Below are 57,671 nucleotides of genomic sequence, written 5' to 3'. Positions count from 1 at the left end.
CCTCCTCGTGGTACAACTATCAAATAACCACAGTACAACAGCCAATGAAACAGCTTACTAAAGCCGCTGTTGATATTTTAATGGAGCGCATTGAAAACCCTCAAGCGGCTGCAGAAGTTCGGGTATTTACTGGTTCATTAATTGAAGGGAACTCTATTAAAAAACGTTAAATTAAGGAATTTTTGTGGCCAAAAATCCTGTTTATATTTTACCTGGTACACTGTGTAATGACCGCATGTTTGCAGCGCAAATTAACGCACTGCAAAATGCAGGTTATACACCGTGTGTAATACCCTTCACCGAGCAATCTAGCATTTTGCAAATGGTAGAACTTTGCAAAAAAGTTGCACAAGAGCCGGGCCCATTTATAGGTTTTTCCATGGGCGGAATTGTTGCGCTTGCCCTGTTAAAATCAAACCCTGAGCTAGTTACCTCCTTGTGTTTAATGTCGAGCAATTATTTAGCCGATAAACCTGAGCGTCCTGCAATTAGACTCAAACAAATTGAACACGCCAAAAGCACCAGTTTAGAAGCCCTGCTTAAACGTGACTTTTTGCCGCACTACTTTTACCAACCAAGTAAAGCCCATGAAGAGACCGTACTTAGCATGGCAGACGATCTTGGTATTAACGCCTTTAGCGCCCAGCTGAGTGCACTTGCCACCCGCGAAGATACGTTAAGCGTAATAAAGCAAAGTACAAAAAAACTACTCATTATTGGGGGCGAGCATGACCCATTATGCCCGGCAAGTGTTCAGCAAAGTATGCATGAAGCAGCGCCTAATAGTGACCTTGTACTGCTTGGTCATTGCGCTCACTTTGCCCCGCTTGAACGAAGTAATACGGTAAACGCAATTTTATTAGACTGGTTGGAGTCTTTATCATGAATTTAAAGCAAAAGTTAAATGCAAAACAGCTACTGCTAGGTACTTTTATTAAAAGCACGCATTATCATAATACAGAAGTATTGGCTCACACTAACCTTGATGTTCTGTGCCTTGATGCAGAGCATGCGCCCTTTGATAGAGGCGATTTAGATAGCTGCATAATGGCAGCACGTACTAAAAATATGCCCACGCTTATACGTGTTAGTAATACAGACCACGCCACTTTATTAAGTAGCTTAGATATAGGCGCAGATGGCCTTGTGCTGCCGCATATAAAAACCCCCGAACAAGCAAAAGCAATTATTAAAAACTGCTTTTATGGTAATAACGGCCGAGGCTATGCCGGTTCAAGCCGCTTTGCTGGTTACACAACCCATGCCCTAACCGATAACCTAGCAAGCAATAAGTCATCAACCTGTATTATTGCGCAAATAGAAGATGCCGATGCACTGGATAATATCGAGCAACTGTGCCAAATAGATGAAATAGACTGCATTTTTATAGGCCGTATGGATTTAACTATTTCCCTTGGCGAAACCAACCCAAGTGCCCCTATTGTACTTGAGGCAGTTACTAAAATAGCCAAGGCAGCGGCTAAATATAATAAATGCTGTGGCATGTTTGTAGGTAATTTGAGCGAGCTGAGCCATTGGCAATCATTAGGCGTGAGCTTTTATTTATTAGGCTCAGATCACAGCTTTTTATTAAGTGGCGCTAAGCAATTGCGAGACCAATTTGAAACAGCAACAGGAGCCCAAAACAATGAACATTCATAATAAAAATAAAGCGTTAATACACGACTTTAGACAGGCTCTGTATAACTTTGATATAAACGCCTTGCATACACAAATTAATACCGTATTTAGCGATGACGCGCTCATTCAGCTGTGTTACCCGTTTGAAACACTTGCCAACCCTAATGCACTTATTGAGCAAGTTTATTTACCACTTAGCGAGGCATTTGTAGGCTTAGAGCGCCGCGATACAATCGTTATGGCAGGTAGCTCAATTAACGACTCAGACTGGGTAGGTTGTTGCGGTTATTATACCGGTTCGTTTGAAAAGCCATGGCTTGATATCCCCCCTACTGGGCACCAAGTTAGCATGCGTTTTCATGAATTTTACCGCATTAAAAATAACAAAGTGGTAGAAGTACAAGCTATTTGGGATATTCCCGAAGTAATGATGCAAGCTAAAGTATGGCCGCTTTCGGTGAGCTTAGGTAAAGAGTGGCATGTACCAGGCCCTGCAACGCAAGATGGATTAATCACAAACGAATACAATGAAGAGCACGCAGCACAAAGCTTAAAACTTGTGGGCGACATGTGTGAGCACCTTGGTTTTTATGCCAAAGGCGGTATAGAGGCCATGAAGCTTGAGCAATTTTGGCACCCGCACTGTAGCTGGTATGGGCCAAGTACCATAGGCACTGCACGAGGTATAAAAGGGTTTAGAAACTGGCATCAAATTCCGTTTTTAAATGCCCTCCCAAACCGAGTAGGTGATGCAAGTAAAGGCTATTTATTTGCCGATGAAAACTATGTTGGCTTTACCGCATGGCCGGGTATGAGCATGACTATTAGTAATGATGGTTGGTTAGGTATTGCGCCCGCAAATCAGCAAATAACCATGCGTAGTCTCGACTTTTGGCGCGCCGAGAATAACTTAATTCGCGAAAACTGGGTATTAATAGATATTCTTGATGTCTACCATCAAATTGGGGTAGATGTATTCGCACGCATGAAAGAGCTTACCAAAGCGCGCTATTTAAACTTTGCGCCCTAGGGCGTATAAACAAAAAAAGCTCTGTTAAACAGAGCTTTTTTATTACTTAAATAGACTATGCGCCAGGGTTCGCAATACTTTGCGTGCGCTTTAAAATATCTAGACCTTGTTGTTTTAACCAATAAGGAATATCAATAATGACCCAGTTTTCTACCAGTTTATCGCCCTCGCGGTGATACACATCCACCACGCGCATATCTGCTGGGGTATTAGCACCTGGTAGGCCTAAAAAGCCCCCAATGGCCGTGTTAGTTAAGTTAGGCCAGCCAAAAAAGCAGGCAAACTCATCTTCAGCAAAACGGCAAATATGGCCGTTAAATACTTTACCCGTTAACCCTTCTCTAAACGGATACATGTGCTGCTGCTGATAACGCTTAATTGTGTAAGTTGCGCCAATGCCTGCTGGGCCATACCACACCATGTTTTCATCCCAGGTTTTACCAAGCACTTCGGGCGGGCACGTATCAACGCCACTTTTATTAAGCGCGGTTAGGTTATCAATCATTTGATTTACCAGAGCCATTGTTTTTTCGCTTTGCTCATCGCTACTTTTACCTAAACGAATACCATCGTGCGTACGTGGCCCAGGATACGTAAAATATTGCCCGGTTGAGAGCGGCAGCGGATTTAAACCTACTTGCATCATAAGGCCAATAATATCGACAAAAAAACCGGTCTGAATTATTTTTCCGTCTTTAACACAGTTAAATTCGGCATAGCGCAAAGTGGCAAGCTTATGGGTTGGCGCAATACCTAGCCAATCTTTATCAAATAAGCCCATAAAATGACCCATGCTCATCACCCACTGGCCGCCGTCGGCTTCGCTTTGCCCTGCAATAAAAATATCTTCACGGCGCTGCAGCGCACTAAACGAGCTAAATAATGGCTGCCAAACTTGGGCAATTACATCATTAGCGCACTCAAGCTCATTAAACGGATGCACCCCTTTAAAGCTGTATTCACTGGCCATAAACTCATTAAATACGGCTTGTAAATCATTACCTTGTGCTTTTTCTAGTGCAGTATGAAATTGACGAACTAGTTGTTTATCTTTAAGTATATCTGCCATGATTATTCCTCATTGTTTGCGCAGTCAAATTAATGTCTTCAAACCGCCGTTAAACACACTTTAACAAAATGTATTGCATTTAAAGAGTAATTAAAAGCCTGTGAATAGTAAGTTATAAATTGCTTTAAAATAATACTAATGAGAATTGACTTCGAAGTCAAAGTGATTCATGATGATTCAAAATAAAAAATACAAATAGGCTCTCAAGCCCGTAAAACCTAATCTAACAGGATTAATTATGAATGATTTTGGATTGTTGAATTGGAGCATTCTCATCGGGTACATAATTGCCAACCTAATACTTGGGTTTGTAATTAGTAAAAAGATCAGTAGTGCTAACGACTTTTACATAGGTCGAAAAACAACACCTTGGTGGGCTATTGGTATATCGGTTGTTGCTACTTATGTAAGTGCACTCACCTTTTTAGGTGCGCCAGCGTGGTCTTACAAAGAGGGGCTCTCGGTTATTGCCATACACCTTAACTACCCACTGGTTATTGTGGCGGTGGTGTGTTTGTTTTTTCCGTTTTTTTACAACGCGGGCGTGGCCTCTATTTACGAATACCAAGAGCGCCGCTTTGGTAAAAAGGCCCGCTTACTTATCTCTACTATTTGGTTAATATCGCAAACTATGGGTTCAGCCGCAGTGCTGTATGCAACCTCCTTAGTGTTGGCCTTTATTATTGATATAAATGTTATAACTGCGATATTTTTAGTTACCATAATCGCCCTTATTTATACCATGCTAGGTGGCATAACCGCCGTTATATGGACCGATGTAATTCAGTCAGCCATCTTATTTATAGGGGCTGGTATTATTATGTATGCCCTTATTACCTCTATGGATGGTTCATTTAGCTCAACACTGAGCGAGCTAAAAAGCCAAGGTAAATTAGACCCACTTAATTTTTCGCTCGACTTTACCCAAGTAACTACCGTGTGGTCTGGCGTGCTGGCTATGTCGCTGTATCACATTACGGTGTATGGCACTAACCAAATGATGGTGCAACGCACCCTTGCCGCTAAAAATATTGGCGATGCTAAAAAATCCTACTTACTAATGGGCTTTATCGCGTTCTTTATTTACTTGTTCTTTATATTTATGGGCGTGCTGTTTTATAGCTACTACGGCGGGCGCACTTTTGAAAACGACAACTTAATTATTTTACAGTTTGCAGCTGATTATGGCTTACCAGGGTTAATGGGCATTATTGCCGCTGCGGTAATGGCAGCGTCTATGTCGAGCCTCGACTCAGCACTTAACTCACTTTCAACCATAAGTACTATCGATTTTTATAAAAAGTACTTTGCGCCTGAAAAAAACGACGCTCACTATTTAAATGTTACTCGCTTATTTACGCTAGGTTGGGCGGTGATCATTATTATTCCGGCCATTATGTATCACCTATACAGCGAAGGCTCAATTTTAGAAATACTCACTAAAGTAGGCTCGTACTTTGTAGGTGCTCAGCTTGGCATGTTTGCCCTTGGGTTTTTCTCTAAGCACACCACCGAAAAAGGCTTATTAATAGGCACCTTAGTGTCGTTTATTACCGTTGCTGTGTGCGCACTGTTTACCGACATTGCATGGCCATGGTACTGCGCCATAGGGGCAATAACCTGCCTTGTATTTAGCATTGCGTTAAGTATTGCATTTGATGGCTATCAAGAGGATTACAACGAATACACCATTAAAGGTCAGTTAAAAGCATTTAAAGATCAAAAACGTCCAGAAAAAGAAAACGGCTGGTACTTAATTCCGGGTAAGTTTGACTCAATCAATTACTGGTTACTTGGCTTTTTTGTACTGAGCTTTGCCTCTCTCATGTTATTTGAATATTTTGTGTAAGGTGAAATAAATGAATATTTTAGAACAACTTTTCGAAAACTTCAGCGCTGCAGAATTGCCAAATCAAGCATTGCTTGCAGACTCCGTTCAATGGCAGGTAAGCCACCCTTTTGAGCCTATTAGCACAAAGCAAAATGTGATTAATGACTACTTTGGCGTACTTAAACATTCGTTACCTGACATAGAGCGCAAACCGTTTATCTCTATCCAGGGCGACTACAAAGGTGAGCAATGGGTGTGTGCAACAGGGTATTTTACCGGCACATTTACACAGCCTTTATTGGGTATTCCTGCCAGCGGCAAAAGTGTGTTTATTCGCTACAGCGAAATGGCGCAAATAGAAAACAACCAAGTGGCTAATGTTTACACATTTTTAGATTTAATTGATGTAATGAACCAAGTAGGCGTAAACCCATTACGCCCAAGCTTAGGTTACCCAGGTTTAGTTATGCCCCCCACCACACTTGATGGCGTACCAACAGGTGATAAAAACGAAACGCTTAGCAAAACCAACGAGCAACTTGTAGTTGATATGCTCACAGAGCTTGGCCGCTATGACGGTAAAGACTTATACAGCATTAATTTAGAAAAATACTGGCACCCAGACTTTATTTGGTATGGCCCAGCAGGCATTGGTACAACCCGCGGAATTAGCGGCTTTAGAGAGCACCATCAAGGGCCGTTTTTAAAAGGCTTTCCTGATCGCGGTATTAATAAAACACTGTGTTTAGTAAGTCACGATAACTTTGTTGCTACCGGCGGATGGCCTCACATGTATGGCACCCACACCGGTGAAGACTGGTTAGGTTTACCGCCTTCTGGCAATAAGCTGTTCCCACGTGTCATGGACTTTTGGCGCTGCGAAAACGGCATATTAAAAGAAAACTGGGTCGCTATTGATATCCCTCATTTATTAAATGGAATGGGCATTGATATTTTTGAGCAAATGCAACGCAAAATAGCCGCAGCTAATTAAGAGGTGAGCATGAACAAACACGATAATATGACCCAACCTTACTGGCTGCCGTTATCGAGCGTGTTAAACCCGCAAGGTAACAAACAACAGCCTTTAATCGGTTTTGATGACGAGTTTGTTGATATCGTTGATTACATTTTACGCATAACGCACCGTATTTGGGAGCAAAAGAACATTGGCTTATGCTATCGCTATTACGCCGATGTATGCCCTGTTTTTACCCTTGGCGCCTATGGCGAAAACATAGAAGATGTTATTCAAGGCACACTAAAAACTATTGCGGCCTTCCCCGACAGGAGCCTAATTGGCGAAAACGTGGTGTTTTCAGAAGAAGCCAACGAGCACTATTACTCATCACATTTAATTAGCAGTGTAATGACCAACACTGGTAACTCTGAGTTTGGCCCAGCAACACATAAAACAGGCCGTGTTACAACCATTGCCGACTGCGTATGCTTTGAAAACAAAATAGTTAAAGAGTGGCTAGTGCGCGACAACGGCTTTTTAGTTAAGCAGCTTGGCTTAAACATTATTAATGTAGCCAAACACATGGCTAACATTCCGAGTAAAGAAAAACACACACAGTGGCTAAACGATGAATTTAACCGTGTAATTGCCATAGATCACCGCGTAGCAAGTACGCCCATTGTAGAGGGTGAGCTAGCGGCATTTGCCCATACTTGGTTAGACACGCTATTTAATCAAAAACAGTTTGCTAAAGTGCACGAATTTTACAGTTTAACGGCAACACAGCAATGGCCTAGCGGCAGAATGGCCACCGGACTTGCACAAATTAACGGCGTATTTATACAATTTTTTGCAACCTGCCCCGACGCCAAATTAACGATTGATCATATAGCTATTACCCCATTTGACGAAACCACGACTGATGTAGCGATACGTTGGTCGCTAGCAGGCCACTTTAATCCGCAAAATAGCGAGCTAAGTGAGCTTAAACAGCAGCCTTACTTTATTTTAGGCGCATCGCATTTGCGTATTAAAAACAAAAAAATCATCGAAGAGATCACCGTTTTTGATGAAGTAGCACTTTATGCAAACTTATTTAAAGCACATGCATTAGTCAACAAATCACAGTGGGAGGAAAATGCATGATCAACGCTATTATCGATTTATACACTAAAGCCGACATTGAAGGTCTAAGCAGCAAGTTGCTTCGCAGTAGCCGTTGGCAGCAGCACCACTTTACCGCCATGGGTGCTTTGCAGGCGCAGCCTTTGTGGCTTAGCTTTTTAGCTCAATATGGTGTGTCTGAGTGTGTATCGCACACTCATAGTGTAGGCGCAGAACGTGAAACCCTACAGCTGGTTTTACAGCCTAAAAAGCTTAAAAATCCAGTGCGTTTAACGTTTGTAATAAAACACAACGGGACTTTTATTAAGTCAGTAAAATGTGTGGTTGATACGTTGTCGCTAGCCAATAACGAGTATGTAAATACAACGGTAAATAACAGCTCGGTTATTCCTAAACTACCAAAAAGTGACCCGATTATTGTTAGCGATTTAGATAACCAGCTGCACCCTACTACTTTTCATGCAACCCCCAGCGCTATTTGCGAGCTGCCCTCTCACACTGCTCGTACTTTAGATAACTGGTGGCAAATTTGGCAAACTAACAACCTGGCTCAGTTTGAAACCCTTTATACTCCAAGCGCTACGGCTGTACTTGCAGGTAACACACAGCCACAACCTATTAGCGCGCTGCTTGATTGCCACTTAGATTTTACGCAATCGCTAAGCAGACGCTATGCCCAGCTAGAAACCGTTGAGTATGACAGTACGCAAAACCAAGCCACCCTATGCTGGACTCTCGATGGCAGCTTTAATGCTAAAAACGTACGTGTACGTCAGCAAATAATTAGCGTTATTAGCATCAGCGATAATCAAATAACCCACGAAGTAATGCAATTCGACACGCTGGCACTTAACCAGCAGTTTGCATTATAAGGTCACCTTTTCCACTTCCCTTCAAGCGCTCACTGAGCGCTTTTTTTATAGATGGCCTTTTAGCAACCTGTAATCATACTTAAGCAGTTTTTACCCTATTTATGACTCGCTTTTATAACTCAAAATAGCTCACTTAATTAAGCGAGTGGGTATTACTTATTAAAAAAATAACGCTTTAAAATAGTTAAAGGCAATAAATAAAGTATCAGCCTCGCCTTACTAAAGCCCGAGTATGCAACTCACAGCCAAGCCCCCCATTGTAAGTTACGCACTTATGGCTTAAATACACGTATGCATTTAGCAAACTTAAATGAAGGTCAGGTAAGAAAGGTTAAGCTTACAATCTAAAGCCAATAAAAGCGCACTCAATAAATGCCAGTAAAGGTTGGGTAAATACAATAGTAAGGTTAAATAGCAGCTAACTGGAGCTAACTGGAGCTAACTGGAGCTAACTGGAGCTAACTAACAAGCTTAAAATAAAAAAAGCCAGCTAATAAATAGCTGGCTGAAAGTAATGACCGTAGCGGCCATTTAGGAAATTCTAAAACTGATATTTTAAGCTTGCGCCCCACGTACGCGGATTGTTCCAGTTAGCTTGTACTGAGTTTGCAGGTAAGCCATCAACAATTTGTGAGTGCACTACACCACGAGTTAAAATCGCTTTATCACCAATGTTTTTAACGTACGCTTCTACTTGCACACTGTCGTTAATATACCAAGTTAAACGTGCATCAGCCATTAAGTGCGCATCTACTTGCACCTCTGGGATGTTCGTATCAAACGCGTAGTAATCGTCTAAGTAATTTAGTTGAATGTACGGTACTAAGTACGAATCCCCCCCTAAGCTAAACTCATAACGAGCTGAAAAACCAACACTGTACTCAGGCGCCATAGCTGGGCTCCAGCCTTCAAAACTAAACTGACTAGAGCTGTCGTTTATATCTTGGCGGCCTTCTAAGTTACCTAATGCTAATAATGGGCGAAGCTGCTCATTACCTACTGCATAGCCATCAGCAAATTCGCTATCAAGCAGAGATAAAGTACCGGTTAGTGTTAGGTTATCAATTGGCACCCATTGAATATCAGCTTCTAGGCCCACAGTTTCTACATCGCCGCCGTTTTCGTAGTATTCAAAGGTGGTAGCAGTACCTGCGGCAACACACTCTAAAACAGTATCGCCAGTGGTTGTATCGTTACATGAGGTTGCAAATAACTGTGCTTTTACATCTTCGTATTCGTTCATAAATACCGAAAGATTTAAACGCATTGCGCCATCAAGCAAATAGCTTTTCATACCCATTTCGTAAGAGATAACATCTTCGTTATCGTAAAGTGGGTCAGCACCGCGAGCTACAACGCGCGAATCGTTTGCGCCACCGGTTCTGTAGCCTGTCGCTACACTTGCATAAACCATAATATCGTTATTAATGTCGTACTCGGCAGCCGCTTTATAAAGTAGCGCAGAGTCATCCCAATCAGGAATTGTATCGCCGGTAAATGTTTTGTCGTCTTGGTTTACACGCAACCCACCTACCACGCGCAAATCTTCTGTTACTTGGTAGCGTAATTGCCCATACGCCGCAATAGATTTAGCCGTATGCGGGTCGTAATCTGGGTTCCCCCACGAAGGCACTACAACAGAGTCTGATACACCATCGCCTGTGGTATCTGCATGCGATAACCAGCTCCAATCTGCTTCTTGGTCAAAGTAGTAAAGGCCACCAATCCACGAAAAATCACCCTCATCGTTAGATGAAAATTGCAACTCAGATGAGAGTGTTTTTTGGTCATCCTCACGGCCAAAACCACCTACAAAATCAATGCCACCGTCGCTGTAGTCGTTATCGTAATATTGCTTACCACTAAGCGTTGAATAGTTAGTGGTCCATTTAATATCAGCAAAGTCGGTATACCATTCAAGTGCTAATGTGGTCGAAAAGCTTTCTTGCTTATCAAGTGAAAATCCATTGCGGTAAACATCATACGGGCCAAGGTCTTCGTGCTGCGCATCACTTGGCTGATAAATATGCCCCTCGGTTATTGTAGGCGAGGTGTTAAATACACCCGACCCTGGCGAGGTTTCTTCAATTTGGTAGCCCGCTATTTGTTGGTAACCCCAAATAGCTTCTGAGTTTGAGTCTTTACGCGAGTAATCAAAGCGTACTGTGGCATTAAACTTTTCGTTTGGCTCCCACTTAGTAACGTTACGCATATAAAACTGGTTTTTCTCGCGCAAGTCATCTGAAGGGCCTGGAACAACTAGATTATTGATATAACCATCGTGACGATCAGAGGCCACTACAAAACGGGTTGCCACGGTGTCGCTTACTGGAATATTTATAATTCCTTCGTAAGCGCTGCGGTTATAGCTGCCGGTTTCAACTTTTATACTCCCCAGTAAATCGTCAAAAACAGGTTGATTAGTAATAATATTAATACTGCCCGCAAACGTGTTTCGGCCATATAACGTACCTTGCGGCCCGCGTAATACCTCAATGCGTTGAACATCCACCAGCGCGCCTAAGCCCGATGAGGTAGTCGGCACATAAATACCATCTTGAAATATACCTACAATTTGCTCAGCAATACCGGTGCCTGCTACACCTACTTCGTTGGTGCGAGCGCCACGCATAGCGGGTCTAACTTCACCACCCGAAGAGCCCATACGTAAGCCTGGTACCACTTGTTCAAGACCCGTAACATCAATAATACCAGCACGGGCAATGTCCCCTTCCCCTAATGCTGTTATTGATGATGATACTTCCTGTAGGTCTTGTGAGCGACGGTTTGCCGTTACCGCTATACGCTCTATCGCGGGCTCTGCGGTTTGTTCTTGCGCTTGTGCTTGTGCTTGTGCTTGTTCTGGCTCTTGCGCAGCGTATGCGTTCATTGTGGTTGCTGCAATAGCGGTGGTTACAGCAAAGTGAACGAGAGTCCGTGTAAATTTAGCTTTCATTATAGTTATTCTCCCCAGTATAAAACGTATTTAGTTCTCCCCAAACCTACATTTTCAATTATTACAGTAAACAAGTTGTATCAATTGAAAATGCATGGTTCTAAAATAGACTTCGAAGTCAAAAAGATCAACAACTTTTTGCTCGAATAATAACCTTACCGAAATTAACCTAAATAAAACAATATATTAAAATGAAAACAAAGTGATTTCGAAACACAAAAAAAAGCCAGTAATAATTTATTACTGGCTCTATGTAAGCGATTGTTTAATTTAAAATTTCAATGCTATATTTTAGCAAAATGCACAAACTTACACTTTTACTTAAACCTTAAAATACATTATTGAAAAATGCCTAAAAGTTATAGCCTACCCTTACACCATAAGTGCGAGGATTAGCATAATCGGCCGCAGCCACATTACCACCAAAGCGGACTGTCCTAAGTAGTATAAGCTCATCTCCTGCGTTTTGAACATACGCACGTACAGACCACTCATTATCTGCCGAATACCATGCAAGGCTAGCATCGTACTTTTGGTAACTTTCTTGAGTACCAAATGAAAAAGGCAAATCGTTGGTTGTATACGAATCCGATAATTGAATACTGGTAGCAGGCACAACGCGGCCTTTATCACCTAAATCAAACTCATAACTGGCCAATAGTGTAATATTGTATTTAGGGCTTAGCTGCACGTCATTACCATCTAGTTGCAGTAAGTTATCTACGCCATTAATGGTCTCTCCACCCTCTTCAAATACATTTGGCGTAACAAAGTCGCCATACGTTGAGTCTGTAAACGCGGCGCGTGCCCCTAGGCGCAATGCATCACTTGCCTGCCAATCAATTTCTAACTCAAGACCTGCAGCATCAATTTCCCCGGCGTTACCAAAAAACGACACCGCCGTACCACCCACGTTTTGAAAACGAGTAGAAAGTAGGTCCTCGTACTGGTTGTAATATAAAGAAGCGTTAAATCTTAATGAATTATCAAGCAGCATGCTTTTAAAGCCAAGCTCGTAAGCCGTTACTGTTTGCTCATCGTAGCTATCTTCGCCATTAAAAGCGCCCTGTGCGTTACCCGCTAAAAAGCCCGTAGAAACTGTAGCATAAAGCAGTTGAGAACTTGCTAAATCGTGCTCAAGACCTAGCTTCCACGTTACTTTACTCCAATCATCGTCTGCGTTATCAACCTCAAGTACAGAAAAATCGAGCGTGCTTAAGTTATCTGGGTTTTGGCCGTAAATATCCCACTCACGGCTGTCATTTGTATACCTAATGCCGGCTGTACCGCGTGTATCATCATTAAATGTGTAATTACCTTGAAAGTAGGCCGCAGCTGATCTTGTTTCTAACTGAATTTGATTTAACCACGACGCGTACTGAAATTCTTGGGGTTGCGTTGTATCTGGCACATTATCAACCACAGCGCCATAGCTGCCATTTAAAAATGCGTTGTCTAAATCTTCTGAGAGCAAATAAATACCCGCTACCCATTCAAAGTCGCTTTCATACGTTGAGCTAACCTGCACTTCTAACGAGTTTGTTTTTGATTCAATCGCATTGCCATCAACCGTGGTTGCATAAGTCGAAAAATCACCATCAGTAAGGCGCGTTTCTTCGTAATCCATTGAGGCTGCAATCACTTTCAAATCTACTGACTCTAATGACCAGTTAAGCTCTGCACTAATGCTTACATCACTTACATCACGCGATGGTTTATAGTCAAACTGCTGAGTAAATGGGTCTGACGATACCGCCTGTGCGGTATCAAGCCCTGGTGTTGCAGCGTTATCTAAACCTGCACCAAAGCGGCCACAATTACTGCCACACACATCGTCACGACCAATTCGCTCAGTTAATGGTGCCGACAAACTTGTTTTACCCGTTGCAGGATTTATAGGAACGCCTAAAATATGGTAGCCAAAAGCACCGCCGCCATTTGATTCATCCTGCCACGTTTCTACTTTTACATTTAAATTTATATCGTCGTTAATTTCAGTAAAAACTTGGCCACGTAAAAAATACATATCAGCATCTTTTAAGCCTGCATCTTCATTAAATGTATTTTCAACGTAGGGATCTCTTATTTCTCGAACGCCAGTAAATCGCACCGCAGTGTCATCAGTAAGCGCTGCATTAAAAAAGCCCTCACCACGTAAATGACCATAATTACCAAATGTAACGGCCATACCGCCTTCGGTAATATCTAGCTCTGGTTTTTTAGCTATAACATCAATCGCACCACCAAATGAGTTACGACCAAACAATGTACCTTGTGGCCCGCGTAATACTTCAACACGCTCTAAATCAACAAACCCAGCAAGCGCCTGCCCGTGACGAGGACGATAAACACCGTTAGAATAAAACGCGATGGCAACATCGTTAGCCTCTACTTGCTCTGTTCTAGCACCGCGCATAGCAGGGCGAGCATCACTGCCCGACACACCCGACTTTAACCCTGGCGCTAAGCTATCAAGGTTTAAGATATCAGTAACGCCATTTTCTAGTAAATCTTTAGCAGATACAGCGGTCACAGCCAACGGCACTGATTGAATACTTTTAACACGCTTAGTAGAGGTAACCGAAATAACCTCCAACTCTTTGTTAGGGTTTAACTTTGCCTCTTGCGAGTATACCGAGGCCGAGCCCAATATCGCCGTGTTTACTGCAGCAAAAATAAGTGTTTTACGTAAAATATGTGCGGCCATGAGATTAATTCTCCACCTGTTGATATAAGTTATTTTATTAAGCATTTAAGGGCTAAATAACCCGCAACCGAATTTTAAGTATTTATAATGATTAAAAGCGCGATTTAAATGCCTATTTTTTCGACTTATAAAAACTATCGCTTTTTGCATTCGAATGCAATAAAGATTATGTAAAAGTTTTACATGTTCATAACACTAAAAACGAAGCAGCGTATTTAAACAAAAATAAACCCTTTAAAATTATAAAGTTATTTTACAAGTTTATTCTTTAAAGCACTGGTTTGATCTGTTTAATTTAACAATAACAACCAAAGAAAGAAGTATTGTAGAGAAAATACAGATTAAAGGACTTCGAAGTCCAAGGAGGGGTAATCACATTTAAAGTAGGCACCTAACCGACTAATAATTAAGTGCCCACTGTCACTAAAAGTTAAAGCGTATGGCTGAAATATAATTACATGTAAAATAGCAACAGCTAATAACTATTCTCATAATTAGTTTTGTGTTTTTTTGCTTAAGTTTTCAATTAAGTCTTGTGCGCTAAAACTGTTGTCGCTTGGTTTTATCCCTTTGCCCATTTTAATGTCAATCAGGGTGTGTACTTCTTTGCGTTTATCATTGTTGCTCACTTGTACGCCTACGCTATTGCTCGGGCGTACACGTGTTTCGCAGGTTAATAAACCACAGTTTCGCTCATATTGCTGGCTGTGTGATGCACTAATAGATGATGCGGGCGCTTGCGATTTAGACTCAACAAAGGTTTCTTTATTTGTTACAACAAACCAGTCGTAGCCTTGCGCTTGGGTAAGCTCAGCTGCGCGTAATAATGCATAGTCGCCGGCATCGGCTACATTGTTTGACACACTTTTAAACTCGACGCGGTATTGATCGTCACTAATTTTTTGCTCGCTATAACCTTGTGAGCCATTATTAGCTGGGCGGTAGTCGGGTTTAGATGCGCAACCCGCCATAAGTAAAATACTGATAATTAAAGTAGATGTTTTCATTATTCACCTCGTTTTATAAAAACTATTATTGGTTTAACTGCCACTTTGCACTAATTGCTTGCTGCTCTTGCGCTCTATCTAGTGGTGCGCCGCTGATCATGCTATCTATAACAGCATCTAACTCACTGTTATTAGACGCCGTTTGATATTGCGCGCCATTATCACTTTGCTGCGCGGCTGTTTGCGCTTTTATTTGCCAACCGCTTTGCGTTTTACAAGCAATGCTTGTTTGCATGGTATTGTTTGAGCTTAGCGCATACTGCCTACAAAGCTCACCTTGCTGATTTTTAAAGCTAAGCTGCGCGCTAAATACTGAGCCATCACTTTGCTTATACTCACCACTACTTAGCTGTGTATTAAGTGCTGATGCTATGTTACTGGCTACTAAATTTTGCGACTCATTGGGTTGTAAATAACTAGTCATTGCAATACCAAATACCACGGCAACGCTTGCAGCTATTGCTAAGCTTTTATTAGCCGACTGCTTAACCCTTTGCCAAGGCGTTAACGTTACTACATTGCTATTTAACGTGTTTTTTGTCGTTGCTGTATCAAGCTTTGCCACCGTTTTAGCTAATGAGTCACTAAGGGGTGCGTCATCAATACTTGTTGCGTGCTCTTTTACTCGCATGTCTACTTCGCTTAGCTCTGCAAGTCGCATTACTAGTTCATCATCGGTTTCAAGGGCTTTGCGCACTTGCTCCATTTCGTGCTCGCTTAGCTCTGAGTCTAAAAAGGCGCTAAGTGTTTCGTCGTTAATGTTCATACTTGCTCCTTTTTAAAGTCGGGTTTTATTAAATTATAAAGTGTACTGCGTGCTCGCGATAATTTACTCATTACACTGCCTATAGGTATATCGAGTGTATGTGCTACTTCTTTATAGGCCATGCCCTGCACTGCCACCAACGATACTATGGCGCGTTGCTCTTCGGGTAATTGCCCAAGTGCTGTATTTACATTTTTAAGCATTTGTTTGTTTTCGAGTGTTTGGTGCTCATTACTTGTAATTGGCTCTGGTAGAACATCGGCCTGGGCCGTATTTTGTCTTACCTTGCGTGAGCGGTATTCGTCTATCCACACATTGCGGCAAATTTTAAACGCCCATTTAGCAGGCTCAACGTCATCCGGAATGCCTTTTACTAATAGTTTTTCAATTGTTATTTGCACTACATCGTCTGCATCTGCTTTACTACCCGTTAGCGAATAGGCAAAACGCCTAAGCATGGGCAATAAGGTTTTTAGAGTTTCGTTCATTGATTTTTACCCCTTTTATAAAGAAGACGATTCAAAAAAACATTTATTCCCAAATAATCAAAATAATTTGAATAATGAAATATTTCTATGTGTTAAACGTTAACTACAAGCATGATAAATTTAATAGAAGTAACCCACTATGAATATTAAAAACACACGCGTTAAACACATAACAGCCGCTTCGCTTTGCATATTTAGCGCAACGAGTTCTGCCAATATAGTAAGCGTCGATCAAGTGCTTGGGCAACTAAACCCAATAGAGCAGCGTATTGAGCAAACAATAGAACGAGCACAGCGCCTGCCGCTTCCGGTGCCTGTACCACAAGTTTCGATTGATGCACTAAAAGCGCAAATTAGTGAGCCAATTAGCAGCTTACCCAATGTGCTTAACATTAATATAAATAGCCAAAACACCGCATTTGTTGAAGTAGAGCTAGAAAACGGCTTTAGAGCAATAGAGCGCCAATGGTTATTAATGGCAAATAACCAACAACTTAATACCCTAAAGCAGCAAAATGTAACCATTGTATCGGTAAAAAATTACAACGCACTTAACATGAGCTTAGTGCGCTTTAACGTGCCCCAAGGTGTTAATTCTAAAAGTGAGTTATTAAAAGCACTTAACTTAGATGAGTCTGCAATACTTGACCGAAACCACATATACCAAGCGCAAAAAGGCGAGCCTACCGCAAAAGTAACACCAAATAACTCTATTGCCCCCTACTGCACACAAAGCGTAAAAATTGGCATGATCGACAGCGCCATTAATACCAAACACAGTGCTTTTAAAAGCGCAAATATCACTACGCAAAGCTTTTTACCACAAGGGTTAAGCTCGCCAAATTTACACGGCACCGCCATTGCAGGGCTAATTACAGGTAAAAGCGCAAAACTTAGCCCGCTTTTAGGCAGTGCCATGCTTTACAGTGCCGAGGTGTTTTATAGGCAATCTGAATATGCACAAGGGGCTACATTATTTGCCATAGTAGAAGCACTTAACTGGCTAGTCAGTAATAAAATACCCGTAATAAATATGAGCCTAACAGGGCCAAATAACGCAGTTTTAGAAGCAAGTATTACTGCAGCAATAAAACAAAACGTGTTAATTGTAGCTGCTGCAGGTAACCAAGGGCCGGCGTCGCAGCCGTTATACCCAGGTGCGTATAAAAGCGTGATAGCGGTAAGTGCTATTGATTCACAAAACCAAATTTATAGATGGTCAAATAAAGGCGATTACATAGACTTTGCAGCTCTTGGTGTAAATGTTGTTACAAGCCAAGGCAGTGGAAAATTTGGTAGGGAGTCGGGTACGTCAATGGCGGCGCCGCATGTAAGCGCGGCATTAAGTTGTTTATTGTTAAAGCATGGTAATAATAAAACCAAAGCACTTAACGAGCTTACATCGCTTGCCATCGACTTAGGCGAGCAAGGCAAAGACACCACCTTTGGTTATGGTGCCATTTACCCACCTAAAAGTGCACTTTAACTGACGCCGATAAAACCGATTGCGTATAGGTATTGCTACTAAGCTTTGATTGATAATCGCCATATTCAGCCTCGGCTATTAATGTTACGTGCTCAAATAAAGCTAGGTTATAAAACGCATTAACTACATTTCTGTGCTCATCTCGCGACGGTATTTGCTCAAAAAAATCATCCGTTGTTTGCTCATCGTAATCTTTATTTTGATAACGCCAGCCTGCGCCCACTTTATTCGCTAAATTAAAGGCCGTAAATTTGTGCGTAACTTTAGTAGTAAAACCGTAGCCGTTAAAGTCGTATTGGTTGTCGTCGGCGTTTTCTTTATCGGCACTTAGCGATGCCATTAGCATGGTTTGGCCATTATTTATAAAATGATAAAGCGCTACATCGCCACCTACGCCGTCGGCATTACGTGCTTTTGCAGTAGCAAAACGTTTAGATTTGGTTTTTACACTCATACGCAAATACGTATGCGGGTTTAAAAAATGACCATAGTAGGCGCTAGCTTGATTAAAATGTAAAAATGTATCGCCATCTACATTTGCTTTTGCACCATCGTAACGAACCCCTACTTCATGGCTATTAAAGCTATAACTGCCATCTAAACCGTATTGATGCAGGTCTAAATCGTATTGATCAAACTCATCGTAGTCTTGTTGTTCAAACTTATAGCTTGAGGTTAATTTAGCGCTTTTGGTTACTTGCCATTTTGCATTAACACCGGCTGCGGTTTTTATGCCGCTGTCGCTTTGCGAGGATATATCGTCGAGCTCTTGAACAGAGAGCGCCGAGTTACTTAATACCCCAACTTCTGCATCTGCATTTAGCTCAAAGCTACTTTTAAAGGGCTTATTCTGCTCAGCTGTTTTAATGTGGTTAGTTTGTGCAAGCACCGCTTGAGCACTAAAAACACACAATGTGGCGGTTATAACTGCTTTCATATTTATTCTCCAACAGGCCGAATAGGTTTCCCCATTCGGCATTTGTGCAAGTACTTGGCGTATTAAAGGCCTAGGTCTAAATCGTTAGTAATGTTGGTTACTACTTCACTTGCGGTGCTAAGTGCTACATCGTTACTAATTTGATCAGTAACCGCTGCACTCACTTGCCCGCTAACACTTTGCTGTACTGTGCTTTGTAAACTACTAACCGTACTGTCTTGCACACTGGCAGTTAAAGATTGCTGAACATTGCTTACTACTTCATTACTGGTATTAATTGCATCACTCATTTGCAGTGCAGAGCTCACTGAGTTTGCAGCCGTATTAGTAATTGCTAATTGGTTTGTAAGCTCACCGGTATTAAGCACATTAGTTGCATTAGTTGCATCAGCTTGTGTAACTGAATCGGTAGCGCTACTTACATTTGAAAGTAAAGAGGCATCGGCTGGTGTATCGGTAGTATCTGGCTGAGCGCCTTGTTCAGAGGTAACAGAAAGTAATGACGACTGGCTCACAGCGGTTGTTAAATTACCCGCCGATGAAGTTAACTGCGTTGTTGCATCGAGCGCTGTATTGGCTTTGGTATTGCTTGTGGAATTGCCTGTGGCATTTAAAGACGAGGCCGATGCATTTAATGCATTATTTAAAGATCCGCTTGCAGATGCAACTAATGTATTTGCAGGCTCTGCGGCCTCACTGCTTTCTTGCGCTGGAGTTTGCGTATTATTCGCCGTTGAATCTGTGTTTTGCGAATCATCAGCCGTTACTTGTGTATCGTTAGATACATTTGACTCGTTGCTACCACTGGTTGTTAAACCATTTTGTGAAAGCGCAATAGATGTAGATGTTTGTTGCTGCGCCGACGTTGACTGAGATAGTTCAATATCAGCGGCATGCACTGCACCTGTAAAAGTACACACACCGCTTAACATCATTACGCTTACAATTTTATTTAATTTAGTCATTGTTTTGTCCTCTAGTTTGTCGGATTGACATAAAGAAGACGATTTACAAAAACACTTTATTCCAAAAATAAATAAAAAATTATAATAACGTTACTTAATTATTTAAGTTTCATACTCTTAAATATAAATTACTCGTTTACTGCGTAAGCGTTTCACTGTTTTGGATCAGCAATAACAGCTCGGCAGTGGCGGTAGCATCGGCCAATGCGCGGTGATGGCTGGTTAAGTTTAAATTAAAATGCGCGCTGAGGTTACCAAGCGAATACGACTTTAAGCCTTTAAACGCTCTGCGCGATTCAACCACGGTGCACATTTTTGGCATTTTAAAAAAGTGCCCTGCAACCTCGCATTCTTTTTTTATAAAACCGTAATCAAAGTTTACGTTATGGGCTACAAAAATACTGCCTGCGAGTTTATCTAGTAGTGGCTGTGCTATATCGGCAAATACAGGGGCGTTGTAAACCATGCCATCGCTTATGCCGGTCAATTTAGTAATAAAGCTTGGGATATGGCGCTGCGGATTAATAAGTGTCGTCCAGGTATCAATTACTTTACCGTGCTGCACTTTAACTATGCCAATTTCGGTAATCCGGTTACCGCCTTTTAAGCCACCCGTGGTTTCTATATCAACTACGCTGTAAATACGGTTAGGGTCTACAAACCACATAACTGCAGCAATATGTACTGTAAAACCTACATTTTTTAAATTATCAATGGTGGTTAATTGGTTGCGCCTAAGTTTATCGCCTGGGGCTTTTACCTCTTCAAAATGTACTTGGCCATTATTAATAACCATTAAGTCGGGGTAGCCGTCTTTTAGCTGTAAATAGTGTTTGCTCATGGCCGTTAAATGCGCAATTAACGCTTCAAGCGGGCTGTTTAAAATAAGTGCCTCTAGTGGCTCTAATAAATTGCTGCGCCATCTAAATAAACCATTGGGCTGCTCAAAATATTGCGCGGCATGTTTACATACCAAATTAAGCAGCGCCTGATTAGTGCTACAGCTTTTTAAACGTGCGTCAATTTGCGTGCTTTGTGCTTCATAAAAATTACCAAGCTGTAAAACTTGCGGGTAAATATCAAATTCATTACACGGCGGGTAAGGCGACTCTATAAACAACTCGTGCCAAAATACTAAACCAAATAAGCTTTGCCATAAGGTGTTTTCGGTATTAAAAACCGTTAACCCTTTTGCACTGTAATGCTCATTTACGCCTTGCTCTACATCGCCTCGGTAAATTTCGTCAATTTCAAGTACACACTGGGTGTCGGCCAGCATGGTGCTTAAGCGCGAACGCGTTTGTTTATTAAACTTACGCATTAAAAAGTCATCAGCAAAGTACAGTAAATCGTCGGTGAGCGGGTTTTCTATAATTTGCTCTAGCTGCGCTTTAACCCACGCTTTATTACCTAAACGGTATTGCTCTCTTATTTGAATTTCTTGTGCTTCGGCGTAATCGGTGCAGCCTTCAAGTAGGCTAAAAGCAAGTTCGCTATCGGTATTTTTAAGTTGTTTATACAGCCTAACCAGCAGTTTGTTTTTAATGTCGTGCGCTTGTGCGCCATGCGCCGGTTGCACTAATACTAAATGCGCAAGCTCGGTGTAAGGGGTTTTGTCATCCAAGGTTTCAGCTTTTGCATTACCACCCGTTTTGCCAATGTTTTTAAACGCTAAACGGTAACGATTTAAAACGTAATTAGATTGCGCCTCGGCCAATGTATTAAAGCGCGACAAGCTCTCGCTGTGCCCTTCGCGGGTAGCGGTTAACCCTAAATCGCGCATAACAAAGCGGTTTTGATGGTTTACATCGCCACTACTTAAGCGCCCTGCAAATAAAAACTCAAAATACTCGTAATAATCTTCACGGTTATTTATCACATATTGGCTATATAAAGGGGCTAAATCATCTGCGCGATCACTAAAAAAATGACACGCAATAGTGACCAACTCCCCTTTAGCTGCGCTTTTCTTAAAGTTTACTTGCTCACTGTAATTACTGAGTAACTCCACCAGCATGGGCTTAGTTAAATGCGCAATAAGCTGCTTGTAATGCTGTGCGTTTGGCTCATATAAAATACCCGCTGTTTTTAGCGTATAAATAGCCTGATGCGGCGAAGTTATTTCTTCATAATTAAGCGATTGCGCCTGCACTAAATAAGGCTTGCGCGAATACACACGCGCCAACATGCATTGGCTTTGCTCATCTAGCTGGTTAATTTTACTAATAAATTCACTATGTTTAGGCTCAAGTAAATGCATACATTTACTTGTTACAAACTCAATAAGCTCTCTAAAATGCGCTAAATAGTATTTTGCTGGTAATTCTTTTTTCATAACATCGCCATAACTGTATATAAAAACAGTATCTAGCATTTGTGCTTATTATTCAATCTTAAACTTGTAACTAAAACACGCTATAGTGAGCGTATAAAAGTAAATTTATGAAAAATAAAGGACTTACCATGAGCGCGCACCCATACGATGTTTTATCACTCAATAACGGCGCAAATATTATTTTTACGCCTTGCCCTGGTACAAAAACGCAAAACCTAGCGGATTCAATCGCTACATTAAAAGCCGCTGGCACTCACATGCTGCTATCGCTTATGCCGCAAAAGGAGCTTGAAAAAAACAACGTAGAAACAATTAATAATGAGTGCAAAAAGCACGATATAACTTGGTTTCATTTACCAATAAATGACGACGAAGCACCCAAACAGCCTTTTACATCAAGCTGGAACACCCACAAAACAGACATACTACAAGCCATACAGCAAAAACAAACCATTGCCATTCATTGCAAAGGCGGCACTGGCCGCACAGGGTTGGTCGCTGCGCTTATTTTAAATTCGGCAGGTTACACAAAAGAAGAAGTGTACAACCTAGTACAAGGCATTCGCCCTAAAGCACTGACTATAGAGCTGCAAAAAGAATACTTTAATAACTTTGAGGTGTAAGTCAGGAATTGGAGAGGGTTTAGCACTATAAAATGAGTAAATAGTGCTAAAATTCTTTATACAGTTCATAAATTAGTTAGCGATGATATGCAAAACCAGTTGTTATGTTTACTTCTTATTTTTTAATATTATCCAAGCTGAAAGCCCAAAACCAAAGAGACCAGTAAACATAGCCAATACTCTAACCATACCATCTGGTTGACTCAAAATATTATCGATCCAACTAATATCAATCAAAGGATATAGAAGGCCAGTAAAACCTATGATCAAACCATAAACTAACAAAATTCTATCTTTTACTGAGAAAAACTGTAATTTTTTTTCGACTTTATCGCTCCCAAATGGAGTGGCTCTAAATTCACTGACAGTAATGTTCCAACCTAACTTGTTAGATAAGTTATTCCAAGCTTTAGCTATCGAGCTCCGATATAAAGTACGAGTTATGTCAGTCCAGAAATATTGAGTACCAAAAGTTTTCATAACATCCATATCAAAGGGTACTAAGCCTAAGTTATCAACAGCGAGATTATCTGTACTTTGTCCAGTACTTCGAGATTTATTCGTTAGCCTAAAAATAGGACTGTCAGAGTCTTCTTTTAATTGGTTAACTAAATTATTAGAAGTAATTTTAGAAATACTATCTTCTTCTTCTACACAAACTGAAACATCACTAATAAAGTGACTAGCAGCAACCAATTCATCATACCCTGCACGGCTATCAAGAAGTATAAAGTCATATTGAGTTTTAAACTTTTTCATGAGCAAACTCAAAAGGTTGATAGCTTCAGATTTTGTATCGGGCATTAGATCCGTAAAAGTTAAGATTTCATCAACTCTAGAAACGGAAGGAACAACATCAAATGTTCTGTACCTTGCGGTCGCAATTTTGGCTTTACCTGAGATATCTAAATCACCTTTATCTATAAAAAAGTCAGCAATAGATATCTCATCGCTTTCTATTAATTCTAAGCGTTCTTTTTTATGGTAATAGAGTAAGGAAGTTAGGCCCCTCACAAAAACATCTAAATCCACTATGAGTGTTGAGTTATTTTCATTTCCAAGCAGATCAGCTAAAACGGCTGTTAACAAGGTTTTTCCTGTTCCGCCTTTACCACTAACTATATTTATAATTTTTGCTTCTGACATATTAACCTCTTTTAAATATAGTTATGGTTATGAAAATTATAGCTTGTAAAAAATATGAGTATAGAATTGTTGAAAAAATGACATCTAGTATTTTTTCATATTCAATCAATAAAGAGCCATGCGTTAAGTAATAAACAGGAGCTAAAATTATGGAAAACCATAATAGACCCAATGCAGCTTTGCCTATCCAGCTGTCAAAGAAACCTATGCTATTTTTTTTATCTCTAAAATAAGTAAATACGATATATGACCACGTGTGTCCTGAGACCCATGAAAGGACAATAGTTGCAAGCACTTTTGGACTACTTACAAAGAAATCAACAACGGTATCTATTATTTTATCTGGGATATTGATTTCCAATTAAGACTCCATTTGGAAAAAGTTTAAGTGTATTATACACCTAACGCTTAATAGCGTACATGGATGACATAATAACTTAACCTACGACATTCGTCGCTTTGTAAGCCTACAAATGTCCCTATTATATAATCCATTAACTTTAACCACCAAGTAACCACATGTAAATCATTAATTCACTTCATGTAAGTCTATGTAATTGCAAGAACACACCAAAACGGATGAGATCAGTAATATTGGTCAAACAGCTACTTCCCATAAAAAGCACATTGTTTATTGAGATTCAGTCTGCGCTATTCAAAAAAGACTGTACTTAAGTCAAAAAGTATTCAATCTAACGCCTTTAAAAGCGGCTTAATTTACACCCGCTAAATCGTTATACCTGCACAAATGTATTCAGCCATAGCGCTTTACGATATTATGCCCCTTTATATTCAATTTATATTTCAGGGCATATAATGACAACGCACACACCGCCTTCCCACTCAGCCAACACAGCTGAAAACACCTCTCTTTTTTACGTAATTTTTATCTCTGCCGTGGCTGCTATTGGTGGCTTTTTATTTGGTTTTGACTCGGGTGTTATTAACGGCACGGTGTCGGCACTCGGTAATGCGTTTAATTCAAGCAGTGTGGCTACGGGGTTTAATGTGGCCTCGGTATTATTAGGGTGCGCCGTGGGGGCACTTGCTGCGGGGCCGCTGGCTGATAAGTTTGGTCGCCGTGCAATTATGATCATCACCGCGATTATTTTTGCCATTAGTGCGTTTGGCTCAGGCATTAGCCAAAGCTCGGCCGAGTTTATTTTTTACCGCTTATTTGGTGGCTTAGGTATTGGTGCTGCATCGGTATTAGCGCCGGCTTATATTGCAGAAGTTGCTCCACCTGCCCTTCGTGGTCGTTTAGCTACATTACAGCAACTCGCTATTGTATTGGGTTTATTTGCTGCGTTTTTAAGTAACTATTTAATTGCTGATGCAGCAGGTAGTGCGCAAAATATTTTAATGCTTGATATAGCCGCTTGGCGCTGGATGTTTTGGGCTGAGCTTGTGCCTGCAATACTGTTTTTAGCGGGTGTGTTGTTTATCCCTGAGTCGCCTCGTTATTTAGTGGCGCAAGGTAAAGTAGACGATGCAAAAACAGTATTTAGTAAAATTTCGAACGACAACGTTGCTGCGCAAATAAGCGATGTAAAAAGCTCCTTACGTAGCGATAAAAAGCCAAGTATTCGCGACTTATTTATTGATGGCAGTAAAAAAGTACACCCGATTGTATGGGCAGGTGTTGCGCTGAGTGTGTTTCAGCAATTTGTAGGTATTAACGTGGTGTTTTATTACGGCTCTGAGCTTTGGCAAGCCGCAGGGTTTGACGAGTCGCAATCGTTATTTATAAATGTATTAGCGGGGACGACTAATATTGTATCGACCTTTATTGCTATTGCCCTTGTTGACAAAATTGGCCGTAAGCCACTGCTATTAGTAGGCAGTATTGGTATGTTTATCAGCTTAAGCGCGCTTACTTATATATTTGGCAGCGCAGGCCTTGATGAAGCAGGCAAACTTGCCCTTAGCGATAACATGGGTACGTTTGCGCTTATTATGGCTAACTTATTTGTGGTATTTTTTGGTTTAAGTTGGGGCCCCGTTGTGTGGGTGTTATTAGGCGAAATGTTTAATAACCGTATTCGCGGTGCAGCGCTTGCTGTAGCTGCAAGCGCGCAGTGGATTGCTAACTTTGCCATTACCATGACCTTCCCTATTATGCTGGCTAACATTGGCCTTGCAGGTGCGTACGGCTTTTATGCTTTATCGGCACTTATTAGCATATTTTTTGTGGCTAAATACATTACAGAAACCCGTGGTAAAACACTTGAGTCTATGTAATTAGCCCTGAAAGCGGTGAACCCTTTTCACCGCTTTGTGTTTTTTAGGTAAATGATTGATTTAACAGCAGTATTAAACCATCTAATAATTACTGCACTAAACATTGGCTTACCAATCGCGTTCAGTATTCCTTTTTACTATAAGGAATCGATTTAAATTCCTTTTTTGAATATAGAAAATTAGCTATTGTCCGCGTTTTCCCACTACGTATGTCTATCAAAATGAAAAATAAGTTAGTATCTGGTTTGGCCCTAACCCTCACTTTAGGTTCGTTTAACGCATTTGCTACCAATGGGTATTTTACTCATGGTTATGGCATGACCCACAAAGGCATGGCGGGTGCGGGTGTTGCGCTATCTGAAGAGTTAATGTCTGGCGCTAATAACCCTGCTACCTTTTTAGCAAATGGCACGCAATTATCTGTGGGCTTAGAGCTTTTTTCGCCTGATCGAAAATACTCAGCATCCGATGTAGATACCTTTTACCCTGACGCATTCTACCTGCAAGCAAAAACCCAAAAAAGTGATAACACTTTATTTGCTATTCCTGAGTTTGCTATTGGCCACCAGCTTAATGACAAAGTAAGTATTGGCTTATTAGTTTATGGTAATGGCGGTATGAACACCGACTACAGCGCCGATTCAGAGCCTGAAGGCACATTTTATGCTGGCACTACGGGTGTTGATTTAAAGCAAATGTTTATTAGCCCAACAATAAGCTACAAACTTAACGAGCAAATACGCCTTGGTGTATCACCAATTTATGCAGTGCAGCAGTTTAAAGCTACAGGCCTTGGAAACTTTGCGCCTTTTTCGCAATCGCCCCAAGCCCTTACCAATAATGGCACCGACACCAGCACAGGCTTAGGTATTCAATTAGGTATTAGCCAAGATATAAACTCGTCATTAAGCTGGGGAGCAAGTTACCGCTCATCAGTATCTATGCAAGAGTTTGATAGCTATAAAGGTTTGTTTGCAGAGCAAGGTGGATTTGATTTACCTAGTTCGCTTCAAATTGGCGCAGCTTATAAAATTACGTCAAATAACCAGCTTGTATTTGATTGGCAAAAAATTAATTACAGTGAAGTAAACAGCATTGCTAACCCGATTGATAATTTAATGTCGGCTCCACTAGGTGCCGATGCAGGCGCAGGTTTTGGTTGGGACGATATGACCATTTATAAACTTGGCTATCAGTGGCAGCGTACAGCAAAACAAAAAATTCGCTTTGGTATTTCGTATACAGAGCAACCTATTCCTTCATCAAACGTTTTACTTAATATTTTAGCGCCAGGTGTACAAGAATGGCATTTTACTACGGGGTTTAGCCATTCTATTAGTAACACGGTACAATTAAATGCAATGGCTTTTTACTCGCCAGCTAAAAAAGTATCGGGTGCTAACTACTTAGCGCCAAACCAACAAGTATCAATTGAAATGGAGCAATCAGGCCTAGGTGTGTCGGTTGTTTGGGGAATATAAAATGGTTACAGAGTTTACGCCAATAGCGGCAGCTATAGGGGGGGCTTTAATAGGAATAGCGTGCGCACTATTACTGGTTTTATACGGAAAAATAGCCGGTATATCAGGCATTGTTAAATCTGTTTTTAATAAGCAAACGGCTGAGTCGCGTTGGAAATTATACTTTATTGCAGGGCTATTATTAGCCGGTATTGCAGTGCGTATATTTGCGCCATCTTTATTAGAAGGTGAGCTGAGCTTATCGCCTGTGCTTATAGTTATAGCTGGGCTACTTGTCGGTATGGGCACCTCATTAGCTAATGGCTGTACAAGTGGCCATGGCGTATGTGGCATGTCGCGTTTTTCTACCCGTTCGTGGGTTTCAACATGTACATTTATGGCCGTGGCTATAATTACAGCAAACCTAGTAGGTTAAAAAAATGACAGCAGTAATTCATGTTATTTTAGGATTTATATTTGGTTTAGGGCTTATCATTAGTGGTATGACAAACCCCGACAAAGTACTTAACTTTTTAAATTTTCAAAATCAATGGGATGGCAGTTTAATTATTGTAATGGCTGTGGCTATGGGAATAATGATGCTGGCATGGTTTTGGGTTGCCAAAAAAGATAAACCACTGCTTGGTGAAACGTTTACTTTAAGTGATGTCAAAAACATTAGCCCTCGGCTAATCACTGGCTCTGTACTGTTTGGTTTGGGCTGGGGATTAAGCGGCATATGCCCAGGCCCGGGCCTTGTGCAACTTACTTCACTTAAAATGGAATTTTGGTTATTTTTTGCAGCCGTACTTGGCGGTATGTGGATAGCTAAAAAAGTATAAATTTAACTTCGAAATATATACGGCCTTAGTCCTTCATTAAAACTGGCAGGTATTAGCTTGCCAGTTTAACGCTATTTAAATAGCCTCTCTTTCCTTGCCTTGGCTAACTATTCATATAGGTACATAACTTGCTGCCTACTCTTTTAAGTTTATAAAAGAGAGGTAAGTAATGTCTGCTACTACTTTTTACAACCTAACAGAGCAACCTTGGGTTGTTATTGCTATTTGTTTAGTTTCTATAACTATAGCTTTGTTTTGCATCCGCTTTTTTATAATGTACTGGCTTAAAAAGTGGACCTCTCACACTAAATTTATATTCGATAGCTTACTTATCGCCTCTATCTCTAAACCGCTCACCCTTTGCACAATTATTGTGCTACTCACTATTATAGAGCAAGGGTTGTTAATACAAGGCGAGCCGGTTACGAGCTATCTTTCGTTTTCGACCATTAATATTATTTTGGGCTTAGTGGCTATTATTTTATTTTTTGACCGCTTTTTTGTGGGCACCATTAATTACTACAGCAAAGAGTCGGCGGTAATTTTTAATTCGCAAAGTATTATTAAAGGCATTATTAGGGTAAGCGTTTTATCGGTCGGGGCTTTAGTGCTGTTAGGCACCTTGGGTATTTCTATTACACCTATAATTGCCTCGTTAGGTATTACATCATTAGCGGTGGCACTTGCCCTGCAGCCCACCCTTGAAAACTTTTTTTCGGGCGTACAACTTGTTATAGATAAACCCATACGGGTGGGGGATTTTATTGAGCTTGAGTCAAAGGAGCAAGGCTTTGTAGAGAAAATTGGTTGGCGCTCTACGTGGGTTAAAATGCTGCCAAATAATATGATTATTATTCCTAATAGTCAGCTTTCTAAATCGCGTATTAGTAGGGCGTTTTGATCTTTGATGTTTGAATTTGCAGCAGCGTGTTTGGTTTTTAGGCAAGGCAGAGCCTATGTAGTGTGGTTATTCCCCATAAATAGGCGATAACGCAGCATAAATGCCAAACATGCGCTGCCCTCTGGGTTCTGCCTAGGGGCGATAAACTCTTTGTTGCTCGGTTTTTACTTAGCCCACTAGGTTACAAACCTCGCGCCGCGATTTAATCGCCCCTAGATTGAACAAATTCAATCCGCAAAGTTCAACACGCCCTAATTACTTTTACCCCGAAAAAGAACTGAGTGTACCTGTTGATGTAAGCGTTCACTACAGCTCAGACCTAGAATTTGTAGAGCAAGTAACGCTAGAAGTTGCGCGCCAAGTACTAATTGACCATGAATGGGGGGTTGATGATTACAATACCTTTGTGGTGTATCACACCTTTGATAACTCAAGCATTAATTTTACCGTAATGCTGCGCGCAAAAGAGTACTTTAATCGGTTTTGGGTTAAATCTGCTTTTATTAAAGCGCTACATAAACGCTATAACCAAGAAGGAATTGTGATCCCCTTCCCTATTACAGCTATTAACACAGCGCAAGAAGCCGCTAATTTGAATAGCGATAAAAAATAAGCGCGAGATAAGCTCGCGCTTAAATTGCTTTAAAATTTATAGGTTACTTGGCCTACTATTTCTCGTGGGCTGCCCGGGAAATGACCGTTACGCTCACTAAAGCCACTTACTGCGTATTCTTTATCAAATATATTATTAATATTTACGCTTAATAACACATCGTCAAAGCGAGAAGTCCAGCTCATATCAAATACAGTAAAGGGTTTAACTTTTTGGCCATCTTGGCTTATTTGCTCGCTTACGTAATTTGCGCCAAATGCTATAGACGAGTCGATGCTATCAAGCGCAAAACGCGACCATAAACCAGCTTGGTGGCGCGGCGCATTAGCAAAGTGAGAGCCATCACCGTAGGTGCTTGAAATAGTATCGCCGGTTACACCTTCAACAACTAGTGTATCGTTGTAGGCGTAGTTAGCTGTTAGCGTCCAGTGCTCGGTTAAATCGCCCACCAGCGTTGTTTCAAATCCGCGGCTTTCTACCTCACCAATATTTAAAAGTGCTGCAATGCCGTCACCCGCGCCCGTGTCGTCGGGGTTACTCATTACTACGTTTTCTTTATTAATTTGGTAAATAGCAAAGGTGCTCATAATTTTGCCATCTAGCCATTGGTTTTTCATACCAATTTCGGTTTGTTTACCGGTTTCTGGCGTTAAGTTGCCCTCGCCTTCTACATCTTCTTGATCACCCGATGATGCTGGGTTAAAGCTTTCTGAGTAGTTTATGTATAACGAGGTATTTTCAACGGGTTGGTATGTAATGGCCACGCGCGGTGTTACATCGTTATCTGAGTAACTGTAACCGGTTTCTTTATTTAGCTCTTTAAAATAGTCGTAACGCAGGCCGGCAATCACGGTCCATTGCTCGTTAATGCTTACAACATCTTGTACGTAAATGCCAAAACGGTCGGTTTCAACACCATCGCGGTTCATGTCGGTAAGGTTATATGTACTTGGGTCGGTTTCGCCGTAATTTAAGTCAAATATGTTTAAGTTAGCCACGCCGTCCGCTTCATAACGGGCGCGTAAGTAATCGTACTCGGTATCGACTATGTGGTAGTCGCCACCAAATAATACTTGGTGTGCTAATTGGCCTTGCTCAAAGCTATAAACAAAGTCGGTGGTTAAGCTTGTTTCTTCGTTGGCGCGGTATTGCTTTCGGTATTCGCGTTTAATAGTTTCGTCATCAATGTTTGCTTCACCATCGCCGTTTACATCTACCCAGCTTTGCGACTCATGGTAGGCTTGGTCGCGTTCGTTATCCATGTAACGCAGTGTGCTACTTACAGAAAAATCATCATTAAAGTAATGCTTTAACTCGGCTTGCAGCACTAACGCTTCCATGTCTTGGTAGTCAAATGCTTCATTTGCGTTGTAACTAGGGTCAACTAAAAAGTTGCCGTTGTCATCTACCGGTACACCACGTAAACGGTTACCGCCTAAGTCTTGTTTGATGTAGTCAACACTTGTGGTTAGTGTGGTTGAATCTGTTAAATCAAATAATAAACCACCGGTAAACTCACTGTTTTTTGAATCTGCATTATTACGAAAGCTGTCTTGCTCTTCGTAATAACCACCTACACGATACGCCATGGTGTCGGTTAAACCGCCGGTCATATCAAGTGAGGCGCCATGTGTGTTGTAATTACCAAGCGTTAGTTTTAGCTCTTTACTTTGCGTATAACTTGGCTTTTTAGTCACGTAGTTGATCATACCACCTGGCTCACCACCACCATATAACGCAGAGGCTGGGCCTTTTAATACTTCTACACGCGCTACATTAAATAATTGGGGTACACCAAAGCCCGAGTACGGGTCGCCGCGTACGCCATCGTAAAATACATTGGCATCGTCTCTAAATCCGCGAAAAGTAACGCCTGAATAACTGTACTCACTTACTCCGGCTATTGAGCGGTATAAATCGGTAATATCGCGCGCGGCTTGGTCAATAATAAGCTGCTCGGTTAATACCTGCGCAGATTGCGGTAATTTAATAAGATCTAAATCCGTTTTAGTCCCAATTTTACTTTCGGTTTCTAGGTAAAACTGCTGAGCGCGGCCTGTTACTTCTATTGTTTCAATTTCGTTATTTTGCTCGGCAAATGCCACATTAGAAAAAGCAGAAAAAGACGCAGCAATACTAAGCGCCAAGTATTTTTGGTTAAACATGTTGATCCTGAAAAGAGGTGTATAAAACACCGCAAATGATAACGACTATCATTACTATATGCAATGAGAATAATTTCATATTCATCCTTATTTTTCGAATTAATCGCAACTAAAATAGGTACTTAAAGACTTTTATGCTCACGTTTTATACATATTCCCTTTGCGCAGTGTTGAACCAAATAAGGAACTCAGATAGTGTGTATTTTTCATACGCTTTATAATAGCAATTCGCATTAATACTTAATCATTTTGTGGGGCTAAACGTGTCGCTACTTGCGTTAAAAATTCTCTTTTACGACTGCATGGATGCAGAAGGTAGAGAAATGCAGGAGCAATTGCCGAGAACGACTAAATAGCGAATTTTTTGCCTAGCTATCAACACGTTTTTCTAGCATCAAAATAAACCACTTACTTAAGCGAATTGGTATCAGCCTTTTTATGAGGAGCAAACCATGTTAAACCGACTATTTTTAGGGGTTATTTTACTCTCGGCCACGGCCGTGGCGAGTGCGAATGACAGCTTAGTACGTTTTCAAAGTAATTATTCTGTTCAAGAAACGGCTAACCGTTTTGAAAAAATAGCCAGTAACAAAGGGATAACCATTTTTGCGCGGGTAGATCATCAAAAAAACGCTCAAAATGTTGATATGGAATTGGCCCCAAGTGAAGTGATTATTTTTGGTAATCCAAAGGTAGGCACACCGTTAATGCAGTGCCAGCAAAGTGTGGCGATAGACTTACCGCAAAAAGTACATATATCTCAAGACAACAATGGCCAGGTTTGGCTTACCTATAACAGCCCCACTTATTTGCAAGAACGCCACAATATAAAAAGCTGCGAAGAAGTACTTAATAAAATAGCTGTGGTGCTTAATAAGCTTTCTATGGCAGCGGTGGCCAAATAATTAAAGTTATACCAAACCGCAATAATACTTAATTAAGCGAATTGGTATTAATATTAAATAACTTAAAAAAACTCAATAAAAAACCCGTTAGCTAACGGGTTTTTTATAAAGTTAATAACACTTTTTTACGCGTGTATTAAGACTCAATAGCCAAAAGCTCTACTTCAAAAATAAGCAGTGATGCAGGTGGAATACTGCCCACTCGCTTTTCGCCGTAGGCTAATTGGTGCGGTACATAAAATATGTATTTATCGCCTGGGCTCATAAGTTGTAAGCCTTCGGTCCAGCCTTTAATAACCTGATTTAAACCAAAGCTTATTGGCGTTTTACGCTCTACTGAGCTGTCAAATACGGTGCCATCTATTAACGTGCCGTGGTAATGCACGTTTACTTTACTAGTAGGGTTAGGTGTATTTTCGCTTTCACCTTTGTGCAGCACTTTGTACTGTAAACCTGAGGCGGTTTCTATTACGCCCTCTACTTTTGCGTTAGCGACAAGGTAGTCGGCTTCAATTTGCGCATTAATGCCAGCTTGTTGCTTTGCTTTTTTACTATTTTGAAAAATTAAAAAACAAAATATAGCGATGATCACCGCTAAAATTATATTGATCATTTAGTGTTTTTCCTCATCTTCATCGGCTTCTTTATCTTCTTCGCTATCGCCATTAACTATGTCGGCTATATCTTTTAAGCGTGCTAAAGCAATACCGTTAACAGAATCTTCTGGGTATTCGCCGTCAATAATATCGCCGGCATCAATATCCATTAATAAGTTAAGTGCTTGGTCTACAGTTTCTACTGCGTAAATATTAAATTTACCGCGTTCAACCGCTTCAAGTATTTCATCATCAAGTACTAAGTTAACTTGGTTCGATTTAGGAATAATAACGCCCTGCTCGCCTGTTAAGCCGCGCATTTTACACAGCTTAAAAAAGCCTTCTATTTTTTCGTTTACACCGCCAATGGCTTGCACATCACCGTGTTGGTTAATAGAGCCTGTAAGGGCAATAGACTGGCTAATAGGCAAACTGGTAATAGCCGATATAAGCGCACATAACTCAGCAAGTGAGGCGCTATCGCCATCTATATAACCGTAGCTTTGCTCTATGGCTATGTTAGCACTTAGCGTTAAGCTAAAGTGCTGGGCGTATTTGTTCCCTAAATAACCGGTAAGTAGCATTACACCTTTTGAGTGAATTGCTTTACCTAGCTCGGCTTCACGCTCAACATCTATTACACCATCGGCGCCGGCATATACGGTGGCGGTTATGCGTGCGGGTGTACCAAACGACGTATCGCCAATGTGCAGCACTGTTAAGCCGTTTACTTTACCAATGGCTTGACCTTGTGTGGCAATAAGCGTGTGGCCTTCTTTTATATCGCTTAGCATGTTTTCGCTTATTTGGCCGGTGCGGTACTGCTTACCTTCAATGGCTTCATCAATATGATGCGCATCAATCAGTGTTTGCTTATCTTGCTTGGCGTAAAAGCTGGCCTCAGCCACCAGTTCAAGCACATCGGCAAAGCGCGCCGATAATTTATTATGGTGCTCTGCTTGGCGGTAGCTAAATTTAAGTAACCGCACCATGGCGGCCTCTGTGGTTGTGCACTTTAACGTTTGCTGGCAGTACTCACTCACTTTAGTAATAAATTGGTACTGAAGCTTATCGCTACTTGGTAAATAGTAATCAAAGTCGGCAAGTACTCTAAACAGCTCTGCAAATTCTTCATCGTACTCACCTATGGTGTAATACAAATCGCGCGAGCCTAATAAAATAATTTTTACATCAAGAGGAATTAATTGCGGGCGCAGTGTAAAGCTGCTGCCTACTGAGCTGTCTTGATACGGTAGGTCGTTTTTAATTTGGTGCGTTTTAAGCGAAAGCTTTAAGCCATCCCAAACTTGCGGGTTGGCCATTACTTTTTCGGCATCCATAATTAAGTAACCGCCATTTGCACGGTGCAATGCACCAGGCTGTATAGAGCGGTAACTGGTTATAAGCGAGCCTTGCGATGTTGAATACTCAATTTTGCCAAATATATTGCCAAAGGTTGGGTTTGGCTCATACACCACAGGTGCGGCATCGTCTTCTTTAAATTCAACTAAAATGTTAGGCGCAAAAAAGTCGGTAAGCATGCCTTTACGGTCAAAATCTTCTTTGCTTTCTTCGCTTTCATCTTCATCGTCTAGCCACTCAAGTACTGCATCAATTATTTCTACACGAATATCTTTTAAGTAGCGCAGCACTCCAATATGTGCAGCGTATTTATGCTCTAAGTCTTTTAATAATGGCTTTGTAGCTTGCTCGGCTGTGGCCTTTTTTAGATTACGCTGTTTTTCTTTTGATTCGCGTTTCCAGCGAGGCAACTCAATCAGCGCTTCAATTAAGGCATCTTCTAGTTTTTCTATTTTTTCAAAAAACTCATCACGAAGCTCTTCATCTAGGGCGGCAAATTCGTTATCACTTAACTGTCTGCCTTCAACTAAAGGCGCAAAACCTACGGCATTTTTCTCTTCTATTAGCGCTACGCTTTGCTCAAGCGCCATTTCTTCGACTGCGGTAATAGCGCTGTCGTAAGCGTCGTTAAATTCGCTCTCGATTGACTTTTTTTTGCGCTGATAAGCTGGGTTATCAAACGCTGCCGGAAAGGTGTCGAGTACTTCATCTAAAAATGAGTCTATGTCGTCACTTAATTGCTTGCTTTGCCCTGCTTGCATAAATAGCGCAATTGGCTCGCGGTGGTCGTCGTAATTATTAACATACAACCACTCATTAGGTGTGGGGCGATCTTTTGCGTGTTGTTTAAGTTTGTCTTTTACGAGTGTAAATCGGCCATGCGCGGCCTCACCCATTACATAAACATTGTAGCCTGGCAGCTCCATCCCAAGTGAAAAGTCGAGGGCACTTTGGGCACGTTGTTGGCCTATAAAGGTAAGTTGCTCTGGGTATGGATTGCTCATACACGTGCTAACGTGATTAGTAGAAATGCTCGGTGCGAGCTGTGAAACAGATAATGGCAGCAGTTTTTTCGTCATTCTAACTTCTTTTTGTACCAACATACTCGCTGGCTTTGGGCGTATTAAGTGGCCTACAAGCCACTTAATACATATATTTAGGGTTGTAATGCCTTACGGCTAAAATAAATACCATCACATTCAATGCACGGTCTAATTTGTGTAGCGTGATAAATATCAAAACTATGGGTGCAATTCTTACATACTAATGTGCCCATGGCTATCCATTCGCCTGCGTGATACATCCCATTGTGCTTAAAATCTTGACTAAGGGACTGCCATTCAAGCTGGGTTTTGTCCTCTATGTGTGAAAGCTCATACCATAACGACTCTTTAAGCTCTTGCCATGCAAGCGAATTATAGTGCGATTCGTTTTCTTGAACGTGTTCTATGTCGCGCTGCAAATAACTTTTATAGAGTCCGTATTTTTCTTTGCCTAGGTCTTTAAGTGCTTGCTCAGATTCAACAAATCGGGTCATTGCATCTTTTACTTCGTGATCTTTTACATCTTTTAACCAATTAGTTAAATCGCTAAGCCATGTTTTATAATCTGCCATTTTATACTCCATCAAAATCAAGGGCGTGTTGGCCTTTAACATAGATAAGTATAGGTTAACCTGCACTGAAAGTGAGATTTTAACAAAACCGTGCTTATACGCTGTGATTAGGCTTTTATTTGGGGTATCCTATCGGCAATTTTTTATTAGTTTGCAAGAAGTCTGGAATCATAGATGCAAGAGCAATATAACCCGCAAGACATAGAGTCAAAAGTCCAAAGTTACTGGGAAGAAAACCAGGTATTTAAAGTCACCGAAGATGAGAGCAAAGAAAAGTATTACTGCCTTTCTATGTTCCCGTATCCAAGTGGCCGACTGCATATGGGTCATGTGCGTAATTACACCATTGGTGATGTTGTTTCTCGTTTCCAGCGCCTGCAAGGCAAAAACGTTATGCAACCAATGGGTTGGGATGCGTTTGGCTTACCTGCAGAAAACGCCGCTATCAAAAACAAAACAGCGCCAGCTAAGTGGACGTACGAAAACATTGATTACATGCGTAACCAACTTAAGCAATTAGGCTTTGGTTACGACTGGGATCGTGAAATAGCCACGTGTCACCCAGAATACTACAAATGGGAACAATGGTTTTTCACTAAGCTGTACGAAAAAGGCTTAGTGTACAAAAAAATGTCAACGGTTAACTGGGATCCAGTTGATCAAACTGTACTTGCTAACGAGCAAGTTATAGATGGCCGCGGATGGCGCTCTGGTGCAGTGGTTGAGCAAAAAGAAATTCCACAGTGGTTTATTAAAATTACTGACTACGCACAAGAGCTTTTAGACGACTTAGACAAGTTAGAAGACTGGCCTGAGCAAGTTAAAACCATGCAGCGCAACTGGATTGGTCGCTCTGAAGGGTTAGACATTGAGTTTACGCGTACCGACAACAACGAAAAGTTTAGCGTATACACTACACGTCCAGATACATTTATGGGTGTAACTTACCTAGCCGTTGCCGGTGGCCACCCTATTGCGCAAGAAGCCGCTAAAAACAGCGATGCAATTGCAATGTTTGTTGAAGAATGCAAAAACACCAAAGTTGCCGAAGCAGACATGGCCACTATGGAGAAAAAAGGCATTGCAACAGGCTTTTACGCGACTCACCCATTAACGGGCGAGCAAGTTCCAATTTGGGTTGCTAACTTTGTATTAATGCATTACGGCTCAGGTGCGGTGATGGCAGTACCTGCACACGACCAACGCGACTATGAATTTGCCACAGCATACGGCCTAGACATAAAACAAGTAATTGCACCGGTTGAAGGCTCAGAGCTTGAAGTAAATTTAAAAGAAGAAGCATTCACTGAAAAAGGCGTGTTAGTTAATTCTGGCGAATTTGATGGCCTTGATTTTGAAGGCGCATTTAACGCTATTGCCGACAAACTAGAAGCACTGGGTGTGGGTGAGCGTAAAGTTAACTTCCGCTTACGTGATTGGGGTGTTAGCCGCCAGCGTTACTGGGGTTCACCAATCCCAATGCTGAGCGACGAAAACGGTAACGAATTAGCCGCCACCGAAGAAATGCTGCCAGTACGTTTACCGGAAGATGTAGTTATGAATGGCGTTACTTCGCCAATCAAAGCAGACCCAGAATGGGCAAAAGCAACGGTAAACGGCGTACCAGCAACACATGAAACAGATACCTTTGACACCTTTATGGAGTCATCTTGGTACTACGCACGTTACTGTAGCCCGCGTCACGACGAAGGCATGCTAGACCCAGCAGCAGCTAACTATTGGTTACCAGTAAACCAATACATAGGTGGTATTGAGCACGCTATTTTACACTTATTGTATTCGCGTTTTTTCCATAAGTTATTACGTGATTTTGGTTTAGTAAATTCAGACGAGCCATTCGATCGCTTACTTTGTCAGGGCATGGTACTTGCCGAAACGTTCTACCGTAAAGATGAAAAAGGCGGTGACGTATGGATTTCGCCAAGCGATGTAAATACCGAAACTGACGAAAAAGGCCGCGTAACTAAAGCATGGCACAAAGAAGATGGTGAACCTGTGTTCTCATCGGGCATGAGCAAAATGTCTAAGTCTAAAAACAACGGTATAGACCCACAAGAAGTAATTGCCCAATACGGTGCAGATACTGTGCGTTTATTTATGATGTTTACCGCACCACCAGAGCAAACGCTTGAATGGTCAGACTCAGGCGTAGAAGGCGCGCACCGCTTCTTAAAACGTATTTGGAAATACGCAGTAGATGTGAAAACAGTTGGCTACCAAGCACTTGATAAATCAGCGCTTAGTAACCCACAAAAAGTACTGCGTCGTGAACTACACAAAGCCATTGCAAAAGTGAGCGATGATATTGAACGTCGTCAAACGTTTAACACTGCAATTGCTGCCATTATGGAGCTCTCTAATAAGTTATTAAAAGCGCCGTTAAACGATAAGCAAGATGTTGCTATTGCTAACGAAGCATTAGAAGCCCTACTTATTATGCTTGCGCCAATTACGCCGCATTTATCGCACCAGTTATGGCAAGAGCTTGGTAAAGAGGGTGACATTTTAGATGCAGCATGGCCTAAAGTTGACGAGTCTGCCCTTGTTGAAGATGAAAAATTAATCATCGTACAAGTAAACGGCAAACTACGCGCTAAGCTAACTGTAGCGGCCGATGCAACACAAGAGCAGGTAGAAGCACTTGCGTTTGCTGAGTCTAACGTAACTAAATTTACTGATGGCGCAACCATTCGTAAAATTATTTACGTACCGGGTAAACTACTTAACGTGGTAGCTAACTAAATGGTTAGCTTTAACACCCTTAAAAACACATTAGCCTTAGTGCTAATGTGTTTTGTGTTATCTAGCTGTGGCTTTCATTTAAAGAAAGCCTCTAGCCTGCCTGATAACCTTAAAACGCTTACACTTAAAGGTGATGATGAAAAATCATCGTTATTTTTAAACCTTAAAAAAGAGCTTAAAGCCAGTAACGTAGAACTGACGCCTTCGGCTAAAAATGTTGCCCAGCTTTACTTACGCAAAGAAAGTATTGAGCGCCAAACCTTGTCGTTGTTTCAAAATGGTCAGGTGGCTGAATACGAGCTTGCCTACGGGGTAAGCTATGTTGTTAAACGCCCAGGCGAAAAAGCCATAGAAAAACGCTTTGAGCTTTATCGTAACTACCAAGACGACCCCGATCACGCACTTGCAAAAGCAAAAGAGCTTGAGCTGCTTATTAGCGAAATTCGTAAGCAAGCCAGTGGTCGTATTGTTAGAGAGCTGTCGCAACTATAATGCGCTGTTATGCTAATCAGTTACCGAGTGAATTAAATAAAGGTTTAAAACCCTTTTATTTAGTGTTTGGTGAAGAACCGTTTCAAGAAGCGCAATGTGTGCAGCAAATTCGCGACACGGCAAAAGCCCAAGGCTTTGATGAGGTAATTAAATTTACCCTAATGCAAGGGTTTGATTGGCAAGAAATTATAGCTCAATATCAAAGCATGTCTTTGTTTAGTGCGCGCACTATAATTGAGCTTGATTTAAACCAACAAAAACCTGGCACCCCAGGAAGTAATACCTTTAAAAAAATAGTCGAGTTAATTAACCCCGATACCATTTTAATCGTAAAAGGGGCTAAAGCCAGCCAAGACGTACAACGTGGCGCCTGGTTTAAAGCGCTCGATAAACACGGTGTATTTGTACCATGCTACCCGCTTGCAGGGAATCATTTAAAACGCTGGTTAGATGAACAAGTAGCGCGCCTTTCTCTAAATATGCAAAACGAAGCAAAATTGAGCTTAATTAACGCTACCGAAGGCAATTTGTTAGCGTGTTTTCAGGAGCTCGAAAAGCTCTCGCTACTGCATGGTAATGCCTTAATAACCCAGCAACTTGTGATGCAAGGGCTATTAAATCAAGCCAAGTTTGATATTTTTGACTTAAGTGATGCCCTATTAAATGGCCACGCCAAGCAAGCAATTAAAGTACTTAATAAACTGGCCAGCGATAACACCGAAGTGGTGAGTATTTTATGGGCTATAAATAAAGAGCTCACCAGTTTGCTCACTATTCAGCAAGGGCTTTTAAATGGCGAGTCTATCGCACAGTTATTTAAAAAAAATGGTATTTGGAAAAACCAGCAAGGCCCAGTGCAAAATGCAATTAACCGCTTAAATATTAATACACTTGAGCAAATAAGCAGTGAGCTTGCACTGTTTGATTCAAGCTACAAACAAGGTAACTTAATTGCGCCTTACCAAGCGCTTGCCCATATTTGTATTAAGTTTTGCCAGCCGCTTGATATTCCAATGCCTTGCCACGCACTTAACTAAAGATTTTTAACATGATTGCAATTTTTGGCGGCACCTTCGACCCCGTGCATTTAGGCCACCTAAATATGGCCTCACAGTGTGTAAATACATTTAACTTATCCACGTTGTACTTTATGCCCTGTGCCCTGCCCGCGCACAAAGCTGCGCCGGGTATAAGTACAGCGCACCGTATTAATATGCTCAATGCCGCTATAGCTCCTTACCCTCATTTTGCACTTGATTTAAGAGAGCTTAATCGTACTGGGCCTTCTTACTCATTGTTAAGTTTACAAGAGCTAAGAGCTGAGCACCCAGATACGCCAATTCTTTTTTTAATGGGCATGGACTCGTTTAATAACCTCGACAAATGGTATGAATGGCAAGCAATTACACAGCTATGCCATATAGTGGTTTATCATCGCCCGGGGCAAACATGTAACCCAAGTAAGGCGCTTAAAAGCTATATCAGTAATGCCCACACTGAAGCGCCACAGCAACTTGCCACACACAACTTTGGTAAGCTTTATTTTTTACCTGGTGAAACCCTTGATGCTGCCTCAAGCACTATTCGAGAGCAATTAAAAAAAACCAATAAAAATAATGAACTATTACCCGAACCTGTCAGTCACTACATTAAGCAACACCAGCTTTATCAAAGTGATGATTAAAACCCCCTAGCATGTTAAAATGTACGCTATTAAATTTAAAATTGAGACAATACCTTGGATTCGAAACAACTACTTGCCTTTGCACTAGACAAAATTGACGATATGAAAGCACGCGACGTGGTACAACTAGACGTACGTGACAGCTCAGACATTACCGATTACATGGTTGTGTGTTCGGGTACTTCTAAGCGTCATGTGCAATCAATTGCTGATAACGTAGCAAAAGAAGCTCGCCACGCTGGCGAAGAACCTTTAGGTTACGAAGGTCAAGACGAAGGCGAATGGGTACTGGTAGATTTAGGTGATGTAGTTGTACACGTGATGCAAGATCACGCACGTAGCTATTACGATCTAGAAAAACTGTGGGGCTAAGCGCCACTATTTTTTAATTGAGCTTGGAAGTAATACGTGAAAATACAAATGATTGCCGTTGGCACAAAAATGCCAGCGTGGGTAGAAACCGGATTTGCAGAGTACCAACGCCGTTTTCCTAAAGATATGGCGCTTGAGTTAATAGAAATTCCGGCCGGTAAACGCGGTAAAAATGCCGATATTAAACGCATTTTACACACCGAAGGTGAAAAAACCTTAGCCGCTATTCCAAAAGGCAATCGCATTGTTACCCTAGAGGTAACAGGTAAACCACTTGATACTCACCAGCTTGCTAAAAATATGGAAAAGTGGCAGCTCGATGGCCGCGACGTTAGTTTGCTTATTGGCGGCCCTGAAGGGTTAGCCCCTGAGTGCATTGCCGCCTCTGAGCAAAAATGGTCATTATCTAACTTAACGTTACCGCACCCTTTAGTGCGTATTATTGTTGCCGAAAGCCTATACCGAGGCTGGAGCTTAAATAACAACCATCCTTATCATCGCGAGTAACGCCTTGTTATGATTAAGCAAAGACCCACAATACGCGACCATTCCGCTGAGGCAAACTTATTTGCACGGCGCGCATTTGTGGGTTTTATTTTTGTTTTAGGCTTAGTAGCAATTTTGCTTTCTAATCTTTATACCATTCAGGTAGAAGAACATACCGACTATCAAACCCGCTCTAACGATAACCGTATTAAAGTCATTCCTATTGCGCCAAACCGTGGCCTCATTTACGACCGCAACGGTGTGCTGCTTGCTGAAAACAAACCCGTTTATAACCTCGAGGTTATTCCTGAAGAGGTCGACGATTTAGCTAAATCGCTTGAGCAAGTTAGCAAAATAATTACGATTACCGAGCAGCAAAAAAAAGACTTTATTGATGATATAAAGCATACGCGTCGTTTTAAGTCGCAAGTACTAAAAGCCCGCTTAGATGAAACCGAAGTGGCCCAATTTGCGGTTAATCAGCATAAATTTCCGGGCTTTAGCATTGAGGCGCGCCTTGCACGCTTTTACCCATATGGCGATACGCTAACCCATGCATTAGGCTACGTTGCAAAACTAAACCGCAAAGAACTTAATAAGTTAGAACAAGAAGACCAAGCCACAAATTACCGCGCTACGCACGATATTGGTAAGCTTGGCATAGAAAAATATTACGAGCAGCTTTTGCATGGCCAAGTCGGCTCTCAACGCGTTGAAGTAAATAACCGCGGCCGTGTTATTCGCACATTAAGTATGACCCCCCCGCAGCCGGGCAGTGATTTAGTGCTTACCTTAGATATAGGTTTACAGCAAATAGCCCAACATGCGCTTAAAGATATGCGCGGCGCGGTTGTAGTAATGGATGCCAAAGATGGCGGCGTATTAGCACTTTATTCAAACCCAAGTTACGACCCTAATTTATTTGTCCATGGTATTAGCAGTAAAGATTATAAAGCACTGCTAAACCCCGACCGCCCTCTAATTAACCGTGCTACTCAAGGGCGCTATGCGCCAGCTTCCACAGTAAAACCGCATATGGCCATACTGGCACTTGAAGAAAACATTGTCAGTGAAAGCACCTCGGTGTGGGATCCTGGTTTTTTTCAAATACCGAATGTTGAACATAAATGGCGCGATTGGAAACGTTGGGGCCACGGCCACGTAGATGTTTACAAAGCAATTGAAGAGTCGTGCGATACTTACTTTTACGATGCGGCATACCGCTTAGGCATAACAAAAATTAGTAATTTTATGGCCCGCTTTGGCTTTGGTGACTTATCGGGAATAGACATACACGAAGAAACCACAGCCATACTGCCCTCAAAAGAGTGGAAAGAAGGCCGCTTTAAAGAGTCGTGGTGGCGTGGCGATACTATTTCAGTGGGGATTGGCCAAGGGTATTGGACTGCCACCCCTATTCAAATTGCTAACGCGACTAATATATTGGTTAATAAAGGCATAAACCACCCGCCGCATTTAGCACAAGTGGCTAAAAAAGAAGACCAAGTGACGCAAATTAATAACGAAGAAAAACCGCCAGTGGTACTTAATAACCCTGATAACTGGCGTATCGCGCTCGATGCCATGCACAATACCGTAAAAAAAGTAACAGGAACGGCACACCGTGCTTTTAAAGGCGCTAATTATGACCCTGCGGGTAAAACAGGCACAGCGCAAGTAGTGAGTATTGCCCAAGGTGAGCGTTACGATGCAAAATCACTAAAGGAGCGCCAACGCGATAACGCGATTTATATTGGTTTTGCTCCGTATGACGACCCTAAAATTGTGGTTTCAATTGTGGTTGAAAACACCGGTGGCGGCAGCTCTGTGGGTGCCCCTATTGCACGTGAGCTAATGGATTACTATTTTGCAGCAAACCCAATAGAAGTTGCTAGGAATACAGCGCAATGACCGTATTAAACACCCAGCGCTCGATATGGATGCGCATGCATTTAGACTTACCGTTACTAATTGCCTTATTACTTATGATGGCAGGCAGTATCACCATAGTATATAGCGCAAGCGGCCAAGACTCGGCCATGATGATCCGCCATATCACCCGTATGGGCGGCGCTATTATAGGCATGATAGTGCTTGCACAGTTCTCCCCCGCGACTCTTAAACGCTTAGTGATCCCCCTTTACTGTGTTGGGTTACTCATGTTGGTGGGCGTATTGCTATTTGGCGTGAGCTCAAAAGGCGCTCAGCGCTGGTTAAATTTAGGTATTACTCGCTTTCAGCCCTCAGAACTTATGAAGCTGGCGGTCCCTATGATGGTGGCTTGGTATATTGGCCGTAACCAACTTCCGCCACGCCCATTACACCTAATTATTGGCTTTGTCATCGTGATGCTGCCTACCTTATTAATTAAAGAACAGCCCGACTTAGGCACCTCAATTTTAATTGCCAGCTCAGGAATATTTGTGTTGTTTTTATCGGGTTTAAGCTGGCGTTTAATTGGCTTTTTAAGCTCGATTGTCGCACTGGCAGCATGGCCATTTTGGCACTACGGTATGCACGACTACCAAAAGCAGCGCGTATTAACGTTTTTAGACCCAGAGAGCGATCCGCTTGGCTCGGGGTATCATATTATTCAATCCAAAATAGCCATCGGCTCAGGTGGAATAGAAGGTAAAGGCTGGTTGCAAGGCACGCAATCACAACTCGAATTTTTACCAGAGCGCCATACCGACTTTATATTTTCGGTATTAAGTGAAGAGTTTGGCTTATTTGGTGTATGTGTTTTATTAAGCCTGTACTTATTTATTATCGGCCGTGGTTTATACATTGCGGTAAACGCGCAAGATGCGTTTGGTAAATTATTGGCCGGCGCCCTTACCCTCACCTTTTTTGTTTATATTTTTGTAAATATAGGTATGGTATCGGGCTTGTTGCCTGTTGTAGGTGTACCTTTACCCCTTATTAGTTATGGCGGCACCTCTATGGTGACGTTAATGGCCGGATTTGGCATTATTATGTCAATTGCGACAGATAAAAGGATGCTTTTAAAATAATGAATAAGCCTACCCAGCTGTTATTTATTTCAGCCTTAATATGTATGTTAAGCGCATGTAGTAGCGGCTCTAATAGTCGTTATCATATGGAGCACGATGCCGCACCTTTACGCGCGCCAACCGCACTTGAAATGCAAGATGCCGTTGTGGTGGATGTTAAAAAAAGTGCCAGTGCAAGTCGCCCGTACGAGGTATTAGGCAAACGTTATACGCCAATGCTTGATGAAAAAGGGTATACAGAAGAAGGGATCGCTTCGTGGTACGGCCGTAAGTTTCATGGCTACCATACCTCAAACGGTGAAATTTACGATATGTTTGCCATGAGTGCTGCGCATAAAACCTTACCTCTGCCAAGCTTTGTACGCGTTACTAATACTGCCAACAATAAATCGGTGATTGTACGTGTAAACGACCGTGGGCCGTTTCATGATGACAGAATAATAGATCTTTCGTATGCTGCTGCTTATAAATTAGGCTACTACACTCACGGTACAGCCAAGGTTAAGCTAGAGGCGATTACGCTCGACAGCATTCCTGCACGTAAAACATATATACAGGTAGCTGCGGGTAGTACGCTTAGCAATATTGAAGCATTAGCTTCTACATTACGCCTGCAGTATCAAGTACCTACTAATATAGTAAAAGCAGACAACATATATCGTTTGCATTTGGGCCCGATTAAAGATGCCCAGCATGCACAAGACGTATTAAAAAAATTAAAACAAAACCAATTTCAAAACGCGTTCTTGCTTTACACTCAGTAAGACAAATACCTAAACCACGCCAAAATGTAGGATTCAGCGTTGTATTGGGGCTTAAAATCTAGGTATTATTTTTTTAAATGGCAATCCCTTTTAAAAAATAACAACACAGAAAATCAGCCTCAGTGAAACGCCCTAAAGCGTGGTTTAAAAACGATTTATACTGCGTTATTGATTTGAACAATAGAGTGACTATTATTGACAATCAATACCTTGTCTAAGTTGTTTTTAATTCCAACGACGCTCGCATCTCGGGGTAGTTTGGGTATAAGATGGACTAACGCGAATTTTTAACTTTAACCATTAATGAGTATGATGAAATCAATTAAACATAAAATCCTCAAAGGTGTATGCGGCTTAGTTTGCACAGCCGCCGTATTTTCAGCCAGCGCCCAAATTATTCCGGCTCCACCTCAAATTAATGCAAAAGGTTATTTTTTAGTAGACTTTACGACAGGTAAAGTTATTGCTGAAGGTGAAGCTGATACAAAGCTAGCCCCTGCAAGCTTAACTAAAATGATGACCAGTTATGTAATTGGTACAGAAATTAACGCCGGTAACATTGCACCAACCGATATGGTTACAGTGAGCGAAAAAGCCTGGGCTAAAAACTTCCCTGAATCGTCAAAAATGTTTATTGAAGTAGGCAAGCAAATAAGTGTTGATGAGCTTAACCACGGTATTATTATTCAATCAGGTAATGATGCATGTGTAGCCATGGCTGAGCACATTGCAGGTAGCGAAAGCGCATTTGCTGATTTAATGAATGCCCATGCCGCAAAATTAGGCATGAGCAACAGCCACTTTATTAATAGCCACGGTTTAGATACAGACGAGCATTACACTACCCCACGTGATATGGCGACCCTAGGCGCTGCACTTATTCGTGATGTACCTGATGAGTACGCACTTTATAAGCAAAAATCGTTTACTTACAACGGCATTAAACAATATAACCGTAACTCTTTATTATGGGATGAAAGCCTAGATGTTGATGGCATTAAAACGGGTCACACATCAGAGGCAGGTTACAGCTTAGTAACGTCTGCGACTAAAAACGACATGCGTTTAATTGCGGTTGTTATGGGCACATCAAGCGAGCGCGCACGTAAAGTAGAAAGCAAAAAACTACTTAATTACGGATTTCGCTTTTTTGAAACAATTACACCTTACAAAGCAGGCGACAGCTTTGCAGAACAACGTATTTGGATGGGTAATAAAGAAAATGTATCGTTAGGCATTTTAGAAGATACCCCAATTACCATTCCACGTGGTCAACATAAAAACCTTAAAGCTAACTTTGAGCTAGACAACACGCTTGAAGCACCATTAGCGAAAGGCACTAAAGTAGGTACGTTATTCTTACAACTAGAGGGCGAAGACATTGCACAATACCCACTAGTTACACTTGAAGAAGTGGAAGAAGGCAGCTTCTTTAGCAAAATTTACGACTACTTACGTTTACAAATTATGTAAACGTAAAAATAACCCGACAGTCGTTGGGCTGTTAAACGAAGCGCCTCTGTTATGAGGCGTTTTTTTTTGCTTGAAAAATGCTAGAATGCGCCCCATATAAGCAGGATCACCCTAAACCTGCCAGTCACGCTTAGCGTTATACCAATTCGGTTAATTAAGTAATCTATTTTGAGGCTGGAAAAACGTGTTGATAACTTGGCTAATAAATCGCTATTTAGTTGTTCTAAATGAGCATTTTTAACGCAGGTAGCAACACGTTTAGCCCCGCAAAATGATTAAGTCTTATTGCGGATTGATATTATCTCACGTAGCCAACATTTTTTGTTTGAGGAGTCACCGTCGTGGTTCAACCTGTTAAAAATACTAAATTTGATGAGTACCTTGAGTACCCATGTCCGTTCACATTTAAAGTTATGGGTTTAGCAAACGTTAACCTTACGGAACAAATTTTAGCTAAATTACAACCTATTGCACCTGGTGACTACGCACCAAAAGTAAAGCCAAGCAGTAAAGGCAATTATGAGTCGGTAACGTTTGTTGCCACAGTGACAAGCGGTAAACACATAGAAGAAATTTACAACGTGATCAGCAACATTGATGACGTACGCCATATGCTTTAAGCCATAGTTGAGACTTGTTGTGAACGAAAACACTTTAATCGTACGCCAACTAGGCCGTCAGCGTTACATGCCAATTTGGCAAAAAATGCAAGCCTATACCGACACCCGTGACGACAGCTCGCCAGATGAAATTTGGCTTGTAGAGCACGAGAGTGTATTTACACAAGGGCAAGCTGGTAAAGATGAGCATTTACTCGCCCCTGGTGACATAGAAGTCATAAAGGTAGACCGTGGCGGGCAAGTTACTTACCATGGCCCCGGCCAACAAATGATGTATGTATTATTTAACTTGCGCCGCTTAAAAATTGGTGTGCGCGAGCTTGTTACATGGCTTGAAGAGTGCATTATTGATACCCTTAATGAGTATGATATTAAAGCCTACGCAAAAGCCGATGCACCCGGTGTGTACGTAAACGACAGTAAAATTGCATCATTAGGATTACGTGTTCGTCGTGGTTGCTCGTTTCATGGATTAGCATTAAATGTTAACATGGACTTAAGCCCGTTTTTACGCATCAACCCGTGTGGTTATGCCGGCATGAACATGGTGCAAACGAAAGAATTAAACGGCCCTCAAAACTTAGCACAAGCAGGTGAAGGGCTGGTAAAACACATGATAAAGAAGCTTAATGCAACACAGGTTAAGCATACTGAAGGGTTTGAAAACGAATGAATAAACCAGTCAAAATGGAACCAGGTGTAAAACTACGCGACGCAGAAAAAATGGCGTTGATCCCCGTTAAAGTTTTACCTACAGAAAAAACTGAAATGTTGCGCAAGCCAGAGTGGCTTAAAATTCGCTTACCAAAATCTACCGAGCGTATCGACGGTATAAAACAAGCTATGCGCAAGCACGGCTTACACTCAGTATGTGAAGAGGCCTCGTGCCCTAACCTTTCTGAGTGTTTTAACCACGGTACTGCTACCTTTATGATTTTAGGTGCTATTTGTACTCGTCGTTGCCCATTTTGTGATGTTGCCCATGGTCGCCCATTAAAACCTGATGCAGCAGAGCCTGAAAAGCTTGCACTGACAATTAAAGACATGAAGCTTAGCTACGTGGTTATTACCTCGGTTGACCGTGATGATTTACGTGATGGCGGCGCACAGCATTTTGCCGATTGTATTCGCGAAATCCGTAAGCACAATCCAACCATTACTATCGAGATTTTAGTGCCAGATTTTCGTGGTCGTATGGACCGCGCACTGGAGATTTTAATTGAAACGCCACCTGATGTGTTTAATCACAATCTAGAAACTGCCCCGCGTTTGTACAAGCTTGCGCGCCCAGGTGCCGATTACAAATGGTCGTTAGAATTACTTCGTCGCTTTAAAGAAGCGCACCCAGAAGTAAAAACTAAGTCAGGCTTAATGGTTGGCCTAGGTGAAGAAATTAGTGAAATAGAAGAAGTATTACGTGACCTACGTGCGCATAACGTTGACATGCTTACCGTTGGCCAATACTTACAGCCTTCTAAGCATCACTTGCCAGTTAAACGTTACGTGCCACCAGCGGAATTTGACGCACTAAAAGAATACGCTGATGAAATTGGCTTTACGCATGCTGCCTCTGGCCCATTTGTTCGTTCAAGCTATCACGCAGACCAACAAGCTGCAGGTAAAGAAGTAAAATAATTACTTTTTAAAACGCATTAAAAAAGCCCTTAGCAATTAAATTGCTAAGGGCTTTTTTGTCGGTTTAATTTTTACCACTGCGTTTAAGTATATAATAAAACACAGGTGTAAGTATTAAGCCAAATACCGTTACGCCTATCATGCCAGAAAATACCGCAACGCCCATAGCTTGGCGCATTTCAGAGCCTGCTCCCGATGAGAACACCATAGGTACAACCCCCATAATAAATGCTATTGAGGTCATTAATATTGGGCGTAATCGCAACCGGCTCGCCTCTTTAATGGCATTAAATGCATCCATACCGGTATCTTGTAGCTCTTTTGCAAACTCAACAATTAAAATAGCGTTTTTAGTGGCAAGTCCAAACAACACAATTAGGCCAATTTGGGTGAAAATATTATTATCACCACCATAAATAGCCACACCAATCAGCGCACTTAGCAATGTCATAGGCACAATTAAAATAATAGCGACCGGCAAACGTAAGCTTTCGTACTGCGCTGCTAAAACCAAAAATACAAGCAATACAATAAGTGGAAATACATACATTGAAGTATCGCCCGCTAAAATTTGCTGATAGGTTATGTCTGTCCACTCATACGCAATACCCATTGGCAGTGTTTCATCGAGTATTTTTTCTATTGCGGCTTTAGCTTGGTCAGAGCTATACCCTGGTGCGGGTACACCGTTAACCTCAGCCGTAACATAGCCGTTATAATGCATTACTCTATCTGGCCCTAAACTATGTTCAATACTAAGCACTGCGCCAAGGGGGATCATATCGCCATTTTTATTGCGCACTTTTAATTGCTTAATTTGCTCTACATCTTCTCTGTAGGGTGCATCTGCCTGCACATTTACCTGATACGTGCGACCAAATAAATTAAAGTCGTTCACATAAACTGTGCCCAAATAGCCTTGCATCGCTTCAAATAGGGTGTTTATTTCAAGCCCTAAGCTTAGTGCCTTTTTACGGTCTACCTTTACATCTAGCTGTGGTACGTCGGTTGTAAAGCTGGTAAACGCATTAGCAAGGGCGGGGTCGGCTTTAGCCTTAGCAATGACTTCATTTGTTACTTGCTGCAAGGTGTCAAACCCTAATGAGCCTCTATCTTCAAGCTGCAGCCTAAAGCCACCAATGGTGCCCATTCCCCTTACTGGAGGAGGCGGAAATATAGCAACATTAGCGCCTTTTATTTGACTAAGTTGTTTATTTAAATCTTCCGCTATTTCAGCTGCCGACATGCGCGGGCCCTGCCGCTTTGAAAACGGCTCTAACGGTGTAAACATCATCCCCGAACTTGGGTTTATAGATAAACCATTAATGCTTAAACCTGCAAAGGCTACAGCGTCACTAACGCCTGGGTGCGCCCTGATTATCTCTGACATTTGGCGAACCACCGCTTCAGAGCGATCTAGCGATGCTGCATTAGGTAATTGCGCAAAAGCGACGAGATACATTTTATCCTGCGGCGGAACATACCCTGTTGGCGTATTTTCAAACTGCTGCCACGTTAAGGCCAGTAAACCAACGTATAGCACACCAATTATGCCGCCCTTATGCACTATTCGGCCAACGGCTCCTGTGTATTTACCCGAGGCTTTATCGAACATTTTGTTAAAAGGCGCAAATAACCAGCGGCCAAATAATTTATTAATGGCACGGCTTAACCAATCGTTGTCTTGCCCATGAGGTTTGAGTAATAACGCAGCCAGCGCGGGGCTTAGCGTAAGCGAGTTAATGGCAGAAAGCACTGTTGAAATAGTAATTGTAAGAGCAAATTGACGATAAAATTGCCCTGTTAAACCGCTCATAAACGCAGTAGGAATAAACACCGCAGCAAGCACTAAAGTAGTGGCAATAATAGGCCCTGTTACTTCTTTCATTGCTTGAGTGGTTGCATCAATAGGGCTTAATCCCTCACTGATGTTTCTTTCAACGTTTTCGACCACAACAATGGCATCATCAACAACAATACCGATTGCTAACACCAAGCCAAATAACGACAACGCATTAAGTGAAAATCCCATTAAGTGCATAAAAGCAAAGGTGCCCACTAATGAAATTGGCACAGCTACCAGCGGAATAATAGATGCTCGCCATGTTTGTAAAAACAGCACGATGACCAACACAACTAATAAAACCGCTTCAAATAATGTATCGACTACAGCTTCAATAGAGCCCCTTACAAATACGGTAGGGTCATACACTATTTCATAGCTCATACCCTCTGGAAATAGCGCCGACAGTTCAGCCATTTTAGCGCGCACATCGTCAGAAATTTGTAATGCATTAGAGCCTGGCGCTTGAAAAACAGGCACAGCGGCAATGGATTCATTATTAAGAAGTGGCCTAAGGGTATAACTATCTGCACCTAGCTCTACTCTAGCAACATCTTTTAGCAGTGTAATTTCGCCGTTATCGCCCGTTTTTACGATTATTTCTTCAAATTCATCTTGCTCTATTAAGCGCCCTTCTACATTGATAAGCCATTGAAACTCACTGGTGCCTATGGGTTGTGCGCCTAGGCTTCCTGCCGCAGCTTGCTGATTTTGCGAGCGAATAGCATTGACTACATCACTTGGATTTAAATTGAGCGCCGCTAATTTGTTAGGCTCTAGCCACACACGCATACTGTAATCGCCTGCGCCAAATACACGTACTTGGCCCACGCCATTAATGCGCTTTAGCTCATCTTTTATAAATTGATCGCTATAATTAGACAGGTACAAACTGTCGTATCGCCCTGTAGGCGAAGTTATGTGTACCGCTAAGGTAAGGTTCGGTGATGACTTTTCGGTGACCACACCTAGCCTTTGTACTTCCTCTGGTAGGCGAGGTATTGCTCTATTTACCCTATTTTGTACCAAGGTAGTTGCTTCGTCAGGATCGCTTCCTATCGCAAAGGTGACTGTTAATGTCATGGTGCCGGCAGAGTTTGCAAGCGATGACTGGTACAGCATGTTTTCTACGCCGTTTATCTCTTGTTCAAGCACTGTGGCCACGGTTTCGGCTATTACCTTAGGATTTGCACCTGGGTAGTTAGCTGTAACAACAACCGTGGGGGGTACTACATCTGGGTATTCTGTAATAGGTAACTGCCATATAGCTATGGCACCCCCTATAAAAATAAGAATAGATAAAACCGCTGCAAAAATAGGTCGATGAATAAAAAACTGAGAAAAATTCATTATTACATGCCTATTTCAAGTGTTGGCTCGGCATTGGCTAAGCGGTTTTGGTTATCAACCTTTTGCTGCCAAGCTTGTAACTCGTTTAAAGTACTTTGCTTTGCCATATTAATTAATTCTGGCGTAATGAGTACGCCAGAGCGCACGCGCTGCAAGCCATTAACTACTATGCGTTCGCCGCTTTTTAAACCTTGTTTAATAACTCGTAGCTCACCCACTTTGTCGCCTAAAGTAATGGCGCGGTATTGCACTTTATTTTGCTCATCAACCGTTAAAACGTATTTATTATTTAAATCAGTACCAATGGCTTTCTCAGCAATTAAAATACCTTGCTCAGTATTGCCCCCGGCTAATTTTAAATGGGCGAATAACCCAGGTAAAAGCGCGCCGTCTTGATTATTAAATACAGCCCGCACGCGTAATGTACCGGTTTGGGTATTTACTTGGTTATCAACAAAATCAAGCTTGCCCCAGTGTTGGTAATCTTGCTCATTCGCTAAACGCATCGCCACAGGTAACGCGGTAGGTTGATTGTTATCAAGGTGCGCTTGTTGATAGTTAAGCCATGTTGCTTCATCAATATCAAAATAGGCATAAACCTGCTCTGTAGAGACAATAGAGGTCATTACAGTTTGCCCTGCACTGACATAGTTGCCCTCGGTAATTAACGCACGAGACACTCGCCCAGAAATAGGCGCTTCTACGCGTGTAAAGGTTTTGTTTAGCTGTGCAAGCTCAAGGGATGCATTACTTTGTGCTACGTAGGCATTTGCCTGGTCAACCTCTGCACCTCGGGTCTCTAATAACTCTTTAGATATTGATTTACTTTTAAATAGCTCTTTAGCTCGATTAAAATCTTGCTTTGCTAGTTTTAAGCGGCTTTTTGCTTCATCAAGTTGCGCTGTTAGGCGGTTTACTTGTGCATTAAATTCGCGGCTATCAATTAAAAATAAGGTGTCGCCTTTATTTACCAGCTCACCCTCTTCAAATACTGCCGCTTCAATATAACCAGATACGCGAGGACGCAAAGACACTATTTGCGGCGACTCTAGCCGCCCTGTAAAGCTGTCCCACTCGGTTATTCGCTGACTTATTACTTCGGCCACTTCTACGGCCACCCCTTGCGTAGAATCATCATTACTTTGAATAGAACTTGGTTTATCGCTGCATGCACCCAGTATTATCGCTAATAGCGCAATAATAAACGTGTATGTAAATTTATATATAGCTGACATGGTTAACTCTCTTGCTGTACGAGTTGTGTTAAAATCTGCTTATATTATGAACGCGGTAAAAGCATAAAAATAATTATATTATTGTATAAAACACATCACTAAAAATGATGTAAAATAATCTTACATTTAAAATTTATAACGGTGCTATATGCGTCCTCAAGAGCTTAATTTACTAATGATTTTTGATGCCATCATGACTGAAGGCAGTATCACTCGTGCAGCAGAGCAATTATCGCTGACACAACCTGCGGTATCTAACGCGCTTGCACGTATGCGCGCAGCGTGGGGAGAAGAGTTATTTATAAAAGATGGCCGAAATATTCAACCTACAGCATTTGCTAACAATTTATGGGGGCAAATACAGGGGCCACTTGGATCATTAGAACATGCTATAAACCAAAGTGAATTTAACCCAGCGACAGCGCAGCGCACTTTTCGTATTTCTGCCGCTGATATATTTGTAGAAATGATATGGGGGCCTCTTCGTAAAATTATTGAGCAGCAGGCCCCAGGCATCAATATCCATGCAATCCCTAATCGGGCGGTAGAGGCTGCCAATGTACTTAAAGACGCCGAAGCCGAACTGGCAATTAATCGCTACACCCTGTCTGAAAACGTTATTAGAGCCGAGCACTTATTAAAGCCTAAATATGTTGTACTTATGCGCCCTGACCACCCGCTTGCTAATGCCCCTTTAAGTATTACTGACTTTGCTAATACAGATCATTTATTAGTATCAATTACGGGCGATATTTTAGGGCCATCTGATCAAGCACTAAGAGTATTAGGGTTAAAACGCCGAGTAGCGATGACGGTAAATAACGCGGCAAATGTACCTAATATTCTTAAAAATACCGATCTTATTTGTGTCCTCCCATCAATAGCGCTTGAGCAGGAAATATTTACCAATAAGCTCGTGGTTTTAAAAAGCCCTATTGATACGCCACCAACGCCTGTCTCTGTTATTTGGCATAAGCGCCAAGACAACGATGCCGGTTTGCAGTGGATACGCCGCCACATAGTGGCTATTATTCAACAACGTGTAAGTAGCCACGATAAAAAACTAGGCAAATATTTACTGCGCTAAAACGCCTTTTTTAATCACAAAATCAGCAAATCGTACCTGCTCTTCTTCAGCGCGAAGGCTATCGGTTTCGACTATTGAACGATAGACACCCCATTTAGGACGGGCAAAGTCATCATCGCTAAAGCCACGCCACATATCTATGTTTTGCTCGCTAATGCTAAATAGCTCTTCGTTGTCACTTAAGCGGGTTAGGGTCATTTCAAATTGCCCCGCTTCACTAAAAGTGGCTTGTACAAATACCGCTATCCATTCATCAGTAATGAGTGACCAGTCGGTTTCGATAAGGTTTTTATCAATCCCTGTGCTGTTACCGTTTTCATCAAAGCCTGCGCTATAACGTACTTGCAGCTGATTACCTGTACTGTTTTTTTGTGCACCAGAGAGCGTAATAATAGGTTGGTCGTCGTTGCCATTGGTATTGTCGTTGCTATCGTTACGGGCTTTTATTTGGAAAAAGTGACTGAATTTACTACTTAGCTCAAGCTCGCTAGAGACTTTAAACTTCCAACTGTATTGTACGGTTTCGTCTTTAAAGGCAAGTGTTGCGGCGGGCGATTTATCAAAGGCTTTTATTTCGTTGCGCTGGCGGTCAGTTTCGCCCTTATCTTTATCTTGGTCTTCATCACGATGTGCTAAAAACACAAAGTGATTACCTACAGTTGAGTCAGTATCTTCAATAATATGCACAACATCTTGATGATTCCCGCTATACATATCAGGCGATTCAATTGCACCTTCACTAAACGCATTTTCTATTAATGTATAAGCACTTAGCCCTGTGTTTTCGCCATCGGCATTGAGGGTTGTTTCTTGCGTTACTATAAAATCATCACGGCCTGCAGTGCCTATAATTCTTATAGACACTGTCGCTTCGGTGCCATCTACCGATGTGACGGTTATTTCATCAAGTAAGGTTTCGCCCTCGTTTAATGCACTCACAGAGGCATGCTCGCCATTAAGTGTATATGACCAATTACCATCCTCAGTTAAGCTAAATAAACCATAAGCTGTGATGTTATTGCTTTGCGTTTTAAATACTGCCTCATTGGCTTGTGCATCCGTTATAGATAGTTCACCTGTAATTGCTATATCGCGGGTGTTTTCAATACTTACAGTTGTTTGACCGCTAATTACCGCGGCGCTTAGCGCTACAACCGATGCATTTACAGGCTCACTATTTGACCCTGAGCTGCCGCACCCTACAGCTAAAATACCCAAAGAACAAACACAAGTAATAGTTAAAACACGCAAGCCAAACTTTGACATAAACAACCAGCCCAGGTTAATGGTAAGTAAATAAAGTAAAATATAACTTACCAATTATTTGTTTTAATAACTAGATTTTTATTACCAGAATAACGAAATCGGTTTTAACTTAATAAGGAGATAACTTGATTTTAGCAGTATATTTGGAAGGGTGGCTTCATTGGACAAGGAAGGTACAAAATGAAAAAGCCGATTATCTACCGGCTTTTATAAGTTAACCTTCACAAGTAGCTAATTTAAAACCACTAACATGTGTTGACCTATTTGCAACAGAGTTGCGAGCCCATTCAGCTTTACTTCTAATGTCTTGCAAAATTTTTGCAGATTGACACTCTTTATATGTTTTATGATAACTAATAGCATTTGTTTTTTCAGCGTTTAGCAAAACAATAGTATCATTATTTGAACTTGTGGTGGAATTACAAGCTGTTAACAATAAAGCAGAAATACAAACTAGTACTTTTTTCATAATCGTCCCTCTTAATTTAAACTTATTTTGAATTTAGTATATTTTTTATGCATTGTAAATATTTGCTCTTTTCTCCCAAATTAAATAAAAGGCTAAATAAAATTAGGTTAAAACCAAGTTACTTGAGATAATCCTCAGGGAACCCCTTATTTAGGTTATATATGAAATTATTAGTTCGTAATTTGTCTCGCGCTACCACAGAGCAAGACCTTCGCACGTTGTTTGCAGCACACGGTAAAGTAACTACCTGTAACTTGGTGCTTGATAAAGACACTGGTTTATCAAAAGGTTTTGCCTTTGTAGAAATGCCAAACGACATAGAAAGTAGAAGCGCTATTAAAGCACTTAATCAATTAAGCGTTGATAAAAGCAAAATTCGCGTAAAATACGCAGATGAGTAATTAGTTACTTGCTATATTATTAAAACCAGCTATTTGCTGGTTTTTTACGTTTTAAGTTTATGCTTTATATTT

General features: G+C 41.5%; 51 protein-coding genes and 1 pseudogene (2 of these 52 cut by a window edge). 32 read left to right on the top strand and 20 right to left on the bottom strand.

The features are described from left to right. The 4 genes in view from MSC25_RS08610 to MSC25_RS08595 are tightly spaced (at most 14 nt apart) and all read left to right on the top strand, a layout consistent with a single transcriptional unit that may run on beyond the window. A protein-coding gene (locus tag MSC25_RS08610) for a LacI family DNA-binding transcriptional regulator (RefSeq protein WP_029772146.1) crosses the window boundary here: on the top strand, positions 1–170 show its 3' end. It extends 838 nt beyond the left edge of the window; 170 of the gene's 1,008 nt are visible here — the last part of the coding sequence; its start codon lies beyond the left edge, outside the window; it ends in the stop codon at positions 168–170. A gap of 14 nt (positions 171–184) precedes the next feature. Further along, complete coding sequence (locus MSC25_RS08605) at positions 185–886, top strand: alpha/beta hydrolase (protein WP_248443181.1); 702 nt, start codon at positions 185–187, stop codon at positions 884–886. Then, positions 883–1,662 carry an aldolase/citrate lyase family protein gene (locus MSC25_RS08600; protein ID WP_248443180.1) on the top strand — a complete coding sequence of 260 codons (780 nt, stop codon included), beginning with the start codon at positions 883–885 and terminating at the stop codon, positions 1,660–1,662. The genes MSC25_RS08605 and MSC25_RS08600 overlap by 4 nt, the downstream gene beginning before the upstream one ends. Continuing rightward, positions 1,649–2,671 carry an ester cyclase gene (locus MSC25_RS08595; protein WP_248443179.1) on the top strand — a complete coding sequence of 341 codons (1,023 nt, stop codon included), beginning with the start codon at positions 1,649–1,651 and terminating at the stop codon, positions 2,669–2,671. The genes MSC25_RS08600 and MSC25_RS08595 overlap by 14 nt, the downstream gene beginning before the upstream one ends. 55 nt (positions 2,672–2,726) lie before the next feature. On the opposite strand, the gene MSC25_RS08590 is transcribed toward MSC25_RS08595, so the two are convergent. Next, positions 2,727–3,740: an ester cyclase gene (locus MSC25_RS08590; RefSeq protein WP_055255210.1), complete on the bottom strand. Its 1,014-nt coding sequence runs from the start codon at positions 3,738–3,740 to the stop codon at positions 2,727–2,729. 238 nt (positions 3,741–3,978) lie between these two features. On the opposite strand from MSC25_RS08590, the gene MSC25_RS08585 reads away from it, so the two are divergent. The 4 genes from MSC25_RS08585 to MSC25_RS08570 are packed head-to-tail and all read left to right on the top strand — an operon-like array spanning position 3,979 to position 8,529. After that, positions 3,979–5,589 (top strand): sodium/solute symporter, encoded by a 1,611-nt coding sequence (locus MSC25_RS08585; protein ID WP_096041989.1) that lies wholly within the window; start codon positions 3,979–3,981, stop codon positions 5,587–5,589. A gap of 10 nt (positions 5,590–5,599) precedes the next feature. Further along, on the top strand, positions 5,600–6,565 hold the full coding sequence (locus MSC25_RS08580; protein WP_248443178.1) for an ester cyclase: 966 nt from the start codon (positions 5,600–5,602) through the stop codon (positions 6,563–6,565). A 9-nt stretch (positions 6,566–6,574) separates the two neighbouring features. Then, positions 6,575–7,678, top strand: coding sequence for an ester cyclase (locus MSC25_RS08575; protein WP_248443177.1), 1,104 nt, complete (start codon positions 6,575–6,577; stop codon positions 7,676–7,678). Beyond that, positions 7,675–8,529, top strand: coding sequence for a hypothetical protein (locus MSC25_RS08570; protein ID WP_096739884.1), 855 nt, complete (start codon positions 7,675–7,677; stop codon positions 8,527–8,529). The genes MSC25_RS08575 and MSC25_RS08570 overlap by 4 nt, the downstream gene beginning before the upstream one ends. 541 nt (positions 8,530–9,070) lie before the next feature. Here MSC25_RS08570 and MSC25_RS08565 read toward each other — a convergent pair. The 5 genes from MSC25_RS08565 to MSC25_RS08545 form a co-directional block, all read right to left on the bottom strand. Continuing rightward, on the bottom strand, positions 9,071–11,485 hold the full coding sequence (locus tag MSC25_RS08565) for a TonB-dependent receptor (protein WP_248443176.1): 2,415 nt from the start codon (positions 11,483–11,485) through the stop codon (positions 9,071–9,073). Positions 11,486–11,837: 352 nt separating this feature from the next. Beyond that, positions 11,838–14,192: a TonB-dependent receptor gene (locus MSC25_RS08560; protein ID WP_248443175.1), complete on the bottom strand. Its 2,355-nt coding sequence runs from the start codon at positions 14,190–14,192 to the stop codon at positions 11,838–11,840. Between the two features lie 494 nt (positions 14,193–14,686). After that, positions 14,687–15,199, bottom strand: coding sequence for a hypothetical protein (locus tag MSC25_RS08555; protein WP_248443174.1), 513 nt, complete (start codon positions 15,197–15,199; stop codon positions 14,687–14,689). Positions 15,200–15,224: 25 nt separating this feature from the next. Further along, on the bottom strand, positions 15,225–15,965 hold the full coding sequence (locus tag MSC25_RS08550; RefSeq protein ID WP_248443173.1) for a hypothetical protein: 741 nt from the start codon (positions 15,963–15,965) through the stop codon (positions 15,225–15,227). Further along, positions 15,962–16,453 (bottom strand): RNA polymerase sigma factor, encoded by a 492-nt coding sequence (locus MSC25_RS08545; RefSeq protein ID WP_054982238.1) that lies wholly within the window; start codon positions 16,451–16,453, stop codon positions 15,962–15,964. The genes MSC25_RS08550 and MSC25_RS08545 overlap by 4 nt, the downstream gene beginning before the upstream one ends. A 139-nt stretch (positions 16,454–16,592) precedes the next feature. On the opposite strand from MSC25_RS08545, the gene MSC25_RS08540 reads away from it, so the two are divergent. After that, a complete protein-coding gene (locus tag MSC25_RS08540) occupies positions 16,593–17,939 on the top strand; it encodes a S8 family serine peptidase (RefSeq protein ID WP_248443172.1) in 1,347 nt (448 codons plus the stop codon). Here MSC25_RS08540 and MSC25_RS08535 read toward each other — a convergent pair. The 3 genes from MSC25_RS08535 to MSC25_RS08525 form a co-directional block, all read right to left on the bottom strand. Further along, entirely contained in the window at positions 17,923–18,876 is a 954-nt protein-coding gene (locus MSC25_RS08535; RefSeq protein WP_248443171.1) for a hypothetical protein, read from the bottom strand. The genes MSC25_RS08540 and MSC25_RS08535 overlap by 17 nt on opposite strands. A gap of 62 nt (positions 18,877–18,938) precedes the next feature. After that, positions 18,939–19,841, bottom strand: coding sequence for a hypothetical protein (locus MSC25_RS08530; protein WP_248443170.1), 903 nt, complete (start codon positions 19,839–19,841; stop codon positions 18,939–18,941). A gap of 136 nt (positions 19,842–19,977) precedes the next feature. Continuing rightward, on the bottom strand, positions 19,978–22,215 hold the full coding sequence (locus MSC25_RS08525) for an exonuclease domain-containing protein (RefSeq protein ID WP_248443169.1): 2,238 nt from the start codon (positions 22,213–22,215) through the stop codon (positions 19,978–19,980). 89 nt (positions 22,216–22,304) lie between these two features. On the opposite strand from MSC25_RS08525, the gene MSC25_RS08520 reads away from it, so the two are divergent. Further along, positions 22,305–22,799, top strand: a complete 495-nt coding sequence (locus tag MSC25_RS08520) for a dual specificity protein phosphatase family protein (protein WP_248443202.1) — start codon at positions 22,305–22,307, stop codon at positions 22,797–22,799. Between the two features lie 108 nt (positions 22,800–22,907). Here MSC25_RS08520 and MSC25_RS08515 read toward each other — a convergent pair whose 3' ends face one another. Continuing rightward, on the bottom strand, positions 22,908–23,945 hold the full coding sequence (locus MSC25_RS08515) for an AAA family ATPase (protein WP_248443168.1): 1,038 nt from the start codon (positions 23,943–23,945) through the stop codon (positions 22,908–22,910). Position 23,946: 1 nt separating this feature from the next. Then, positions 23,947–24,306: a hypothetical protein gene (locus tag MSC25_RS08510; RefSeq protein WP_248443167.1), complete on the bottom strand. Its 360-nt coding sequence runs from the start codon at positions 24,304–24,306 to the stop codon at positions 23,947–23,949. A gap of 455 nt (positions 24,307–24,761) precedes the next feature. On the opposite strand from MSC25_RS08510, the gene MSC25_RS08505 reads away from it, so the two are divergent. From MSC25_RS08505 to MSC25_RS08480, 6 genes and pseudogenes are all read left to right on the top strand, one after another. Next, a complete protein-coding gene (locus MSC25_RS08505; protein WP_248443166.1) occupies positions 24,762–26,186 on the top strand; it encodes a sugar porter family MFS transporter in 1,425 nt (474 codons plus the stop codon). A gap of 221 nt (positions 26,187–26,407) precedes the next feature. Beyond that, the gene (locus tag MSC25_RS08500) at positions 26,408–27,667 is read left to right on the top strand and encodes an outer membrane protein transport protein (protein WP_248443165.1); all 1,260 of its coding nucleotides are present in this window, start codon (positions 26,408–26,410) and stop codon (positions 27,665–27,667) included. 1 nt (position 27,668) lies between these two features. Next, positions 27,669–28,082 (top strand): YeeE/YedE thiosulfate transporter family protein, encoded by a 414-nt coding sequence (locus tag MSC25_RS08495; protein ID WP_024033749.1) that lies wholly within the window; start codon positions 27,669–27,671, stop codon positions 28,080–28,082. 4 nt (positions 28,083–28,086) lie between these two features. After that, entirely contained in the window at positions 28,087–28,488 is a 402-nt protein-coding gene (locus MSC25_RS08490) for a DUF6691 family protein (RefSeq protein WP_029772173.1), read from the top strand. A gap of 169 nt (positions 28,489–28,657) precedes the next feature. Next, positions 28,658–29,389, top strand: a complete 732-nt coding sequence (locus tag MSC25_RS08485; RefSeq protein ID WP_248443164.1) for a mechanosensitive ion channel domain-containing protein — start codon at positions 28,658–28,660, stop codon at positions 29,387–29,389. Between the two features lie 253 nt (positions 29,390–29,642). Further along, a pseudogene (locus tag MSC25_RS08480) lies at positions 29,643–30,002 on the top strand (mechanosensitive ion channel family protein); the annotation flags it as partial. Positions 30,003–30,031: 29 nt separating this feature from the next. Here the strand turns inward: MSC25_RS08480 and MSC25_RS08475 are convergent. Then, positions 30,032–32,167: a TonB-dependent siderophore receptor gene (locus MSC25_RS08475; protein WP_248443163.1), complete on the bottom strand. Its 2,136-nt coding sequence runs from the start codon at positions 32,165–32,167 to the stop codon at positions 30,032–30,034. A gap of 452 nt (positions 32,168–32,619) precedes the next feature. Between MSC25_RS08475 and MSC25_RS08470 the strand changes: the two genes are divergently transcribed. Then, on the top strand, positions 32,620–33,072 hold the full coding sequence (locus tag MSC25_RS08470; RefSeq protein ID WP_248443162.1) for a DUF302 domain-containing protein: 453 nt from the start codon (positions 32,620–32,622) through the stop codon (positions 33,070–33,072). A gap of 136 nt (positions 33,073–33,208) precedes the next feature. Here MSC25_RS08470 and MSC25_RS08465 read toward each other — a convergent pair whose 3' ends face one another. The 3 genes from MSC25_RS08465 to MSC25_RS08455 form a co-directional block, all read right to left on the bottom strand. Then, entirely contained in the window at positions 33,209–33,685 is a 477-nt protein-coding gene (locus MSC25_RS08465) for an FKBP-type peptidyl-prolyl cis-trans isomerase (protein WP_029772177.1), read from the bottom strand. Next, positions 33,686–36,109: an ATP-binding protein gene (locus MSC25_RS08460; protein WP_241232299.1), complete on the bottom strand. Its 2,424-nt coding sequence runs from the start codon at positions 36,107–36,109 to the stop codon at positions 33,686–33,688. Positions 36,110–36,186: 77 nt separating this feature from the next. After that, the gene (locus tag MSC25_RS08455) at positions 36,187–36,645 is read right to left on the bottom strand and encodes a zinc ribbon-containing protein (protein ID WP_248443161.1); all 459 of its coding nucleotides are present in this window, start codon (positions 36,643–36,645) and stop codon (positions 36,187–36,189) included. 174 nt (positions 36,646–36,819) lie between these two features. Between MSC25_RS08455 and leuS the strand changes: the two genes are divergently transcribed. The 13 genes from leuS (at position 36,820) to lipA (ending at position 49,948) form a co-directional block, all read left to right on the top strand. Then, the gene (leuS, locus tag MSC25_RS08450; protein WP_248443160.1) at positions 36,820–39,408 is read left to right on the top strand and encodes a leucine--tRNA ligase; all 2,589 of its coding nucleotides are present in this window, start codon (positions 36,820–36,822) and stop codon (positions 39,406–39,408) included. Next, positions 39,409–39,900 carry an LPS assembly lipoprotein LptE gene (gene lptE / locus MSC25_RS08445; RefSeq protein ID WP_024033758.1) on the top strand — a complete coding sequence of 164 codons (492 nt, stop codon included), beginning with the start codon at positions 39,409–39,411 and terminating at the stop codon, positions 39,898–39,900. Next, on the top strand, positions 39,900–40,937 hold the full coding sequence (gene holA / locus MSC25_RS08440) for a DNA polymerase III subunit delta (protein WP_248443159.1): 1,038 nt from the start codon (positions 39,900–39,902) through the stop codon (positions 40,935–40,937). The genes lptE and holA overlap by 1 nt, the downstream gene beginning before the upstream one ends. 11 nt (positions 40,938–40,948) lie before the next feature. Next, positions 40,949–41,584 carry a nicotinate-nucleotide adenylyltransferase gene (gene nadD / locus MSC25_RS08435; RefSeq protein WP_248443158.1) on the top strand — a complete coding sequence of 212 codons (636 nt, stop codon included), beginning with the start codon at positions 40,949–40,951 and terminating at the stop codon, positions 41,582–41,584. A 54-nt stretch (positions 41,585–41,638) separates the two neighbouring features. Then, positions 41,639–41,956 (top strand): ribosome silencing factor, encoded by a 318-nt coding sequence (gene rsfS / locus MSC25_RS08430; protein WP_024033760.1) that lies wholly within the window; start codon positions 41,639–41,641, stop codon positions 41,954–41,956. Positions 41,957–41,992: 36 nt separating this feature from the next. After that, positions 41,993–42,463 (top strand): 23S rRNA (pseudouridine(1915)-N(3))-methyltransferase RlmH, encoded by a 471-nt coding sequence (rlmH, locus tag MSC25_RS08425; RefSeq protein ID WP_004585918.1) that lies wholly within the window; start codon positions 41,993–41,995, stop codon positions 42,461–42,463. Positions 42,464–42,472: 9 nt separating this feature from the next. Next, positions 42,473–44,353, top strand: a complete 1,881-nt coding sequence (gene mrdA, locus MSC25_RS08420) for a penicillin-binding protein 2 (protein WP_004585917.1) — start codon at positions 42,473–42,475, stop codon at positions 44,351–44,353. Beyond that, the gene (gene rodA, locus MSC25_RS08415) at positions 44,350–45,456 is read left to right on the top strand and encodes a rod shape-determining protein RodA (RefSeq protein WP_054982218.1); all 1,107 of its coding nucleotides are present in this window, start codon (positions 44,350–44,352) and stop codon (positions 45,454–45,456) included. Before mrdA ends, rodA begins: the two co-directional genes overlap by 4 nt. Then, on the top strand, positions 45,456–46,220 hold the full coding sequence (locus MSC25_RS08410; protein WP_024033763.1) for a septal ring lytic transglycosylase RlpA family protein: 765 nt from the start codon (positions 45,456–45,458) through the stop codon (positions 46,218–46,220). The genes rodA and MSC25_RS08410 overlap by 1 nt, the downstream gene beginning before the upstream one ends. A 312-nt stretch (positions 46,221–46,532) precedes the next feature. Further along, entirely contained in the window at positions 46,533–47,693 is a 1,161-nt protein-coding gene (locus MSC25_RS08405; RefSeq protein WP_004585914.1) for a serine hydrolase, read from the top strand. A 341-nt stretch (positions 47,694–48,034) separates the two neighbouring features. Next, positions 48,035–48,313, top strand: a complete 279-nt coding sequence (ybeD, locus tag MSC25_RS08400) for a DUF493 family protein YbeD (RefSeq protein WP_024033764.1) — start codon at positions 48,035–48,037, stop codon at positions 48,311–48,313. Positions 48,314–48,332: 19 nt separating this feature from the next. Next, a complete protein-coding gene (gene lipB / locus MSC25_RS08395) occupies positions 48,333–48,986 on the top strand; it encodes a lipoyl(octanoyl) transferase LipB (RefSeq protein ID WP_004585912.1) in 654 nt (217 codons plus the stop codon). Then, positions 48,983–49,948, top strand: coding sequence for a lipoyl synthase (gene lipA / locus MSC25_RS08390; RefSeq protein WP_004585911.1), 966 nt, complete (start codon positions 48,983–48,985; stop codon positions 49,946–49,948). Before lipB ends, lipA begins: the two co-directional genes overlap by 4 nt. A gap of 64 nt (positions 49,949–50,012) precedes the next feature. Here lipA and MSC25_RS08385 read toward each other — a convergent pair whose 3' ends face one another. Together MSC25_RS08385 and MSC25_RS08380 are read right to left on the bottom strand one after the other, a co-directional pair. Continuing rightward, on the bottom strand, positions 50,013–53,141 hold the full coding sequence (locus MSC25_RS08385; protein ID WP_024033766.1) for a multidrug efflux RND transporter permease subunit: 3,129 nt from the start codon (positions 53,139–53,141) through the stop codon (positions 50,013–50,015). A 2-nt stretch (positions 53,142–53,143) separates the two neighbouring features. Beyond that, positions 53,144–54,376 (bottom strand): efflux RND transporter periplasmic adaptor subunit, encoded by a 1,233-nt coding sequence (locus MSC25_RS08380; RefSeq protein WP_121637205.1) that lies wholly within the window; start codon positions 54,374–54,376, stop codon positions 53,144–53,146. 148 nt (positions 54,377–54,524) lie between these two features. Here MSC25_RS08380 and MSC25_RS08375 point away from each other — a divergent pair, with 148 nt between their 5' ends. After that, positions 54,525–55,463: a LysR family transcriptional regulator gene (locus MSC25_RS08375; protein ID WP_096042013.1), complete on the top strand. Its 939-nt coding sequence runs from the start codon at positions 54,525–54,527 to the stop codon at positions 55,461–55,463. Here the strand turns inward: MSC25_RS08375 and MSC25_RS08370 are convergent. Next, positions 55,452–56,729, bottom strand: coding sequence for a VCBS domain-containing protein (locus tag MSC25_RS08370; protein WP_248443157.1), 1,278 nt, complete (start codon positions 56,727–56,729; stop codon positions 55,452–55,454). The two genes, MSC25_RS08375 and MSC25_RS08370, sit on opposite strands and share 12 nt — an antisense overlap. Positions 56,730–56,943: 214 nt before the next feature. Then, positions 56,944–57,198 carry a hypothetical protein gene (locus tag MSC25_RS08365; protein WP_055253059.1) on the bottom strand — a complete coding sequence of 85 codons (255 nt, stop codon included), beginning with the start codon at positions 57,196–57,198 and terminating at the stop codon, positions 56,944–56,946. A gap of 161 nt (positions 57,199–57,359) precedes the next feature. Between MSC25_RS08365 and MSC25_RS08360 the strand changes: the two genes are divergently transcribed. Next, positions 57,360–57,599: an RNA recognition motif family protein gene (locus tag MSC25_RS08360; protein WP_024033770.1), complete on the top strand. Its 240-nt coding sequence runs from the start codon at positions 57,360–57,362 to the stop codon at positions 57,597–57,599. A gap of 57 nt (positions 57,600–57,656) precedes the next feature. On the opposite strand, the gene MSC25_RS08355 is transcribed toward MSC25_RS08360, so the two are convergent. After that, positions 57,657–57,671: the final stretch of a TetR/AcrR family transcriptional regulator gene (locus MSC25_RS08355; protein ID WP_248443156.1), read on the bottom strand. 579 nt of this gene lie beyond the right edge of the window; the window shows 15 of its 594 coding nt (coding positions 580–594); the start codon falls outside the window, past its right edge — the gene reads right to left on this strand; it ends in the stop codon at positions 57,657–57,659.

This window comes from Pseudoalteromonas sp. 1CM17D, from assembly GCF_023161805.1.
Taxonomy (GTDB): Bacteria; Pseudomonadota; Gammaproteobacteria; order Enterobacterales; family Alteromonadaceae; genus Pseudoalteromonas; species Pseudoalteromonas atlantica.
This window is presented reverse-complemented; position numbering and strand designations above follow the sequence as displayed.

Bases quoted from the DNA above. Each gene is read 5' to 3' on its own strand.
- MSC25_RS08380 (WP_121637205.1), bottom strand. From the start codon at position 54,376: ATGTCAGCTATATATAAATTTACATACACGTTTATTATTGCGCTATTA.
- MSC25_RS08460 (WP_241232299.1), bottom strand. From the start codon at position 36,109: ATGACGAAAAAACTGCTGCCATTATCTGTTTCACAGCTCGCACCGAGC.
- MSC25_RS08500 (WP_248443165.1), top strand. From the start codon at position 26,408: ATGAAAAATAAGTTAGTATCTGGTTTGGCCCTAACCCTCACTTTAGGT.
- MSC25_RS08590 (WP_055255210.1), bottom strand. From the start codon at position 3,740: ATGGCAGATATACTTAAAGATAAACAACTAGTTCGTCAATTTCATACT.
- mrdA (WP_004585917.1), top strand. From the start codon at position 42,473: ATGATTAAGCAAAGACCCACAATACGCGACCATTCCGCTGAGGCAAAC.
- MSC25_RS08495 (WP_024033749.1), top strand. From the start codon at position 27,669: ATGGTTACAGAGTTTACGCCAATAGCGGCAGCTATAGGGGGGGCTTTA.
- MSC25_RS08490 (WP_029772173.1), top strand. From the start codon at position 28,087: ATGACAGCAGTAATTCATGTTATTTTAGGATTTATATTTGGTTTAGGG.
- MSC25_RS08545 (WP_054982238.1), bottom strand. From the start codon at position 16,453: ATGAACGAAACTCTAAAAACCTTATTGCCCATGCTTAGGCGTTTTGCC.
- MSC25_RS08560 (WP_248443175.1), bottom strand. From the start codon at position 14,192: ATGGCCGCACATATTTTACGTAAAACACTTATTTTTGCTGCAGTAAAC.
- MSC25_RS08595 (WP_248443179.1), top strand. From the start codon at position 1,649: ATGAACATTCATAATAAAAATAAAGCGTTAATACACGACTTTAGACAG.
- MSC25_RS08570 (WP_096739884.1), top strand. From the start codon at position 7,675: ATGATCAACGCTATTATCGATTTATACACTAAAGCCGACATTGAAGGT.
- MSC25_RS08485 (WP_248443164.1), top strand. From the start codon at position 28,658: ATGTCTGCTACTACTTTTTACAACCTAACAGAGCAACCTTGGGTTGTT.
- MSC25_RS08455 (WP_248443161.1), bottom strand. From the start codon at position 36,645: ATGGCAGATTATAAAACATGGCTTAGCGATTTAACTAATTGGTTAAAA.
- leuS (WP_248443160.1), top strand. From the start codon at position 36,820: ATGCAAGAGCAATATAACCCGCAAGACATAGAGTCAAAAGTCCAAAGT.
- MSC25_RS08580 (WP_248443178.1), top strand. From the start codon at position 5,600: ATGAATATTTTAGAACAACTTTTCGAAAACTTCAGCGCTGCAGAATTG.
- MSC25_RS08475 (WP_248443163.1), bottom strand. From the start codon at position 32,167: ATGTTTAACCAAAAATACTTGGCGCTTAGTATTGCTGCGTCTTTTTCT.
- MSC25_RS08600 (WP_248443180.1), top strand. From the start codon at position 883: ATGAATTTAAAGCAAAAGTTAAATGCAAAACAGCTACTGCTAGGTACT.
- MSC25_RS08365 (WP_055253059.1), bottom strand. From the start codon at position 57,198: ATGAAAAAAGTACTAGTTTGTATTTCTGCTTTATTGTTAACAGCTTGT.
- MSC25_RS08360 (WP_024033770.1), top strand. From the start codon at position 57,360: ATGAAATTATTAGTTCGTAATTTGTCTCGCGCTACCACAGAGCAAGAC.
- MSC25_RS08370 (WP_248443157.1), bottom strand. From the start codon at position 56,729: ATGTCAAAGTTTGGCTTGCGTGTTTTAACTATTACTTGTGTTTGTTCT.
- MSC25_RS08465 (WP_029772177.1), bottom strand. From the start codon at position 33,685: ATGATCAATATAATTTTAGCGGTGATCATCGCTATATTTTGTTTTTTA.
- MSC25_RS08535 (WP_248443171.1), bottom strand. From the start codon at position 18,876: ATGAAAGCAGTTATAACCGCCACATTGTGTGTTTTTAGTGCTCAAGCG.
- MSC25_RS08405 (WP_004585914.1), top strand. From the start codon at position 46,533: ATGAAATCAATTAAACATAAAATCCTCAAAGGTGTATGCGGCTTAGTT.
- MSC25_RS08470 (WP_248443162.1), top strand. From the start codon at position 32,620: ATGTTAAACCGACTATTTTTAGGGGTTATTTTACTCTCGGCCACGGCC.
- MSC25_RS08515 (WP_248443168.1), bottom strand. From the start codon at position 23,945: ATGTCAGAAGCAAAAATTATAAATATAGTTAGTGGTAAAGGCGGAACA.
- MSC25_RS08505 (WP_248443166.1), top strand. From the start codon at position 24,762: ATGACAACGCACACACCGCCTTCCCACTCAGCCAACACAGCTGAAAAC.
- MSC25_RS08555 (WP_248443174.1), bottom strand. From the start codon at position 15,199: ATGAAAACATCTACTTTAATTATCAGTATTTTACTTATGGCGGGTTGC.
- MSC25_RS08575 (WP_248443177.1), top strand. From the start codon at position 6,575: ATGAACAAACACGATAATATGACCCAACCTTACTGGCTGCCGTTATCG.
- lptE (WP_024033758.1), top strand. From the start codon at position 39,409: ATGGTTAGCTTTAACACCCTTAAAAACACATTAGCCTTAGTGCTAATG.
- MSC25_RS08550 (WP_248443173.1), bottom strand. From the start codon at position 15,965: ATGAACATTAACGACGAAACACTTAGCGCCTTTTTAGACTCAGAGCTA.
- MSC25_RS08375 (WP_096042013.1), top strand. From the start codon at position 54,525: ATGCGTCCTCAAGAGCTTAATTTACTAATGATTTTTGATGCCATCATG.
- MSC25_RS08540 (WP_248443172.1), top strand. From the start codon at position 16,593: ATGAATATTAAAAACACACGCGTTAAACACATAACAGCCGCTTCGCTT.
- rodA (WP_054982218.1), top strand. From the start codon at position 44,350: ATGACCGTATTAAACACCCAGCGCTCGATATGGATGCGCATGCATTTA.
- MSC25_RS08530 (WP_248443170.1), bottom strand. From the start codon at position 19,841: ATGACTAAATTAAATAAAATTGTAAGCGTAATGATGTTAAGCGGTGTG.
- MSC25_RS08565 (WP_248443176.1), bottom strand. From the start codon at position 11,485: ATGAAAGCTAAATTTACACGGACTCTCGTTCACTTTGCTGTAACCACC.
- MSC25_RS08520 (WP_248443202.1), top strand. From the start codon at position 22,305: ATGAGCGCGCACCCATACGATGTTTTATCACTCAATAACGGCGCAAAT.
- MSC25_RS08385 (WP_024033766.1), bottom strand. From the start codon at position 53,141: ATGAATTTTTCTCAGTTTTTTATTCATCGACCTATTTTTGCAGCGGTT.
- lipA (WP_004585911.1), top strand. From the start codon at position 48,983: ATGAATAAACCAGTCAAAATGGAACCAGGTGTAAAACTACGCGACGCA.
- holA (WP_248443159.1), top strand. From the start codon at position 39,900: ATGCGCTGTTATGCTAATCAGTTACCGAGTGAATTAAATAAAGGTTTA.
- MSC25_RS08525 (WP_248443169.1), bottom strand. From the start codon at position 22,215: ATGCTAGATACTGTTTTTATATACAGTTATGGCGATGTTATGAAAAAA.
- MSC25_RS08410 (WP_024033763.1), top strand. From the start codon at position 45,456: ATGAATAAGCCTACCCAGCTGTTATTTATTTCAGCCTTAATATGTATG.
- nadD (WP_248443158.1), top strand. From the start codon at position 40,949: ATGATTGCAATTTTTGGCGGCACCTTCGACCCCGTGCATTTAGGCCAC.
- MSC25_RS08585 (WP_096041989.1), top strand. From the start codon at position 3,979: ATGAATGATTTTGGATTGTTGAATTGGAGCATTCTCATCGGGTACATA.